The 56,321-nt window shown below is 67.4% G+C and carries 55 protein-coding genes and 1 tRNA gene (1 of these 56 only partly in view); 32 read left to right on the top strand and 24 right to left on the bottom strand.

Annotated elements, in window-relative coordinates:
* Both LTH96_RS07935 and LTH96_RS07930 read left to right on the top strand, forming a co-directional pair.
* Positions 1–576 carry the 3' portion of a hypothetical protein gene (locus tag LTH96_RS07935; RefSeq protein WP_241465206.1) on the top strand. The gene continues 351 nt to the left of window position 1, outside the view, so only the last 576 of its 927 coding nucleotides appear in the window; its start codon lies beyond the left edge, outside the window; it ends in the stop codon at positions 574–576.
* A 283-nt stretch (positions 577–859) separates the two neighbouring features.
* Positions 860–1,108 carry a hypothetical protein gene (locus LTH96_RS07930; RefSeq protein WP_241465205.1) on the top strand — a complete coding sequence of 83 codons (249 nt, stop codon included), beginning with the start codon at positions 860–862 and terminating at the stop codon, positions 1,106–1,108.
* 117 nt (positions 1,109–1,225) lie between these two features.
* Here the strand turns inward: LTH96_RS07930 and LTH96_RS07925 are convergent, their stop codons facing one another.
* Entirely contained in the window at positions 1,226–1,681 is a 456-nt protein-coding gene (locus LTH96_RS07925; protein WP_241465204.1) for a Fur family transcriptional regulator, read from the bottom strand.
* A gap of 164 nt (positions 1,682–1,845) precedes the next feature.
* Here LTH96_RS07925 and glyA point away from each other — a divergent pair, with 164 nt between their 5' ends.
* Genes glyA through LTH96_RS07910 form a run of 3 tightly spaced genes read left to right on the top strand, consistent with a single transcriptional unit; the run spans position 1,846 to position 5,123 of the window.
* Entirely contained in the window at positions 1,846–3,123 is a 1,278-nt protein-coding gene (gene glyA, locus LTH96_RS07920) for a serine hydroxymethyltransferase (RefSeq protein WP_241465203.1), read from the top strand.
* 8 nt (positions 3,124–3,131) lie between these two features.
* The gene (locus LTH96_RS07915; RefSeq protein WP_241465202.1) at positions 3,132–4,049 is read left to right on the top strand and encodes a bifunctional methylenetetrahydrofolate dehydrogenase/methenyltetrahydrofolate cyclohydrolase; all 918 of its coding nucleotides are present in this window, start codon (positions 3,132–3,134) and stop codon (positions 4,047–4,049) included.
* Between the two features lie 51 nt (positions 4,050–4,100).
* The gene (locus LTH96_RS07910; protein WP_241465201.1) at positions 4,101–5,123 is read left to right on the top strand and encodes an LLM class flavin-dependent oxidoreductase; all 1,023 of its coding nucleotides are present in this window, start codon (positions 4,101–4,103) and stop codon (positions 5,121–5,123) included.
* 95 nt (positions 5,124–5,218) lie between these two features.
* Here the strand turns inward: LTH96_RS07910 and LTH96_RS07905 are convergent, their stop codons facing one another.
* Both LTH96_RS07905 and LTH96_RS07900 read right to left on the bottom strand, forming a co-directional pair.
* A complete protein-coding gene (locus LTH96_RS07905) occupies positions 5,219–6,226 on the bottom strand; it encodes a PDR/VanB family oxidoreductase (RefSeq protein WP_241465200.1) in 1,008 nt (335 codons plus the stop codon).
* A 6-nt stretch (positions 6,227–6,232) separates the two neighbouring features.
* Entirely contained in the window at positions 6,233–7,351 is a 1,119-nt protein-coding gene (locus tag LTH96_RS07900; protein WP_241465199.1) for an aromatic ring-hydroxylating dioxygenase subunit alpha, read from the bottom strand.
* Between the two features lie 158 nt (positions 7,352–7,509).
* On the opposite strand from LTH96_RS07900, the gene LTH96_RS07895 reads away from it, so the two are divergent.
* Positions 7,510–8,145, top strand: coding sequence for a PadR family transcriptional regulator (locus tag LTH96_RS07895; RefSeq protein ID WP_241465198.1), 636 nt, complete (start codon positions 7,510–7,512; stop codon positions 8,143–8,145).
* 20 nt (positions 8,146–8,165) lie between these two features.
* On the opposite strand, the gene LTH96_RS07890 is transcribed toward LTH96_RS07895, so the two are convergent.
* The 7 genes from LTH96_RS07890 to LTH96_RS07860 all read right to left on the bottom strand — a co-directional run bounded on the left by LTH96_RS07890 (position 8,166) and on the right by LTH96_RS07860 (position 15,682).
* Positions 8,166–9,722, bottom strand: a complete 1,557-nt coding sequence (locus LTH96_RS07890; protein ID WP_241465197.1) for a long-chain fatty acid--CoA ligase — start codon at positions 9,720–9,722, stop codon at positions 8,166–8,168.
* A complete protein-coding gene (locus LTH96_RS07885; protein ID WP_241465196.1) occupies positions 9,719–10,723 on the bottom strand; it encodes an ABC transporter substrate-binding protein in 1,005 nt (334 codons plus the stop codon). Before LTH96_RS07885 ends, LTH96_RS07890 begins: the two co-directional genes overlap by 4 nt.
* 122 nt (positions 10,724–10,845) lie before the next feature.
* Positions 10,846–11,850 carry an ABC transporter substrate-binding protein gene (locus LTH96_RS07880; RefSeq protein ID WP_241465195.1) on the bottom strand — a complete coding sequence of 335 codons (1,005 nt, stop codon included), beginning with the start codon at positions 11,848–11,850 and terminating at the stop codon, positions 10,846–10,848.
* Between the two features lie 97 nt (positions 11,851–11,947).
* Complete coding sequence (locus LTH96_RS07875) at positions 11,948–12,421, bottom strand: MaoC family dehydratase (protein ID WP_241465194.1); 474 nt, start codon at positions 12,419–12,421, stop codon at positions 11,948–11,950.
* A gap of 114 nt (positions 12,422–12,535) precedes the next feature.
* Entirely contained in the window at positions 12,536–13,732 is a 1,197-nt protein-coding gene (locus tag LTH96_RS07870) for an acyl-CoA dehydrogenase family protein (protein WP_241465193.1), read from the bottom strand.
* Positions 13,725–14,699, bottom strand: a complete 975-nt coding sequence (locus LTH96_RS07865; protein WP_241465192.1) for an amidohydrolase family protein — start codon at positions 14,697–14,699, stop codon at positions 13,725–13,727. The genes LTH96_RS07870 and LTH96_RS07865 overlap by 8 nt, the downstream gene beginning before the upstream one ends.
* A 59-nt stretch (positions 14,700–14,758) precedes the next feature.
* A complete protein-coding gene (locus tag LTH96_RS07860; RefSeq protein WP_241465191.1) occupies positions 14,759–15,682 on the bottom strand; it encodes an SDR family NAD(P)-dependent oxidoreductase in 924 nt (307 codons plus the stop codon).
* Positions 15,683–15,814: 132 nt separating this feature from the next.
* On the opposite strand from LTH96_RS07860, the gene LTH96_RS07855 reads away from it, so the two are divergent.
* Positions 15,815–16,315, top strand: a complete 501-nt coding sequence (locus LTH96_RS07855; protein ID WP_241465190.1) for a MarR family winged helix-turn-helix transcriptional regulator — start codon at positions 15,815–15,817, stop codon at positions 16,313–16,315.
* 28 nt (positions 16,316–16,343) lie between these two features.
* On the opposite strand, the gene LTH96_RS07850 is transcribed toward LTH96_RS07855, so the two are convergent.
* From LTH96_RS07850 to LTH96_RS07830, 5 genes are all read right to left on the bottom strand, one after another.
* On the bottom strand, positions 16,344–17,141 hold the full coding sequence (locus tag LTH96_RS07850) for an ABC transporter ATP-binding protein (RefSeq protein WP_241465563.1): 798 nt from the start codon (positions 17,139–17,141) through the stop codon (positions 16,344–16,346).
* A gap of 174 nt (positions 17,142–17,315) precedes the next feature.
* Positions 17,316–18,089, bottom strand: a complete 774-nt coding sequence (locus LTH96_RS07845; protein ID WP_241465189.1) for an ABC transporter permease — start codon at positions 18,087–18,089, stop codon at positions 17,316–17,318.
* Positions 18,086–19,135 (bottom strand): ABC transporter permease, encoded by a 1,050-nt coding sequence (locus LTH96_RS07840; protein WP_241465188.1) that lies wholly within the window; start codon positions 19,133–19,135, stop codon positions 18,086–18,088. The genes LTH96_RS07845 and LTH96_RS07840 overlap by 4 nt, the downstream gene beginning before the upstream one ends.
* Positions 19,136–19,304: 169 nt before the next feature.
* Positions 19,305–21,125: an ABC transporter permease gene (locus LTH96_RS07835; protein ID WP_241465187.1), complete on the bottom strand. Its 1,821-nt coding sequence runs from the start codon at positions 21,123–21,125 to the stop codon at positions 19,305–19,307.
* Positions 21,115–22,122 (bottom strand): ABC transporter ATP-binding protein, encoded by a 1,008-nt coding sequence (locus LTH96_RS07830; protein ID WP_241465186.1) that lies wholly within the window; start codon positions 22,120–22,122, stop codon positions 21,115–21,117. The genes LTH96_RS07835 and LTH96_RS07830 overlap by 11 nt, the downstream gene beginning before the upstream one ends.
* Positions 22,123–22,330: 208 nt before the next feature.
* On the opposite strand from LTH96_RS07830, the gene LTH96_RS07825 reads away from it, so the two are divergent.
* The 4 genes from LTH96_RS07825 (at position 22,331) to LTH96_RS07810 (ending at position 26,664) form a co-directional block, all read left to right on the top strand.
* Positions 22,331–23,038 carry an ABC transporter ATP-binding protein gene (locus LTH96_RS07825; RefSeq protein ID WP_241465185.1) on the top strand — a complete coding sequence of 236 codons (708 nt, stop codon included), beginning with the start codon at positions 22,331–22,333 and terminating at the stop codon, positions 23,036–23,038.
* Positions 23,035–24,330 (top strand): ABC transporter permease, encoded by a 1,296-nt coding sequence (locus LTH96_RS07820; protein WP_241465184.1) that lies wholly within the window; start codon positions 23,035–23,037, stop codon positions 24,328–24,330. The genes LTH96_RS07825 and LTH96_RS07820 overlap by 4 nt, the downstream gene beginning before the upstream one ends.
* A 58-nt stretch (positions 24,331–24,388) precedes the next feature.
* Complete coding sequence (locus LTH96_RS07815; protein ID WP_241465183.1) at positions 24,389–25,024, top strand: DUF4064 domain-containing protein; 636 nt, start codon at positions 24,389–24,391, stop codon at positions 25,022–25,024.
* Between the two features lie 122 nt (positions 25,025–25,146).
* Positions 25,147–26,664 carry an MFS transporter gene (locus LTH96_RS07810; RefSeq protein ID WP_241465182.1) on the top strand — a complete coding sequence of 506 codons (1,518 nt, stop codon included), beginning with the start codon at positions 25,147–25,149 and terminating at the stop codon, positions 26,662–26,664.
* Here the strand turns inward: LTH96_RS07810 and LTH96_RS07805 are convergent.
* Positions 26,648–26,989 (bottom strand): hypothetical protein, encoded by a 342-nt coding sequence (locus LTH96_RS07805; protein WP_241465181.1) that lies wholly within the window; start codon positions 26,987–26,989, stop codon positions 26,648–26,650. The two genes, LTH96_RS07810 and LTH96_RS07805, sit on opposite strands and share 17 nt — an antisense overlap.
* 166 nt (positions 26,990–27,155) lie before the next feature.
* On the opposite strand from LTH96_RS07805, the gene LTH96_RS07800 reads away from it, so the two are divergent.
* The 4 genes from LTH96_RS07800 (at position 27,156) to LTH96_RS07785 (ending at position 30,987) form a co-directional block, all read left to right on the top strand.
* The gene (locus LTH96_RS07800) at positions 27,156–27,791 is read left to right on the top strand and encodes a hypothetical protein (protein ID WP_241465180.1); all 636 of its coding nucleotides are present in this window, start codon (positions 27,156–27,158) and stop codon (positions 27,789–27,791) included.
* A gap of 161 nt (positions 27,792–27,952) precedes the next feature.
* Positions 27,953–28,714, top strand: coding sequence for an exodeoxyribonuclease III (locus LTH96_RS07795; protein WP_241465562.1), 762 nt, complete (start codon positions 27,953–27,955; stop codon positions 28,712–28,714).
* A 137-nt stretch (positions 28,715–28,851) separates the two neighbouring features.
* A complete protein-coding gene (gene trpS / locus LTH96_RS07790; RefSeq protein ID WP_370644420.1) occupies positions 28,852–29,859 on the top strand; it encodes a tryptophan--tRNA ligase in 1,008 nt (335 codons plus the stop codon).
* Between the two features lie 18 nt (positions 29,860–29,877).
* Positions 29,878–30,987, top strand: coding sequence for a YihY/virulence factor BrkB family protein (locus LTH96_RS07785; RefSeq protein ID WP_241465179.1), 1,110 nt, complete (start codon positions 29,878–29,880; stop codon positions 30,985–30,987).
* 17 nt (positions 30,988–31,004) lie between these two features.
* Here the strand turns inward: LTH96_RS07785 and LTH96_RS07780 are convergent, their stop codons facing one another.
* From LTH96_RS07780 to sdhC, 5 genes are all read right to left on the bottom strand, one after another.
* On the bottom strand, positions 31,005–31,961 hold the full coding sequence (locus tag LTH96_RS07780; RefSeq protein WP_241465178.1) for a hypothetical protein: 957 nt from the start codon (positions 31,959–31,961) through the stop codon (positions 31,005–31,007).
* Positions 31,962–32,103: 142 nt separating this feature from the next.
* Positions 32,104–32,892, bottom strand: a complete 789-nt coding sequence (locus LTH96_RS07775; RefSeq protein WP_241465177.1) for a succinate dehydrogenase iron-sulfur subunit — start codon at positions 32,890–32,892, stop codon at positions 32,104–32,106.
* Complete coding sequence (gene sdhA / locus LTH96_RS07770; protein ID WP_241465176.1) at positions 32,892–34,679, bottom strand: succinate dehydrogenase flavoprotein subunit; 1,788 nt, start codon at positions 34,677–34,679, stop codon at positions 32,892–32,894. The genes LTH96_RS07775 and sdhA overlap by 1 nt, the downstream gene beginning before the upstream one ends.
* A 79-nt stretch (positions 34,680–34,758) precedes the next feature.
* Positions 34,759–35,265, bottom strand: coding sequence for a succinate dehydrogenase hydrophobic membrane anchor subunit (locus LTH96_RS07765; RefSeq protein WP_241465175.1), 507 nt, complete (start codon positions 35,263–35,265; stop codon positions 34,759–34,761).
* 2 nt (positions 35,266–35,267) lie between these two features.
* On the bottom strand, positions 35,268–35,654 hold the full coding sequence (sdhC, locus tag LTH96_RS07760; protein WP_342357756.1) for a succinate dehydrogenase, cytochrome b556 subunit: 387 nt from the start codon (positions 35,652–35,654) through the stop codon (positions 35,268–35,270).
* 487 nt (positions 35,655–36,141) lie between these two features.
* On the opposite strand from sdhC, the gene LTH96_RS07755 reads away from it, so the two are divergent.
* From LTH96_RS07755 to LTH96_RS07690, 14 genes are all read left to right on the top strand, one after another.
* The gene (locus LTH96_RS07755) at positions 36,142–37,272 is read left to right on the top strand and encodes a mannose-1-phosphate guanylyltransferase (RefSeq protein WP_241465174.1); all 1,131 of its coding nucleotides are present in this window, start codon (positions 36,142–36,144) and stop codon (positions 37,270–37,272) included.
* 19 nt (positions 37,273–37,291) lie between these two features.
* A complete protein-coding gene (locus tag LTH96_RS07750) occupies positions 37,292–38,509 on the top strand; it encodes an amidohydrolase (RefSeq protein WP_241465559.1) in 1,218 nt (405 codons plus the stop codon).
* A 71-nt stretch (positions 38,510–38,580) separates the two neighbouring features.
* Positions 38,581–39,045 (top strand): cytidine deaminase, encoded by a 465-nt coding sequence (locus LTH96_RS07745; protein ID WP_255727359.1) that lies wholly within the window; start codon positions 38,581–38,583, stop codon positions 39,043–39,045.
* A complete protein-coding gene (locus tag LTH96_RS07740; protein ID WP_241465173.1) occupies positions 39,042–40,391 on the top strand; it encodes a thymidine phosphorylase in 1,350 nt (449 codons plus the stop codon). Before LTH96_RS07745 ends, LTH96_RS07740 begins: the two co-directional genes overlap by 4 nt.
* A 10-nt stretch (positions 40,392–40,401) precedes the next feature.
* Positions 40,402–41,151 carry a DedA family protein gene (locus LTH96_RS07735; RefSeq protein ID WP_241465172.1) on the top strand — a complete coding sequence of 250 codons (750 nt, stop codon included), beginning with the start codon at positions 40,402–40,404 and terminating at the stop codon, positions 41,149–41,151.
* A gap of 60 nt (positions 41,152–41,211) precedes the next feature.
* The gene (locus LTH96_RS07730) at positions 41,212–42,363 is read left to right on the top strand and encodes an adenosine deaminase (RefSeq protein ID WP_241465171.1); all 1,152 of its coding nucleotides are present in this window, start codon (positions 41,212–41,214) and stop codon (positions 42,361–42,363) included.
* 2 nt (positions 42,364–42,365) lie between these two features.
* Positions 42,366–43,154 carry a MazG nucleotide pyrophosphohydrolase domain-containing protein gene (locus LTH96_RS07725; RefSeq protein WP_241465170.1) on the top strand — a complete coding sequence of 263 codons (789 nt, stop codon included), beginning with the start codon at positions 42,366–42,368 and terminating at the stop codon, positions 43,152–43,154.
* Between the two features lie 109 nt (positions 43,155–43,263).
* Positions 43,264–44,544, top strand: coding sequence for a phosphopyruvate hydratase (eno, locus tag LTH96_RS07720; protein WP_241465169.1), 1,281 nt, complete (start codon positions 43,264–43,266; stop codon positions 44,542–44,544).
* Positions 44,545–44,774: 230 nt separating this feature from the next.
* Complete coding sequence (locus LTH96_RS13310) at positions 44,775–45,344, top strand: septum formation initiator family protein (RefSeq protein ID WP_241465168.1); 570 nt, start codon at positions 44,775–44,777, stop codon at positions 45,342–45,344.
* 53 nt (positions 45,345–45,397) lie between these two features.
* Positions 45,398–46,048, top strand: a complete 651-nt coding sequence (locus tag LTH96_RS07710; RefSeq protein WP_241465167.1) for a DUF501 domain-containing protein — start codon at positions 45,398–45,400, stop codon at positions 46,046–46,048.
* Between the two features lie 76 nt (positions 46,049–46,124).
* A complete protein-coding gene (locus LTH96_RS07705; protein WP_241465166.1) occupies positions 46,125–47,108 on the top strand; it encodes a Ppx/GppA phosphatase family protein in 984 nt (327 codons plus the stop codon).
* Positions 47,105–48,562 (top strand): S8 family serine peptidase, encoded by a 1,458-nt coding sequence (locus LTH96_RS07700; RefSeq protein ID WP_241465165.1) that lies wholly within the window; start codon positions 47,105–47,107, stop codon positions 48,560–48,562. The genes LTH96_RS07705 and LTH96_RS07700 overlap by 4 nt, the downstream gene beginning before the upstream one ends.
* Positions 48,563–48,634: 72 nt before the next feature.
* Positions 48,635–50,026, top strand: coding sequence for an NAD(P)/FAD-dependent oxidoreductase (locus LTH96_RS07695; RefSeq protein WP_241465164.1), 1,392 nt, complete (start codon positions 48,635–48,637; stop codon positions 50,024–50,026).
* A 59-nt stretch (positions 50,027–50,085) separates the two neighbouring features.
* Positions 50,086–50,159: transfer RNA gene (locus LTH96_RS07690), tRNA-Leu, on the top strand.
* A 189-nt stretch (positions 50,160–50,348) separates the two neighbouring features.
* Here LTH96_RS07690 and LTH96_RS07685 read toward each other — a convergent pair.
* Both LTH96_RS07685 and LTH96_RS07680 read right to left on the bottom strand, forming a co-directional pair.
* Positions 50,349–50,957 (bottom strand): energy-coupling factor transporter transmembrane protein EcfT, encoded by a 609-nt coding sequence (locus tag LTH96_RS07685; RefSeq protein ID WP_241465163.1) that lies wholly within the window; start codon positions 50,955–50,957, stop codon positions 50,349–50,351.
* A gap of 40 nt (positions 50,958–50,997) precedes the next feature.
* Entirely contained in the window at positions 50,998–51,627 is a 630-nt protein-coding gene (locus tag LTH96_RS07680; protein ID WP_241465162.1) for a biotin transporter BioY, read from the bottom strand.
* Positions 51,628–51,818: 191 nt separating this feature from the next.
* On the opposite strand from LTH96_RS07680, the gene LTH96_RS07675 reads away from it, so the two are divergent.
* From LTH96_RS07675 to ilvA, 3 genes are all read left to right on the top strand, one after another.
* Positions 51,819–52,736, top strand: coding sequence for a Bax inhibitor-1/YccA family protein (locus LTH96_RS07675; protein ID WP_241465161.1), 918 nt, complete (start codon positions 51,819–51,821; stop codon positions 52,734–52,736).
* A gap of 145 nt (positions 52,737–52,881) precedes the next feature.
* A complete protein-coding gene (locus LTH96_RS07670) occupies positions 52,882–54,336 on the top strand; it encodes an AI-2E family transporter (protein WP_241465160.1) in 1,455 nt (484 codons plus the stop codon).
* Positions 54,333–55,619, top strand: coding sequence for a threonine ammonia-lyase (ilvA, locus tag LTH96_RS07665; RefSeq protein ID WP_241465159.1), 1,287 nt, complete (start codon positions 54,333–54,335; stop codon positions 55,617–55,619). The genes LTH96_RS07670 and ilvA overlap by 4 nt, the downstream gene beginning before the upstream one ends.
* A 127-nt stretch (positions 55,620–55,746) precedes the next feature.
* Here the strand turns inward: ilvA and greA are convergent, their stop codons facing one another.
* Positions 55,747–56,247 (bottom strand): transcription elongation factor GreA, encoded by a 501-nt coding sequence (gene greA / locus LTH96_RS07660; RefSeq protein ID WP_241465158.1) that lies wholly within the window; start codon positions 56,245–56,247, stop codon positions 55,747–55,749.
* Positions 56,248–56,321 lie beyond the last annotated feature (74 nt).

Raw genomic sequence — 56,321 nt, 5'->3', positions numbered from 1 at the left:
GAGGGCTTCGAGCTCTCGGTCACCGGAGAACTCGAAGGAGACGCTGCGACCGAGCTGAACTACAGCCCCGACTTCCAGGTGTTGACCTTCGGCGACGACACGTTCCAGTCCGTGGAGGCCTTCGTCTTCGACTACGAGGCGCAGGTCCCGCCCGAGGTGGAGCCAGAGGTCGATGCCGAGGAGCTCAGCGCAGCCCTGAGCGCCGAAGGGGAATGGGTCGACGTCAGCGACGCCGAGCCCGCGGTGCCGCGCACCCCCGACGCGCTGCTGGAGCTGCTGCGCGCCGAGGTCACCGAGACCTTGGACGTCGACTCCCTGGCCGAGCTCGACCTGGACTCGTCGCTGGACACTCGGGACGGTCAGAACGTCTGGGTCTACTCCAATGAAGACGTCGAGCTCGCGGTGCTCGCCGACGAGGGTTCACCGCAGCTGATGGGTCTGCGCCTGCCCGGTGAGGACCAGGACCTCGAGGTCACCGTCACGGACTGGGACGAGGCTGAGACCCCGGAGGAGCCCGAGGATGAGGCGGTCATCGACGATGAGCAGCTGCAGGGGATTCTCAGCGATCTCGTCTGAGCCCAGGATTCGGGCTGGTTCAGCCCGGCAGACCCTCGGCGGACCCCCGGCAGGCTCCCAGCTTCCATTCAGGAATGCCGGCCCACAGCAACGCCGGCTCCATGCCCGGTAGGAGCTCCCCATGAATCAGGCCGGAATGGCCGAATAGGCTTTCGCTGAAGCGTCCGGTCTGTGCAGACTAGGTGCAGGTCATCTAGGGGATCTCACACGGTCGCTCAACGATGACAGACCGCGGAAAGACCGCGCAGCATCTTCTGATGCAAATGACGGAGGTAAACGAATTATGGCTACCACCGAAACAAGCAAGCTTCGCACCCTGGCCGGCGTCGTCGGCATCGGCTCCCTGGCACTCTTCGGTGCCACCGCCTGCGACGATGGCGGAACCGACACTGAAGAGCCGGCAGAGAACGGCGAAGTCGAGGATCCGGGCACAGAGGAAGACACCACAGAGGAAGACACCATGGAAGAAGAGCCCATGGAAGAAGAGACGATGGAGGAAGAGACGATGGAGGAAGAAGAAGACGACGTCTGATCGACTTCTTCTCTTCAAAGACACCCCCGCGAGGAACCCCGGTTCCCTGCGGGGGTTTCTTGTGCGTGGGCAGGACGCGTCAGGGGCCGGGGGAGCGGTCGGGCCGGGCGGGAGATGTCAGGCTCCAGCGGAGCCGGAGCCGACGAGCTCCTCCGAGCCTTCCGTGCAGGTGCGGCACACGCCGCGGAAGACGACGTCGGCGACCTGGATCTGCATTCCCAGGCTTGCAGGCGCCCGCAGGCAGGGTGCCTCTCCATGGACGCATTCGACATCTTCGATCCGGCCGCAGCGGGTGCAGATCGCGTGGTGATGGTTGTCGTGGGTGCGGGTCTCGTAACAGGCCGGTGAACCCGGCGGGTCGAACCTGCGCAGCAGCTCGCGCGCGGTGAGATCATGCAGCACGGTGTAGACCGACTGCACCGTGATCTCGGGCAGCTGTTCGCGGACGGCGGCGTGGACCGCGTCGGCCGGTCTGTGCGGCTGGGCGGACACTGCCTCCAGGACTGCGAGGCGCTGGCGCGTCACGCGGAGTCCGCGTTCGCGCAGCCGGGCAGGCCAGTCGGAGGAGGTCATGCTCCCAGTGTGCCGCACATATGAGTCATTCACAATAAACCGGGTGCGTGTCACATCCCCGTTCTGGCGGGAGTCCAGCGCGGCCATCCGGCGTGGGCCGACCCGGCTGAGCGATAGACTGGCTCACGCTGCCACGTATTCATCCGCAAGGAGAGCTTCAGAGCATGAGCACATCGGATATCAACAACGCCCCATTGGCCGAGGTCGATCCAGAGATCGCTCAGGCGATCTCGGATGAGCTGGGACGCCAGCGCGACACCCTCGAGATGATCGCCAGCGAGAACTTCGTCCCGCGCGCCGTCCTCGAGGCCCAAGGCTCGGTGCTGACGAACAAGTACGCCGAGGGCTACCCGGGACGGCGCTACTACGGCGGCTGTGAATTCGTCGACGTCGCAGAGAACCTCGCGATCGAACGCGCCAAGGCGCTCTTCGGGGCTGACCACGCCAACGTCCAGCCGCACGCGGGCGCCCAGGCCAATGTGGCCGTGATGACCGCCTTCCTGAAGCCGGGCGACAAGCTGATGGGCCTCTCCCTGGCCCACGGCGGGCACCTCACCCACGGCATGAAGCTGAACTTCTCCGGCAAGTTCTACGAGATCGCCGCCTATGAGGTCGACGCCGAGACCGGCATCATCGACATGGACAAGGTCCGCGAGCAGGCCATCGCCGAGAAGCCCGACATGATCGTCGCCGGCTGGTCCGCCTACCCGCGCCAGCTCGACTTCGCACGCTTCCGCGAGATCGCCGACGAGGTCGGAGCGATCCTCTGGGTGGACATGGCTCACTTCGCCGGCCTGGTGGCCGCCGGACTGCACCCGAACCCGGTGCCCTACGCCGACGTCGTCACCACCACCGTGCACAAGACCCTCGCCGGCCCGCGGTCAGGCATCATCCTGACCAAGGAAGAGCACAAGAAGAAGATCAACTCCGCAGTCTTCCCCGGCCAGCAGGGCGGCCCGCTGATGCACGCCATCGCGGCCAAGGCCATCGCCTTCAAGATCGCCGGCACCGAGGAGTTCGCCGAGCGGCAGAAGCGCACCATCGAAGGCGCCCAGATCCTGGCCAAGCGACTGATCGCCCCGGATGTGACCGAGCATGGCGTCTCGGTGCTCACCGGCGGCACCGACGTGCACCTGGTGCTGGTGGACCTGCGCGACTCCGAGCTCGACGGGAAGCAGGCCGAGGACACGCTCCACGAGGTCGGCATCACGGTCAACCGCAATGCCGTGCCGAACGACCCGCGCCCACCGATGACCACCTCCGGCCTGCGCATCGGCACCCCCGCCCTGGCCACCCGCGGCTTCGCGGCGAAGGAATTCAGCGAGGTCGCCGACATCATCGCCGAGGCGCTCAAGCCTGACGCGGACCTGCACGGGCTGAAGTCCCGGGTCGCCGCGCTGACCAAGGACTTCCCGCTCTACGAAGGCCTCGAGGACTGGTGAACCCGCCGATGAGCGACGCCCCGCAGCAGGCCCGGGTTCCGCAGCAGGCGCAGATCCTCGACGGCAGGGCCACCGCCAAGGCGCTCAAGGCCGACCTCGCCGAACGGGTCGCGAAGCTGAAGGCCCGCGGGGTCACCCCCGGGCTGGGCACGGTGCTGGTCGGCGCCGATGCCGGCAGCCAGTCCTATGTGGCGGGCAAGCACCGCGACTGCGCCGAGGTGGGGATCAACTCCATCCAGGTGGAGCTCGACGCCGACACCACCCAGGAGCAGCTGCTCGCCGAGCTGGAGAAGCTCAACGAGGACCCGGCCTGCACCGGCTACATCGTCCAGCTGCCGCTGCCCAAACAGCTGAACACCCAGCAGGTGCTCGAGGCGATCTCCCCGGAGAAGGACGCCGACGGCCTGCACCCGATGAACCTGGGCCGGCTGGTCGCCAACGTCAACGAGGAGATCACCACCCCGCTGCCGTGCACGCCCAAGGGCTGTGTGGATCTCCTGGACCGCTACGGCCTGGACCTGCGCGGCAAGCACGTCGTCGTCGTCGGACGCGGGGTCACCATCGGTCGGCCGATCGGGCTGCTGCTGACCCGGCGCGACGTCAACGCCACCGTGACCCTGTGCCACACCGGGACCAGAGATCTCGCCGCGCACCTGGCCGGCGCCGACGTCGTCGTCGCCGCCGCCGGGGTCAAGCACATGATCGATCCGGCGGACCTGAAGCCCGGCGTGATCGCGCTCGACGTTGGAGTCACCCGCGAGGTGAACCCGGAGACCGGCAAGGCGAAGATCTACGGTGACCTCGCTCCGGGCATCGAGTCGGTGGCCTCCTGGTATTCACCGAACCCCGGCGGCGTCGGCCCGATGACCCGCGCAGAGCTGCTGGCCAACGTGGTGCTCACCGCGGAGCGTCAGCTCGCGGAGTAGTCCGCGCAGCAGGCCAGGAATAGTGGTGCCGCCGAGGGTGTTCCTTCAAATGTGAAGAACATCGGATTTCTCTCCTTCGGACACTGGACGCCCTCACCGCATTCGCAGACCCGTTCTGCCTCTGATGTGTTGCTGCAGTCCATCGACCTTGCCGTTGCGGCTGAGGAGCTGGGCGTCGACGGCGCCTACTACCGGGTGCACCACTTCGCCCGGCAGCTGGCCTCGCCGTTCCCGCTGCTCGCCGCCGTCGGCGCGAAGACCGATCGCATCGAGATCGGCACCGGCGTGATCGACATGCGCTACGAGAACCCGCTCTACTTCGCCGAAGATGCCGGCGCCGCGGATCTCATCGCCGAGGGCAGGCTGCAGCTCGGCATCTCCCGAGGCTCACCGGAGCAGGCCGTGGAAGGCTGGCGGCACTTCGGCTACCAGCCCGCCGAGGGCGAGTCCGACGCCGACATGGGGCGCCGGCATACCGAGGTGGCGCTGCAGGTGCTCTCCGGCCAGGGCTTCGCCGAGCCCAGCCCGCGACCGATGTTCCCCAACCCGCCGGGGCTGCTGCGCCTGGAGCCACACTCCGAGGGTCTGCGTCAGCGCATCTGGTGGGGTGCCGGTTCCGATGCCACCGCGCGCTGGGCGGCCTCACGCGGGATGAACCTGATGAGCTCCACGCTGAAGGACGACGAGACCGGCGAGCCGTTCCACATCCAGCAGGCCAAGCAGATCCAGGCCTTCCGTGATGAATGGGCCAAGCACGACCACGGCTTCGCTCCCAGGGTCTCGGTCTCGCGTTCGATCCTGCCCATCGTCTCGGACCAGGACCGGGCCTACTTCCTGGGCCAGCGCGACTCCAAGGACCAGATCGGCATGATCGACGAGAAGACCCGCGCGATCTTCGGACGCAGCTTCACTGCGGAACCCGAGGTGCTCGTCGAGGAGCTCGCCAAGGACGAGGCAGTCCAGGCCGCGGACACGGTGCTGGTGACCGTGCCCAATCAGCTCGGCGTGGACTACAACGCCCACATCCTTGAATCCCTGGTCGAGCACGTGGCCAAGCCGCTGGGCTGGAAGTAAGACCCACCTGACGCGTCGAGCGGCGGATTCTCCGAACAGCTGCGGCCTCTCGGCCCATGAGATGTCCGGAGAAGCCGCCCCTCAACGGTGGGGGATCAGGGAAAGTCGAGGGTCAGCGTAGCCCGCGTCGAGGCTGAATCCTCGGCACCGGCTCCCGCTGAGTTCGCGCAGGAGGCCACCCGGGAGACGCAGACGCAGAGCTTGGTGTCGGTGCTCTTCTCCGCCTCGCTGAAGAACACATCACGGTGGTCGATGACGCCGTTCAGCTGCTCGGCCTTGACCACGCACAGCCCGCATTCGCCCTTGCGGCAGTCGTACATGGCCTCCACGCCGACCCGCTCCAGCGCCTCCAGGATGGACTCGTCCGGAGAGACGACCGTGTGGCGCTCGGAGCCGCGGATCCGCAGCTCGAACTCCTCCGGGTCGAACCAGCCGCTGTTGCCGAAGGTCTCGTAGCGAAGGTTCGGCATCGGCAGCTCGCGCTCGATCCAGGCCCTCCGCACGGCGTCCATCAGTCGGATGGGACCACACATGTAGAACTCGGTGGAGTGATCCACCTGCCCGAGAAGCCCCTTGACGTCGAGGACGTCGCCCTCGTCATCGACCGAGAGCCTCAGCCGCGGTCCGTGCTCGCGATGCAGCTCGTCGAGGAAGGCCATGGCCGGGCGGGAGCGGCCGACGAAGATCAGCTGGTAGTCCGCGCCGAGCCGCTTGAGCACCCGGGCCATCGAGTGGATCGCCGTGATGCCCACTCCGCCGGCGAGGAGCACGTAGCGCGGCGCGCCCACTCGCAGCGGGAAGTTCTGCAGCGGCGAGGTGACCTCGAGGTGATCACCGGGTTCAAGGGCGTGCATGAACCGTGATCCGCCGCGCGAGGTGGGGGAGCGGCGCACCCCGATCTTCACCCAGCTTCCGTCCACCGCGCCCTCGACCACCGAGTAGGAGCGGACCATGTCCGGGGCGATGCGCACGTCGATATGCGCGCCAGGCTCGGTGAACAGCGGTCGTTCCCCGGCGAGGACGATCTCGGCGATCTCATCGGCGGCGGCGCGGCGCGACTTCACCACGGCTCGCTGCCAGTGCAGCTGGGTTCCCTGTGACACCTGGCATCAGCCCTTGGCGTCGGAGAGGTCGGCGTCGGAGGCGAGCATCGTGCGCTCGGCCTCCACGGCGCGCTGGATCAGCCGGCGCACCCACATGCCGCCGGCGTCGATGTTGAGGTTGTAGAACTCGTGGTCCGGGTTGTCCACGATCGCCTGCTGCTGGGCGGTGAGCATCTCCTCGTCCTCGGCGAAGACCCCGTGCACGCCGTCGCGCAGCTCGGTGGTGATCCGCTGGCTCTCCAGCCGGTAGTTGCGCATGAAGGCCCAGTAGTACATCGCGTTGGCCTGATCGACCGGGGAGATCGTGTTCATCACGTACCCGTTCACACCCTGGCTGCGATCACCGGTGAGCCCGCCCGTGCCCGCCTTGGCCACCCCGACATCGATGCAGATCGTGGAGGGCATCTGGAACTCGATGATCTGCCAGCGGTCGACCTTGCCTTCGAAGTCTGGGAACTTGTCTCGCATGTTCTTCAGCCAGAACGGTGGGGCGTCGATGTTCTCCATGAACCGGGTCACGGTGACCGTGCGGTCGTCGTGGGTGACCTCGATATCGGACTCGCTGAGCTCCTTCTGCCCGATCGAGGAGGAGTGCAGGAACTCCTCATGGGTGAGGTCCATCAGGTTGTCCAGCACCAGCTGATAGTTCGCGCGCACATCGATGGTCTTGCCGTCGCCGGCCCACTCGTCGGAGCCCATCTGGTGCATGTCCGGGATCAGGGCGGCGTCGGCGAGCATCGGGTCTCCGGGCCAGACCCAGATGAAGCGGTGCCGCTCCACCACGGGGAAGGAGTTCACCATCGCCGAGGGGTTGATCGTCTTCTGCGCCGGCATGAAGGTGCAACGACCAGCGGAGTTGTACTGCAGGCCGTGATACGGACACTGGACTCCGTCCGGACCCACCAGGGAGCCCATGGAGAGGGGGGCGAGTCGGTGCCAGCAGGCGTCGGTCAGCGCGACGGGCCGGCCCTCCTCGGTGCGGTAGAGCGCCATGGGGCGGTCGGCGATCTTCCGGGAGAGGATCTTCTTCCGATTGACCTCATGATCCCATCCGGCCACATACCAGGCGTTGAGCGGATAGGCCATGTTCTTCGCGGTGGCGCCGCTCGGGCTGAGATCTGTCATGTCCGCCTCCTGGGACTCGAGGACGCCGTGGAGACCGGTCTCGGTCCGCTCGTCGACGCCACTAGCTATCTACATAGTTATATGTGCTGTGGGTCACAGAATAGCTCTGGATATAGTGGAGGGCAAGCACCTGCCCCTTTTCGAGAGGTTCCAACGCCTTGAGCCTGCGCTACGCCATCCTGGCGATCCTCACCGCGGCCCCGCTGACCGGTTATGAGACCGCCAAGCGCTTCGAGGGTTCGGTGGGGCACGTCTGGCACGCCCCGGATTCGCAGATCTATCCCGAGCTCCGGCGGATGGAGACGGAGGTGCTGGTGGAGGGCCGTGAGGAGCGCTGGGGCCCGAACAGCACCAAGACCAGGTACTACATCACTGCGGCCGGGGAAGCGGCGTTCCGTGAGTGGATGGCCACTCCGTTGAAGTACGCGCCCTGGCGCGATGTGGCCCATATGCAGGCCGCGTATTTTGAATGGACCGATCCTGAGAATGTGCGGATGCACCTGCAGAAGCACGCCGCGCACTACAACGAGCAGATCGCGCAGTGGAGCAGCCAGATCCAGGCGATCGAATCCCACGAGCACCCGATGATCGCCGCCCGGCTGGAGCGCTATCCCGCCGAGCAGCATGAGCGCATCGTCGCCTTCAAGGCGTTCGCCTACGACGGACTGATCCGGCTGGCCCAGGCCGAGGTGGACTGGGCGCACAGCGGCCTGGAGCTGCTCGAGCAGCTCGAGCAGCACGACGACGCCGCGCCGACCCCCGACGTCGACGCCGCCCCCGACCTCCAGGGCTGAACGGCTCCGATGTTCAGCGCCTAGGCATATTGTCGGCGCAGGTCGGGTTTGCGGATCTTGCCCGAGGCGGTGCGCGGCATCGATTCCACGAAGACCACCGACTTCGGGATCTTGTACCGGGCGAGCTTGCCGTGGAGGTGGTGCAGCACCTGCTCCTCGGTCAGCGCGTGGCCATCGCGCACCACGATGACCGCGCGCGGGACCTCGCCCCAGCGGGCATCCTCTACCCCGATGACAGCCACGGCGGCGACGGCCTCCAACGCTGCGATCTGCTGCTCCACCTGCGCCGGGTAGATGTTCTCCCCGCCGGAGATGATCATGTCCTTGAGCCGGTCGGAGATGAACAGGAAGCCGTCCTCATCGAAGTAGCCCATATCCCCGGTCTTGAGCCAGAGGCCATCTTCTTCGTGCACGAAGGAGCCGGCGGTGGCCTCGGGCCGGTTCCAGTATTCGGCGATCACGTTGGGTCCGTGCACCTGGATCTCGCCCACCTCGCCCATCGGGCAGGGCCGGTCCGCCGGGTCCACCACTCTGACGTCGGTGTGGAAGTGCGGGAGCCCCCCGGAGCCCTGCTTCGTCCGTGAATAGGCCGGAGGCAGGGTCGTGGCGCCCGGTGAGGTCTCCGTCATCCCGTATCCCATGGTGAACGCGAGCCCGCGGCTCTCATAGGCGTCGAGGACCCGCATCGGCACCGCGGAGCCGCCGCAGGTGAGGTTGCGCAGCGAGGAGATGTCGGTGCTCTCCCACTGTGGATGCTCACAGATCAGCTGGAACGTGGTGGGCACCCCGGAGATGTTGGTGACCCGGTGTTCCTCGATCAGCGACAGCACCCGCCCCGGCTCGAAACGCTGCTCCAGGAGGATGCTCCCGCCCTTGAGCAGCACCGGCAGCGCGCCCTGTCCCAGGGCGGCGACGTGGAACAGCGGCGCGATCATCAGCGCGACGTCCTTGCTGGAGAGGTCGAAGTCGGTGAGCACGTTGATGGCGTTCCAGGTCAGGTTCCCGTGGCTGAGCATGGCGCCCTTGGGGCTCCCGGTGGTGCCGGAGGTGTAGAGGATCACCGCGAGATCCTCCAGCTCCACCGCGACGTCCGGCCGCTGCTCGGCTCCTGAGGCCAGCACCGCTTCGAACGTCTCCGTGGGCACCGGAAATGCTGCAGGCTCCTCGGGTGGAGCCGCTCCCTCGACCACGATCAGCACCTGCTCCACGGCGGTGTCCCGGCAGGCCGGCGCGGCGACCGGTGTCAGCGGATGTGAGGTGACCAGCAGCCGGGCCCCCGAGTCCTGCAGCGCGAACTGGACCTCGGGCGGTGCCAGCCGGGTGTTCAGCGGGACGAACACCGCGCCGAGACTTCCCGCGGCGAAGAGCGTCTCGAGAAACGCCGCGGAGTTCTCGCCCAGATACGCCACTCGGTCACCGGAGCTGATCCCGCGGTCGGTCAGGGCGTTGGCGAGCTTGTCGATGCGCTGTGCCAGCTGGTCATAGGTCTGTTCTCCACCGGCGCTGATCAGCGCGGTCTGGCCGCAGGATCGCACCCGTCGTCGGTGGATCCAGTCGCCCAGTCCGTGATTCTTCATCGAGCGCCCTCCCAGACCAGGTCCTCGACGTTCGGGACCTCACCGATGAGTCCGTGGCGTTCAGAGATCTCCGCGACCTGCTGGAGCGAGTCCATATTGACCTCCTCAGGGAATGCGGGGATCGTGATCTCGCTCAGCAGAGATTCATCGATGGTCGTGTACTCGAGCAGCACCTCGCGCACCGCCTCGGGGTTCTCCTCGGCGTAGGCCTGAGACTCCTGGACCGCGGCGTGGAAGCTCTCCACCAGTTCCGGGTCCTCGTCGACCAGCTGCTGCGAGGCGAAGTAGGTGCCCACACCCAGCTCGTCGACCACATCGGCGAAGGGCGCGAAGACCCGGTCGTAACCCTCGTTGTCGGCGATGCTCGCGAAGGGGTCCACCGCGAAGATGGCGTCGACATTGTCCGCTTCGAGCTGGGCGAGCATGTCGGGGAAGGCGACCTCCACGAAGTCGACGTTCGACGGCTCGCCACCGGCTTCGAGCACGCCTTCGGAGATCATCGAGTCGGAGATGTTGTTGAGCGTGTTGACGGCCACACGCTGGCCTTCGAGGTCCGCGACGGTTTCGATGCCGGAGTCCGGTTTGACCAGGATCGCTGAGAAGTCATTCTCGGAGTCGCCCGTGGTCTGCGGACCTGCGGCCACGGTCTGCAGCGGCAGCCCGCTGTCGGCCGCGACGAGCAGGGAGGTCACGTTGGAGAAGCCGAAGTCGAAGTCTCCTGTGGACACGGCGGGGATGATGGCGGCGCCGCCCTGGGCCAGAGTCAGCGTCAGGTCAAGCCCGTGTTCTTCAAAGATCCCCTCCCGGTCCCCGAGGTAGATCGAGGCGACGTCGACGATCGGAATCAGGCCGACCTCGACCTCGGTGAGCTCGCCGCCCTCGGCTTGGGCGTCATCGTCGGCCGGTTCGCCATCGGCGTCGCCGGAGGGGGAGCCGCTTCCGCAGGCTGAGAGGGCAAGGACGGCGCAGAGGGCGAAGGTCCCGCGAGACAGGTGTTTCATGGTGGTTCTCCGATGTGTATAGGAATGAAGTCAGGGATGTCAAGAGTCAGGGTGTGAGTCAGCGGTGGTGGGCGGAAGGGGTGCTCCGCTCCCGCCCACCGGCGCAGTCGGCTGCGTGGGGCTCACTCGCCTTCGAAGTACAGCGTGGAGGTGTCCGGCTCGTCGCTGATGAAGTCGAACTTCACCATCAGCGCCCCGGCCTCCTCGATCTGCTCGGTGCGGATCTCGCCGTCGAGCTCCTCCATGCGGAGGTTCTCGGCTGCCTCTTCGGGCAGGTCGATGAACTCGGGAAGGAGTGCGCGCACGCCTTCCTCGTCCTCCTCGGCCGCCTGCAGCGACTCGTTCATCGCGTCGCTGAAGGCCTGGGCCACCTCCGGGTTCTCGTCGACGTACTCTCCGGAGCTGAAGCTCACCATGGTGGGCATTCCGGCGATGGCGTCCTGGAAGGAGTATCCGACCAGCTGGTTCGCCTCATCGGCCAGCGCGTTGCTCAGGAAGGGCTCGGGCACCCAGATGGCGTCGGTGTTGCCCTGCTCCAGCTGGGCCTGCATGTCGGGGAAGGGCATCTCGGAGAATTCGACGGCTTCGGGGTCGCCGCCGGCCTGCTCCACGGCCTCCATGATGGTCAGATCGCCCTGGGTCTGCAGCGCATTGACCGAGACGGTGTTGCCCTCGAGTCCGGTCCAGTCATCGATGCCGCTCTCCACGGTGGAGACCACGCCGGCGATGTCGTCGCCCTCGGCCAGCGAGTTGGAGTACCCGGTGACGATCCGCATGTCCAGTCCGCGGTCGTTGGCGTTGAGCACCGAGTTGGGGTTGCCGATGCCGAACTCGAGCTGCTGGGTGTTCACGGCGGGGAGCATGGCGGCGCCGGCGTTGGAGGTGGAGAGCTCGACGTCGAGCCCGTGCTCCTCGAAGATGCCGTTCTCGATGCCGTAGTAGATCCCGACCGAGGGGGCGATGGGGAGCACGCCGACGGTGATCTCGGTCAGCTCGCCGTTCTCGCTCGCGGTGTCGGCGCCATTGCCGTCTTCCTCATCCCCGGCCGGAGACCCCGAGCCGCAGGCGCCCAGTGCCAGGATGCTGACCGCGGCGAGTCCGGTGATGGATGCGATGTTCTTCTTCATGACTGCTCCTTGAGGTGCGGGGCCGCAGAACGGCGGCCCTCGGTGGGTGTGGCGTGACGGTGGAGGAGTGGGTTCAACAGCAGCTGCTCGGCTCGGGTCAGGGGTAGAAGCGGGCCAGAAAGGTGGCCACGACGGCGGGTCGCTCCTGTCCCTCGACCTCGAAGGTCGCGTCCACGACCAGGTGGAGGCCTCCGCCCTTGACCTCTTCGACGGCGCTGATGGTGCCGCGCATCCGTACCTTGGATCCGACCTTCACCGGTGCCGTGAAGCGGACCTTGTCCAGGCCGTAGTTGAGCTTCGTGCTGACATCGGTGACGTCGAAGAGCTCGCCCCAGAACGGAATGATCAGGGACAGGGTCAGGAAGCCGTGCGCGATGGGCGCTCCGAAGGGTCCGTCCTTGGCCCGCTCGGGGTCCACGTGGATCCACTGGTGATCATCGGTGGCATCGGCGAAGGTGTTGATCATCTCCTGGGTGATCTCGCGCCAGGCGGTCTCGCCCAGGTCGGTGCCGGCCATCGTGCGTGCGTCCTCGAACGAGACGACGGTGCGGGCGGTGTCGGTGTCGGTCATGCTGCTCCTTGAGGTGGCGGGTGATTCTGAGTGCGCGGGTCGTCGGGTGTGGTCTGCGTCACATCTGTTTTTTGATAGGCGTCTGCCCGGGTGAAGAGTCATGGGTGAGAAGGGCTAGGTGAAGGCTCCCACCCCGGTGACGGCCCGTCCGACGATGAGCGCATTGATCTCGTGGGTGCCTTCGTAGGAGTAGATCGCCTCGGCGTCGGCGTGGAACCGGGCCACGTCGGTGTCCAGCGTGATTCCGTTGCCGCCGCAGACCTCGCGGGCCAGCGCCACGGTCTCGCGCAGCCGCAGCGAGGTGTACATCTTCGCCAGCGCGGAGTTCTCATCCCGGTAGATCCCGGCGGCCTGCTGCTCGGTGAGCTGGACGACCATGCCCAGCGAGGCGGTGAGGTTGCCCAGCATCATCGCGAGCTTCTCCTGGACCAGTTGGAATCCGGCGATGGGGCGGCCGAACTGCTCCCGGTGCCGGACGTAGGCCAGGGCGGCCTCGTAGGCGCCGGCCATGGCTCCGGTGGCCATCCAGGCCACATCGGAACGCATCCGGCGCAGGCAGCCGGCGACGTCGGAGAAGCTGTTGATCTGCTGCAGTCGGGCGCTCTCCGGGACGCGGACCTGCCGGTAGGTGATGTCGGCGTTCTGCATGATCCGCAGCGAGGCTTTGCGCGGAATGACCTCCATGGAGACACCCGGGGCCGAAGTAGGGACCAGGAAGCACTTCACCTGACCGTCCGCGGTGTCGCGAGCGAAGGTCGCCACGACGTCGGCCGCGGTGGCGCCGCCGATCCAGCGTTTGGCGCCGTCGATGATCCAGTCCCCGGTCTGCGGGTCCTGGGTTGCTGCGGTGGCGAGGCCTCCGGCGACGTCGGAGCCGTGCTCGGGTTCGGTCAGTCCGAAGACTCCGGTGAGTTCATGGGAGACGATCTTCGCGTCGAGCTCACGCGCCTGCTCGGCGGAGCCGCCCACGGTGCAGACCGTGCGGAACAGGCTGGCCTGGGCGTTGTAGTAGGTGGCCACGTTGATGTCGCAGCGGGTGAGTTCGAAGTTCCGGAAGCCGAGGAAGATGTCGCGGATCGGTTCTCCGGCCTCGCGCAGGGCAGGCGGGTCCATCAGGTTCAGGCTGCGCAGCGGGGCGATGATCTCCTCCGGGAAGCGCGCCTCATCCCAGGCGGCATTGAGGTGGGGGTGGACCTGTGCGGCGAGCACCTCGCGCAGTCCGGTGATCACGCTGCGCTCGGCCGTGGTGAGCCGCTCGGCGAAGCCGTAGAGGTCCGAGGGGATGACCGTGCCGTTGGCTGGTTCACGCATCGTGGGCTCCGGGTGTCACGGGGTCGGATGTCGTGGGGTCTGTGGTCGTGGGGTCTGTGGTCGTGGCACCGGGGACCGTTGAAGGCGCCTCGAGTCCGAGCAGCGCGACCGCGTTGTGCTTGAGGATCCTGGGCCGGACCTCGTCCTTGATCGGCAGATCCGCGAAGGCGTCCAACCACTTCTCCGGGGTGATCAGCGGATAGTCGGTGCCGAAGAGCAGCTTGGCCGAGAGGATGTTGTTCGCGCTGCGGACCAGATTGTCAGGGAAGTACTTCGGGGACCACCCGGAGAGGTCGATGTAGACGTTGGACTTGTGCGTGGCGATGGAGATCGCCTCGTCCTGCCAGGGCACCGAGGGGTGCGCCATGATGATCGGCAGCCCGGGGAAGTCTGCGGCGACGTCGTCGAGGAGCAGCGGATTGGAGTACTTCAGCTTCAACCCTGCTCCGCCGGGGGTGCCGGCCCCCATGCCGTTCTGTCCGGTGTGGAAGATCAGCGGCAGGCCGATCTCCTGCAGGGTCTCCCACAGCGGGTAGAACTGCTGATCCGAGGGGTCGAAGCCCTGCACGGTGGGGTGGAACTTGAAGCCGCGGACGCCCAGCTCCTCGGCCTGCCGCCGAGCCTCCACGAGGGCCGCGGGTCCGGTGCGAGGATCCACCGAGCCGAAGGGCAGCAGCACGTCGCTGTTGCGCAGGCACCCCGCCACCAGATCATCGATGGAGTTCGGCGCGTGCTGCATCTGGGTCCGGGCATCCACGGTGAAGACCACCGCCGCCATCCGGTGCGCCCGGTACACCTCCGCGATGCGATCGATCGAGGGTGTGCGCTCGGTGGTCTTGAAGTACTTCGCCGAGGCGTCGAAGAACAGCTCGGGCAGCGCGCGGTGTCCGTGCGAGTCCAGCTCCAGGTGGACGTGGGTGTCCACCGCCTCGATGGCATGTACGTCGATGGCAGATCGGTATCGCATCGGGGGATCCTCTCCTGCTCGGGCTGTCCGGGCTGTCCTGGGCATGTGTTCTGTGCGGCCTAGGCGGTGGGCTGCAGCTCGGCGGGAAGCTCCGGCATGGACTCGCCCACCGACTGCAGGTGGGCGCCGAGGATGTCGCGGCCCTGGGTCTGCAGCGTCGCGTAGTCCCAGCCGCCGTCGTGGAACTCTTCGACCACCGGCTCGGGGTGGCTCCAGACCTGCAGCCGGTCTCCGCCCGCGCCGATGACCTGTCCGGTGATGCCTTCCACGGCGTCGGAGGAGAGGAAGGCGACGACGCCGGCGGCGTCCTGCGCGGTGCCGAAGCCGAGCCCCTTGCGGAAGAAGTCGGGCATGGGCTGCCCCTGCTCGTCGGCCTCCACGGCCTTCTGGAAGTAGGGCACGGTCTTGGTCATCGCGGTGGCGGCCACCGGGATCACGGCGTTGACGCTGACTCCGGCGCGCTTGAACTCCAGCGCCCAGGTCCGCACCATGCCCACGATGCCAGCCTTGGCGGCGGCGTAGTTGGTCTGCCCGAAGTTTCCGCGCTGACCGGTGGGGGAGCCGATGCAGACGATCCGCCCGGCCACGCCTTCGGTCTTGAAGTGCTTGAACGCGGCCCGGACACAGGTGAAGGTGCCCTTGAGGTGGACGTTGATCACGGCGTCGAAGTCGTCGTCGGACATCTTCAGCAGCGACTTGTCGCGCAGGATCCCAGCGTTGGTGACCAGGATGTCGAGACCTCCGAAGCTGGTCACGGCGGTCTCGACGAGCTGTTCTGCGGTCTCGGTGGACCCCACCGGGGCCACCACGGCGACTGCTCGGCCGCCGGCGGCTTCGATGGCCGCCACGGCGGCATCAGCGTGGGCCTGATCCACGTCGTTGATGACGACGGCGGCGCCCTGGGCGGCGAGCTCCTGGGCATACGCCAGTCCCAAGCCCGCTCCGGAGCCTGTCACGATGGCAACCTTGCCTTGCAACGACATAGTCTCTCCTTCTGTAGGGCCACGCGGCCTATGCTTACTGTGATACATCTCACTTGATAATATTGAGAAAGTCAATGATTTGTCTTCTCATCCGTTCAATCCCGCACTCGGGAACCGCTGCTAGGAGAATCCATGCCCCCCTCGACCCCCGCCGCCGCGGCGAGCGCACCGTCTCCCGCGAAGCAGGCGAGAAGTGAGGAAAGCGAGGAGCGCTTCCAGGACTCCGCCCTGGCACGTGAAGTCGCCTTCCTCACCGCGCGTGCCCGAGGCCGGGGCAATGCCCTGGCCAATCAGCTGCTGGCCGACCTGGACCTCAAGGTGCGCCATTTCTCCGTGCTGGCCATGGCGTGCTCCGGGACCAACCCCTCGCAGCGCGAGCTGGGCGGATTCCTGGACCTCGACCCCAGCCAGGTCGTCGCCCTCGTCGACATCCTCGAAGACCGCGGCGCGATCCGGCGGGAGCCCGATCCGCGGGACCGTCGCTCCAAGATCCTGGTCGCCACCGAAGCCGGCCACGAGCTCTACGCCCAGGCGGCGCAGCGCACCCGCGAGGCCGAGGAGCAGACCCTGCAGGCGCTGAGTCCCGCGGAGCGGGATCAGCTGCGCGTGCTGCTCGCCAAGATCGTCTTCTGAGGCGCGCAGCTCCACACTCGCTGCGGGCCTACTTCATCGCCACGGCGTCCTCGGGTCGGAAGCCCTTCTTCGCCAGCTGGATCTGCTCGTAGACGTGGTGACGCAGCTCGGCGAAGCGCTGCGAGGATCGGGTCTCAAGCTGATCGCGGTCCGCCGGAAGGTCCACCAGCACGTCCTCCTGGATGATCGTCGGTGAGGAGGACAGGATGATGACCCGCTCGCCCAGGTAGACGGACTCATCGATGTCGTGGGTCACGAAGAGCACCGAGACGCCCAGCTTCTTCCAGATGCCGCGGACCAGGTCCTCGAGATCGGCGCGGGTCTGCGCGTCCACGGCGGCAAAGGGCTCATCCATCAGCAGGACCTCCGGCTGGTACGCCACGGCGCGGGCGATCGCCACACGCTGCTGCATGCCGCCGGAGAGCTGCCAGGGGTATGACTTCGGCACGTGGGCCAGGCCCACGGCCTCCAGCGCCTGTTCCACCGCATCCTTGCGGGCGGACTTGTCCATCCCCTGGTTCTTCAGCGGAAGCTCGACGTTCTCTGCCACCCGCAGCCAGGGGAACAGTGAGCGGCCGTACTCCTGGAAGACCACGGCCATCGACTTCGGCGGCCCGGTGACCTTCTGCCCGTGCAGGGTGACCTCGCCGGCGCTGGGCGCCATGAGCCCTGAGATGCACTTGAGCAGCGTGGTCTTGCCCGATCCGGAAGGTCCCACCAGGCAGGCCAGCTGACCCTTGGGAAGGTCGAAGGTCAGGTTCCTGACCGCTTCGATGTCTCCGCCGTCGGTGTGATAGACCTTCTTCAGATTCTGCACCGAGAGCATCGGCTGTTCATCGGGCATGGTCCGCCCGACGGGGATCCTGCCGTCCGGTGTGTCCTGGATGCTGGACTGGCTGATCACGGGGTTTGTGGGCTGTGAGTGTGCGGAGGTCATCTCCGGGTCCCTTCTCTGGAAGTCGCGCGTGTGAAGTGGTGTGGTGGCCGGGGTGCGGCAGGCTCAGGCTGACTGCTCGATCTCGCGCAGCCCGTGGTACCAGCCCAGGATCCAGCGCTCGGCGAGCTGGAAGATGAACGAGAGCACCACGCCGATGAGTCCCAGCAGGACGATCCCCGACCACATCTCTGGGATGGCGAAGGAGCGCTGGAACTGCACGATGGTGAAGCCCAGCCCTTCGGTGGAGGCGAACATCTCCGAGATCACCATCAGGATCAGCGCGATCGAGAGCGACTGGCGGATGCCGGCCATGATCTGCGGCATGGCCGAGGGCAGGATCAGATACCGGACGGTGTTGACCTTGTTCATCCCGTAGGTGCGGCTGGTGTCGGCGAGCACCTCGTCCATCGAACGCACACCTTCGATGGTGTTGAGCAGGATCGGCCAGACGGCGCCGAGCACGATCACCGAGACCTTCATCTCGTCGCCGATGCCGACCAGCAGCATCAGCACCGGGATCAGCACCGTGGGCGGGATTGCGCGGAAGAACTCCAGGGTGGGTTCCAGCAGGGCGCGCAGCCAGCGGAAGGAGCCGATCAGCAGGCCGCCCACGATGCCGATCACGATGGAGAGCGCGATGCCCACCATGAGCCGTCCCAGCGAGGGGAAGACGTCGCCGGCGAAGCGTTCCGCGGTCCAGGTGTTGATGAAGGTCTCGACCAGCAGCTGCGGGGTGGGGACGAAGAAGCTCGCCTCCCCGAGTGTGGCCAGGAACCAGATGAACAGCAGGATCAGCGGCAGGGCCACGATGTTGAGGAAACTCCGGATATAAGTCATGCCGCCACCTCCGTGCGGACCGAGGAGTGCCAGGAGAGGACCTTGCGCTCGATCATCCGCATGACCAGGTTGATCAGAACCCCGAGCAGGCCGGTTGCCAGCACGAGGGCGTACATGGAGACGTAGTTGCCTCCGGACTGGGCCCTGCTGATCTCGGCCCCCAGGCCGGGGGTGCCGATGATCAGCTGGGCGGTGACCGCGAGGATCAGCGCCACGGCGGCGGCCAGGCGCACACCGGTCATGATGTAGGGCAGTGCGGTCGGGAAGGTGACGTAGCGCATCCGCGCCATCGGTCCCAGTCCGTAGGACCGTGCGGTGTTCATCGCGACCGAGTCGACGTCGGCCACCCCGTAGAGCACCTGGATGAGCACCTGCCAGAAGCAGGCGTAGACGATGAGCATCAGCGAGGACTCGATGCCCACGCCGAAGAGCAGGACCGCCAGGGGGATCAGCGCCACCGAGGGGACCGGGCGCAGGAACTCGATCGTGGAGTTCGTGAAGCGGCGCAGGAAGGTCGAGGAGCCGATGATGAAGCCCAGCACCGTGGCCAGCACCACCGCGATGATCATGCCCAGGGCCCAGGCGTGCATGGTGTCGAACACCGCGACCCAGAAGTCGGCCAGTCCGAAGTTCGTGATCAGTCCGCCGATGGCCTCTGAGGCCGGGGGCATGAACCGTTCGTTGACCAGTCCGATGCGTGGAACGATCTCCCAGGTCAGCAACAGGCCCACGACCCCGGCGGCGCCGAGAAGCTTGGTGTCCCAGCCGCGCCGCGGTCGTCGGCGGGCCCGTCCTGGTCCCGAGGTCGTGGCGCGACCGGTGGCGCCGCTCTGCGCGATCGAGGTCAGCGGCGCGGCAGGGTCCGGACGGGTGGCGATGTCCAGGGCAGCCGAGCTGGACACGTCGGTGTGTCGGCGGAGGTCACCGCCTCGGCGGTCCGCGGCGGCGGAGGATTCCCAGCGGTGCAGCCGGTGGACCTCCTCCTCGCGGGTTCTTGGGGCTTTGCCGCGAGGGTCCGGCCCCGGGCGCGAGCTCTCATCAGTCATCTATGACTCCTTGTGCAAGGTTGCTCGGATCACCACAATGAGATCACTCGCACTGTGATGCAGAACACATCACAGTCAGGATAGGCCTCCTACGTCAATAGTTCAAGAAAACAATGATTGAGATTCTCAAGGACGCTGCCTGCCACCCAACGGGCTTTGGGTCAGGGGGTCAGCGGAGGAAGAGCTTCTTCATCCGGTACGTGGTCAGCGCCAGCCCGGCGACGATCATCACCAGGTAGTAGCCGATGTGCACCAGGGTCAGGCCGCTGAAGTCCCAGAAGGCGATGTCGCGCATCAGCTCCACCGCGTGCCACAGCGGCAGCGCCTGGATGAACGCCTGGACCCCGACGGGGTAGACGCTGATCGGAAACAGCGTGGCCGAGAAGAGGAACATCGGCATCAGCACCATCATCATCCAGTCCATCTGCTGGAACCGGGTCATGAACGAGGTCACCGCCATCCCGACCGAGGCGAAGCCCAGGGCGACGAAGAGCGCGGTGAACCACATCAGCACCGCGGCCAGCGGGTCCACCAGTCCGCCGACCAGCAGCACGCCGAGGAAGCCCAGCGCGTAGAGCCCGCCGCGGAAGAGCGCCAGGCAGATCTCGCCCACTGCCACATCCACCGGGCCCAGCGAGGTGGACATCATGGTGCGGTAGAGCTTGGTGATCTTGAGCTTGAAGAACACGTTCCAGGTGGAGTCGAAGATCGCGCCGTTCATCGCCGAGACCGCAAGCAGCGCCGGGGCGATGAACGCGGCATAGCTGATCGTCCCGCCGCCGCTGAGTCCCACCTGCTCGGCGTCGACCCCGGCGATCATCGGGGAGATCCCCAGGCCGAAGGAGGTCAGGAACAGCACCGGCTCGAGCAGGCCGGAGAGGAAGATGACCCCGCGGTTGTTCCGGATCGCGGTCAGGCCGCGGCCGAACACCGCGCGGATGTTGCCGGAGTAGTAGTTCGCGCCGAACCCGCGGCGAAACGAGATCCGCGGGAGCTCGCCGCGTGACGCAGGAGCGGTCTCAGCGGCAGCCGAGCGTGCGACGTCGGACGCGTCCTTCACAGCGAGCCGGTCCTGGCGCCTGGCGTCGGCCTTGGCACCGGGGGTCCGGCCCCGCCACTCCTCCAGGCCCAGCCGGCGGGTGAAGATCCGCACCGTCACCAGCCAGGCTGTCACGGTGATGCCCAGCAGGTAGAGCACATGGACCACGATCAGCCAGGCCGGCGTGGGCTGGCCGAAGGCGAGCAACCGGCCCAGCTCATTGGCGTGCCAGATGGGGGAGAACCAGCCGAGGACCTGCAGGAAGCCCGGAAGGTTCGTCAGCGGATAGAAGGTGCCGGAGAACAGGAAGAGCGGCATGATGACGAACCGCTGGATCAGCGACATCTGCCCCTTCTCATCGCGCAGCGTGGACACGTACGCCATGATCGGCAGCCCGATCGCCAGCCCGCCCAGCATCGCGCTGACGATCATCAGCACTCCCAGCGGGGAGCTGATGGCGCCGAAGAGGTAGAGCACCACCGTGAAGACCGCCGCGTGGATGCCGAAGCGCACGCTGACCGCCAGGATGTGGCCCGAGGCGATCTGGCCCGGGCTCAACGGGGAGGCCTGGGCGCCGTAGTAGAGGCGCCGCCATTTGAACCCTTCCATCACCGGGAAGGTGAACTCGATGCCTGCGGCCATGGCCACGGTGGAGGCGAGGATCGCCGGGGCGATGTACATCAGGTAGCTGCTCGCGCCGTACTCGGCGAAGTCGCCGCCCTCGCCCACCAGCACGCCGAGGCCCAGGCCCATGGCCAGGATGTACATGATCGGCTGGCTCACCGAGGAGAAGATGATCACGGTGCCATAGGCCCGCATGCTGCGCAGCGTGCGCTCGGCCTGGTGCAGCGCGCCGAAGCGGCGGGCTCTGCCGGCCATCGCCTGCTTGTCCGCGGCGGGGCTGGCTGGGCCCTTCAGCGCGGGGTCCGCGGTCAGGGGATCAGTCGACAAGGGTCCTCCCGGTCAGTCGCAGGAAGACATCCTCCAGGGAGGAGCGGCGCACCAGAGACGTCATCGGACGCAGACCTGCGGCGTGGATCTGCTCCAGCGCAGATTCGGCCGAGCCGGCGTAGACGAGCAGCCGGTCGGGCAGCACCTCCACATGGCTGAAGCCGACGTCGCGACCCGCGGTCGCGGATCCATTCGAAGACACCGGGTCGTTCGAAGACGCAGGACCGGGGGAGCCGAGCAGCGTGGTGAGCTGCTGGGCCTGCTCCTGGTTGCGGTCCATGCCGAAGCGCAGCTCGAGCACCTCACGGGTCGAATGGTCACGGATCAGCCCAGCGGGGGAGCCCTCCGCCATGATCCGTCCCTCATCCACCACGATCAGGCGCTCGCAGAGCTGTTCGGCCTCATCCATATGGTGGGTGGTGAGCACCAGCGTGGTCCCGGATTCGCGCAGCCGGAAGAGCCGGTCCCAGAGGATGTGCCGCGCCTGCGGGTCCAGTCCGGTGGTGGGCTCATCGAGCAGCAGGATCTCCGGCTCGTTGACCAGCGCGCGGGCGATGGTCAACCGGCGCTTCATGCCGCCGGAGAGGTCCTCCACCCGGGAGGTCGCCTTATGGGTGAGCTGGGCGAACTCGAGCAGCTCTTCGGTCTTGGCGCTGAGCCAGCGGCGCGGCAGCCCGAAATAGCGGCCATACATGATGATGTTCTCCCGGACGCTGAGCTCCTCGTCCAGGTTGTCCTGCTGCGGGATCACCCCCAGTCGTGCCCGGACCTCAGGTCCGTTCTTCTCCGGATCCAGCCCGGCCACGGACATCGTGCCGGCGCTGCGCGAGGCCACGGCGGCGATCATCCGCATGGTGGTGGACTTGCCTGCGCCGTTGGGTCCGAGCAGGCCGAAGGACTCCCCCCGATTCACCGTGAAATCGATGCCGTCCACGGCGGTGAAATCGCCGTAACGTTTGGTCAGACCTGTGGCGCGGATCGCATGTTCGACGGGCATGAAAGGCAGTGTACTCGTGGTGAAGATCCCTGGTGAGAGCGCGATCGGCGCATTGTCGCAGAGTCTGTGCCCCGGAGAGGTTCATCCTTTGGGCCGATGTCTCGGGCAGTGTCATCCGCGAGAATGAACAGGTAGTTCCAACTTCTCGCGGCAGGTCCTCTTCGCGGCAGGTCTGCCCAGCACCTCTGAGCACGATGAAAGGCCATCAATGTCCACCCCAGTTCTCGAGACCGAGAACCTCGTCAAGGTCTACGGCAAGGGCGCAACCCGTTTCGACGCGCTCAAGGGCCTGACCTTCGAGATCCACGAGGGCGAATCTGTTGCCATCGTGGGCAAGTCAGGTTCCGGCAAGTCCACTCTCATGCATCTGCTGGCGCTTCTCGATGAGCCCACCTCCGGAGTCGTCGCGCTGGGCGGTGAGCCGGTGACCGCGCTGAAGCCCAAGAAGGTCTCCCAGCTGCGCAACGAGTCCTTCGGGTTCGTGTTCCAGCAGTTCTTCCTCAACCCCAACCAGACGGTGCTGGAGAACATCACCCTGCCGCTGAAGATCGCCGGGATGGGCAAGTCTGAGCGCAACCGTCGCGGCATGGAGGTGCTGGAGCAGCTGGACATGGCCGACAAGGCCAAGAACAAGGCGACCAACCTCTCCGGCGGCCAGAAGCAGCGGGCCTGCATCGCCCGCGCCCTGGTCAACAGGCCCGCGGTGCTCTTCGCCGATGAGCCAACCGGCAACCTGGACACCGTCACCTCGGAGATCGTCGAAGACATCCTCTTCGGGCTGCACCGTGATCACGGCATCACCCTGGTGGTCGTCACCCACGATGAGGACCTGGCCGCGAAGTGCCAGCGCCGGCTCATGATGCAGGACGGCGAGATCGTCGCCGAAGAGCACGGCGCCACGGGGGTGCACGCATGAGGTCAGTCGACGTCGCACGCACCGCGCTGGGCAACACCTTCCGCTCGAAGCTGCGCACCGCCCTGACGGTGGTCGCCATCGTCATCGGCTCCTTCACCCTGACCCTGACCTCGGGGCTGGGCGCGGGAGTCAACAAGTATGTGGACACGGTGGTCGCCGGCTTCGGCGGCTCTTCGCAGATGTTCGTCATGAGCACCGGCGCCTCTGACGCCGCGCCGACCGATGGTCCGGCCGAATACGACCCGGAGGCCGCAGCAAGTTCCGGCGGCATGTTCGGACCGGGTTCCGGCGGTGGTGTGCTCACCGACTCTGACATCGAGTCGATCGAGGAGATCGACAACGTCTCAGCCGTCGACCCGATGGTCTTCGTCTCACCTGACTACCTCGAGACGCCCGACGGTGCGCAGTACGCCATGGAGCTCGACGTGCCAGCGAATGCGCTGGGACTCGAGCTTGAAGCCGGCGAGGCGCCCGGTGAGGACGGGATGGAGCTCAGCATCCCGGCCGAGTGGCTCACCATCTTCGACACCGAGGACGCCGAACAGGTCCTTGGCGAGACAGTGCAGATCGGCATCAGCAATGTGACCGGTGAGCAGACCGCGGTGGAGGCCGAGATCGTCGGAGTCTCCGAGGAGGCGCTCTCCGGGATCGGAGCCACCCCCATGCCCTCACGGGAGCTGAACCAGGAGCTCAACGACCTCTCCATGGAGGGCTACGAGGGCCAGGCCCAGAACGCCTACACGATGGCGGTGGTCGACGTGGACGACCTCGAGGCCAATGAGCAGGGCATCAAGGACGCGCTCACCGAGCAGGACCTCCTCGGACTGACCGTGGAGGACCAGATCGGCGCCGTCCAGGGCGTGATCGACGCCGTCTCCTGGGTGCTCTCCGGATTCGGCCTGATCGCGCTGCTCGCGGCAAGCTTCGGCATCGTGAACACGCTGCTGATGTCGGTGCAGGAACGCACCCGCGAGATCGGTCTGATGAAGGCGATGGGCATGTCCAGCGGAAAGGTCTTCGGGCTCTTCTCCATGGAGGCCGTGGTCATCGGCATCCTGGGTTCGATCATCGGCGTGGTGCTCGGACTCGGGGCCGGGATTCTCGGCAACGCCTGGCTCACCGGTGACGGCGGCCCGCTGGGAGCAGTGGCCGGACTGACGCTCTTCGCGGTGGATCCGCTGGCCATCGCCGGGATCATCGCGCTGATCGTCTTCATCGCCTTCCTGGCAGGCACGCTTCCCGCCGCGAGGGCGGCGAAGAAGGACCCGATCGAGGCGCTTCGGTACGAGTGACGACGGCCCGCTGGGCCTAAGGTGAGTCGTGAACACAAACTGTGAACAAGGAGCAGATATGAGCAACCCTCCCTACGGAGACCAGCCCGCCGGCTTCCCCGGCAATGAGCCGGGCAGCCAGCCGGGCAGCCAGCCCGGCGGTTACGGCGGCAACCAGCCCGGCGGCTTCCCCGGTGGTGAGCCCACCTCGAAGTACGGCACCGACCCCTATGCGCCCGGCGCCTACGGCGGGCCGATCGCGGAGCCCAGGAAGTACAGCCTGCTCAAGACCCTGACCCTGGTCTCGCTCGCGATCTATGTGCTGAGCGCGCTGCCGGGGCTGTTCATGAGCGACGACCTGCTCCGGCAGGAACTGATGAACACCGCCGAGCAGCAGGGGGCGACCGGGCAGGAAGCCGCGGACTTGGCCGAGATGATGCTGGGCCTCACCACGGCCCTCGTCTGGGTCACACTGATCATCGGCGTCGGGCTGTACCTGCTGGTGTTCTTCGGACTCAGGAAGAACAAGAACTGGGCACGGATCACCGGCATCGTCTTCGCGATCCTCGGCATCCTGTTCACCCTGTTCGGCGTCATCGGCGCCGACCTGCTGACACTGGTGCTCGTGCTGGTCCACGTGGGCGTCGCCGTCTACTGGCTGGTGCTGGCCTTCAGCACCGAGGTCAAGACCTACCTGGCACAGTTCCGCCGGTAGTCATCACTTCTCGCTCTGCGGGGGCGCTCCTTCACGGGGGCGCCCCCGCTCTGCGTCAGCGGGCATGTCACGGGACACCTCGAGGGCGAGTCGCGAGAGTGTTGCGGCGATAGGGTGAACGGGTGAATCAGACCTCTGCCATGGGCAGCTCGCGCCGCATGATGACGGCGATGTTCCTGCCGCTCTTCGCGGCGCTGCTGAGCATCAGCATCGTCAACGTCGCCCTGCCCGCCATCGAGGAGAGCCTCAGCGCCACCTCGGCGGATCTGCAGTGGGTGCTCTCCGGCTACGCGCTGGCCTTCGGCATGGCGCTGGTCCCTGCAGGCCGCGCGGGAGACATCTGGGGCCGACGCGGCCTCTTCATGTTCGGCGTGGTGCTCTTCGGCGCCGCCTCCCTGGGCGCCGCGCTGGCGATGAACCCGCTGGTGCTCAACCTTGCCCGGGTCTTCATGGGGTTCGCAGCGGGCATCCTGACCCCGCAGATCATCGGGATGATCCAACGTCTCTTCACCGGACCCGCGCGCGGGCGGGCCTACGGGATGATGGGCACCATCATCGGGGTCGCAGTAGCTGCGGGGCCCGCGCTGGGCGGACTGATCATCGACACCACCGGGTCAGACCTCGGCTGGCGGATGACCTTCCTGATCAACGTCCCGGTCACCGTCATCGCGCTGATCGCCATCGTGCGCTGGCTCCCGAAGACCCTGGACGACGCCGAGGCGCTCAGCCCCGCTGATCTCCCCGATCCTGCCGAGCGACCTGGGCCCGCCGCGCCGGGGGCCGCCAGCCCCGTGTCGGCCGCCCGAGGCATCGCACGGCTGGACCCGCTAGGAGTGGTGCTGCTCAGCATCGCGGTGCTGCTGCTGATGCTGCCCTTCATCGCGTTCCGCAGCCTGCTCGGCGGGCTTCTGGCCGTGGCCGGCCTCGGCGTGCTGGTGCTGTGGGCGCTCTGGGAGCGCAGGCTCGGCCGCCGCGACGCAGCAGCCCCGATGGTCAATCTGTCGCTGTTCACCCTGCCCAGCTACACGTTGAACTCGCTGGTGCTGGGCCTGTACTTCGCGGGCATGCCGGCCACCTGGGCGGTGGTCGCGGTCTACGTGCAGCAGGGCCGCGGGGAGGGTGCGCTGATCGCCGGGCTGGTCACGCTGCCCAGCGCCGTGATGGTCATGCTGCTCTCCTCGCGGGTGGGCCAGGCGGTGGACCGCAAGGGCCCCCGCATGCTGGTCAGCGGGACCATCTCCGGCGTCGTCGCGATGCTCTCACTGGCGGGCGCCGCCGCACTGATGGTGACCCCCTACGGGTCGCTGTGGCTGATCGGGGCAGCGCTGGCGGTCGTCGGGCTCTCCCAGGCGCTGATCATCCCCAGTGCACAGACGCTCTCGATGCGGGAGGTTCCAGAGTCCATGGCGGGAGCCGCCGGGGGCGTGGCGCAGACGGCGCAGCGGGTGTCCACCGCGATCGGCATCGCGGTGGTCACCGGCGTCTACTTCTCGGTCAGCGCCGAGCAGGGCCACCAGTCAGCAATCGTCACCAGCTCCCTGGTGATCGCCGGACTGATGCTGACCTCGGTGGCGGCTGCGCTCTTCGCCGCCCGGCGGGCCCGGCAGGCGCTGGAGAACCCGGTCAGCGCAGGCGGGTGACCGGGCGCAGATCCTTGCCGGTCACATAGGCCGGGGCGCCCGCGAAGATCTCGGCGCGCTCGGGGGAGTCCTCCCAGGCCTGCTCCGCCTGCGCGAACTCCTCACGATCACCGAAGCGGCTGACGAACCAGGTCAGCTCGTCCATGCCGTCGGAGAGCCAGATCGACTCCACCGTGAACCCGCGCTCCTCCCGCGCCGGAATGACCTTCTTGGTCAGGAAGCTGACGAACTCCTGCGCCAGCGCCGGGTCCAGCGCGTAGCGGCGCATGTATGTGGTGCGCTCGGGTGCATCCGCGGGGCGGGAAGTCTCGGGTTGTGCGGCCATCAGGTCCTCCTGGATCGTTGGGACAGCTCTGGGCGACGTTCCTGACCATCATTTCAGACGTGAGCGACGCTCGGATGATCAGGTTTCACCCGGTCTGCGGCAGGAAACCTGTGCCAGGACGAGGGCGATTCGCCATGACGCCGTGATCGCAGGGATAATCAGGCGCATGAGTTCTCAGCAGTCACTGCCCACAGGCGGCGCATCTGGCGCGCAAGAAACCCTCAAAAACTTCGGCCGGCGCACCTCCGGCATCAGCTTCGCGGTGATGATCACCGTGCTGCTGGTGGCGCTGGTCTTCGCCGCGAACCAGAACGACGTGATCGGCTGGATCATCGCCGTCATCGCCGGAGGCTGGCTGCTTCTGGCCACCGTGCTGGTGATCTCGGTGCGCACCGGAGCCAAGAAGTTCGGCCAGACGCTGGACTCGGCGCGCGCCGACGCGGCCTCCCGCCGTGCCGACACGCTCGGCGGCACCGCCGTGGTCGACGAGGACACCCACGCGCGGAACCTGAAGCTCGATCACTCCTTCAAGATCGTCCAGGTGCAGAAGCGGGTCATCACCCAGGAGCTCGCCAAGGGTGGCGAGGCTGACCTGGCGATGGTGGACCGGGCGCTGGACACCATCGAGATGACCGCCGGCAACGGCCGAGACATGCTCTCCGAACACGTCGGCCGCGGCGCAGGCGACACCGGGCAGGATCACCGCGGCGGGTCCAGTCAGCATCGCGAAGGCGACGCACGCCGCGCGAAGAACCGCAACAACGACGACGACCGGCCCATCACCGGCGAGATCGTCAACTGAAAGGACCCGACGTGACCGAGACTTCCAACGGCGCAGCGACTTCCGCAGAAGCACCAGACTTCGGTGAGCACCCGCACCGCATCGTCGATCCCAAGCCCGACCAGCAGACCCGGATCGCCTCGGTCAACGTCAACGGGATCCGCGCGGCGCACCGCAAGGGCATGGGTGAATGGCTGGCAGAGCGCGAGATCGACATCCTCGCGCTCCAAGAGGTCCGGGCCGACGAGGAGATCCTCACCAAACTCGTCACCGACATGACCAAGCCCCTGGGGGAGACCTGGCACGTCCACGAATATGAGGCCGCCGACAAGGGTCGGGCCGGCGTCGCGATCATCTCGCGCAACGCACCGATCGCCACCCGCAACGGCATCGGCGAGGGGCATCCCGAGGACGACGGCCGCTGGATCGAAGCCGACTATGAGCTCGGCGACGGCTCCACGCTGACCGTGGTCAGCGTCTACGTGCACTCCGGCGAGGTGGGCACCACCAAGCAGGAGCACAAGATGCGGTTCCTGCAGTACATGACCGAGTACCTGCCGAAGCTGGCCCAGCGCACCGATCACCTGCTGGTGATGGGAGACCTCAACGTGGGCCACCGTGAGCTGGACATCAGGAACTGGAAGGGCAACGTGAAGAACTCCGGCTTCCTGCCCGAGGAGCGCGCCTACTTCGATGCCTATTTCGGTGAGCTCGGCTTCTGCGACGTCGCCCGTTCCCTGGCCGGCGAGGTCGAGGGGCCCTACACCTGGTGGTCCTACCGCGGGAAGGCCTTCGACAACGACACCGGATGGCGGATCGATTACCACATGGCCACCCCGGGCCTCGCCGAGCTGGCCGGCAACCTGCAGGTCGACCGGGCGCAGGACTACTCGCTGCGCTGGTCCGACCATGCCCCGCTGGTGGTGGACTACAAGCTGCCCTGACGCCGGGCTGCACGATCCAGGGCTCTTCCGGCCACGGTGAGCCCGCTTCCCGCATTGCGGCGGACAAGCCGCTAGCCTGACTCGTGACCCGACACTCTGCGGCACGACACTCTTCCCGACGACACGAAGGAACTGCTGTGACTGAGCGCGTACTCTCCGGGATGCAGCCCTCGGCTGACTCCCTGCACCTGGGAAACTATCTGGGAGCGCTGGTCAACTGGGTGAAGATGCAGGAGCGCTACGACGCCTTCTTCTTCATCCCGGACATGCACGCGATCACCGTGCACCAGGACCCGGCCGAGCTGCGCACCCGGGTGCGCCGGACCGCGGCCCAGTACATCGCCGGGGGCCTCGACGTCGAGCGCTCCACGGTCTTCGTGCAGTCCCATGTTCCCCAACACGCCCAGCTGGGCTGGATCATGACCTGCCTGACCGGAATGGGGGAGGCCGCGCGGATGACCCAGTTCAAGGACAAGTCGGCCAGAGAGGGTGCCGACGCGGCCGGCGTCGGGCTCTTCACCTACCCGATGCTGCAGGCGGCAGACATCCTGCTCTACCAGCCCCACGGGGTGCCGGTCGGGCAGGACCAGAAGCAGCATGTGGAGCTCTCGCGGAACCTGGCCCAGCGCTTCAACCACCGCTATGGGGAGACCTTCCGGGTGCCGGAGCCGCTGATCCCGGACGCCGGGGCGCGGATCTATGACCTGCAGAATCCCACTGCGAAGATGTCCAAGTCCGCCGCCTCGCCCGCCGGGCTGCTGAACCTCATGGACACCGACAAGCAGATCGCGAAGAAGATCAAGTCAGCAGTGACCGACGACGGCACCGAGATCCGTTTCGACCAGGCCGAGAAGCCGGGGGTCTCGAATCTGTTGAGCATCTATTCCGCGCTCACCGACCGCCCGGTGCTTGAGATCGTCGAGGAGTATCAGGGCCGGATGTACGGCCATCTGAAGGTAGAGCTGGCCGAGGTGGTCGTGGCGAAGCTCGGCCCGATCCGTGACCGCACCGAGGAGCTGCTCGAAGATCCGGCGCAGCTCGACGCGCTGCTGGCCACCGGCGCCGCGAAGGCGCGGGCCGTGGCGGGGGAGACCCTCGCCGAGGTGTACGACAAGGTCGGCTTCCTCCCGGCGAGCCCGCAGTGAGCCGACAGTGAGCCTGCGGTGAACGAGGACCCCTCCAGGCTGCGACCACGGACCGGCGGGCACGGTCTGATCGCCGGACACGCGCGAGCCGCCGCGAAGGCGATGAATGATCGCGAGGAGGTCTCGGGGATGGTCAACCCGCTGGACCTCGAGGCTCTGCGGCGTCGCGAGGTCAAGGCCCGACGCGCCCGGGGCCACGCCCGCAGGGAGGGTCGCGGCCGCGCATCCATGTTCGGGCCGACCGTGTTCTGGGGGCTCACCCGACTCGACACCACCCGCGGGATGCGGATCCTGAACCTCTTCCTGTTCCACTACGGAACGGTGATGGCCGCCGGTGCGGCGTACATGATGTTCTTCTCCGTCTCGGCCGCGCTGGTGGCCGGGTTCTCCGTGGCGGGCCTCGTCATCGGCGGGAACAAGGAGCTGCAGAACACGATCGTGGATCTGACCAATGATGCGTTGCCCGGGCTGATCGGCGAAGACGGGCTTGCCACGCAGGAACAGCTCTTCGACACCGGAGGCTTCGGCCTCACCCTGGTGGTCTCGCTGCTGGTGGCGATGGTGGCCTCGCTGAGCTGGATCAACGGGCTGCGTTCCGGGATCCGAAGCATCTTCGACCGTCCGCTCATGGATGAGAACGTGCTGGTGGTCAAGTCTCGGGACCTCGGGGTGATGCTGCTGCTGGGCACCATGCTGTTGGCCGCCACAGCCACCAGCCTGATCTCAGAATCGGTGCTGGAGTTCAGCGAGCGGGTGCTGGGCTGGAACCTGAACGTGCTTCAAGGACTGGTCGGCACCGTGATCACACTGGCCGTGCCGCTGATCCTCGACGTGCTGGTCGCGATCCTGATCTTCCGCGTGGCCTCACGAGTGGTGATGCCGGTCTCGGTGCTCTGGCGGGCGGCGCTGCTCGCCGCCGTCGGCTCCTCGATGCTGCGCCAGCTCTCCACGTTCCTGCTCAGCGGGGTCGAAGGCGGAAACCTGATCGTGTCATCCTTCGCCACAGTGCTGGGCTTCTTCATCTACTTCTTCCTGCTCAGTCTGATCTATCTGCTCTGCGCGTCCTGGGCGGCGCTGGCCACCGATGCCCGCAGCCGCCGTCTCGGACCCGTCGCGGCCGCCCGCTGAGGCGGCGCAGGGGTGCTTCAGCGCCGGACGGTGCGCGGGAAGAGCGAATCGACCACGTGGCGAGCCGCGTCCCGGGGCTCACCTGACCAGGGGAAGTGGTGCATCGAGACCATCGGGCTGGCGTTGATCTCGAGCACCGAGGCTGCGTGGACGTCGCCGTCACCGCGGGGCAGCAGCACGTCGAATCCGACGATGCGGAGCCCGCGCAGAGCCCGCGCCGCGCGCTCCACGAGTTCACGCTCCTCGTCGCGAATCTCGTCCGTGGCGTCGACCGCGTCTCCTCCCGTATGCAGGTTAGAGGTGCTTCTCAGGTAGACGCGCTCCGCCGCCCTCGGGACCGTGTCGGGCCGGTAGCCGTGGCGGTCCAGGTACTCGCGCGCGACGGCGTCGATGACCAGGTCCTTGTGGATCGGGCCGCGGTCGCGGTTCTTCGCCCTGACCAGGTCGCTGATGCTGGTGCGCCCGTGGCCGAGCACGCTTGCGGGCCGGCGCTGGGTCGCAGCCACCAGGCTGCCCTCGACCACCAGGCAGCGGTGCTCCACTCCGGTGTAGAACTCCTCCACCAGGATCTGGCTGCTCGCTGCGGCGACCCGGTGGAAGGCCGTGTGAAACTCTTCCTCGGTCGCGATGCCGGCGTGGACGTTCTGGCCCTGCCGACCGTTGTGCGGCTTGATCACGCTCCTGGTGAAGGGCGACGCCCAGGCCCAGGCGCGCGCAGACTCCGAGACGCCGAAGACCGCGTTCTCCGGGGCGCTGATCTTGAGGTCGCGGAAGAGACGGCTGGCCACGTCCTTGTAGGAGGCGATCTTCTTGAGCAGGTCATCGTTGTGGTTCGTGCTTCCGCCGGCCCAGGTGCGCATGCGCCCCTGGTGCTCCAGCACCATCCGGCTGCTGCTGGTGGCCCTGCGCACGGTGATGCCACGGTCCAGGGCCTCCGCGGCCACGACGATGTTCGTGAAGTTCGTCCGGCCCACTCCGACATCGATCAGATGTCGGGCGGCCTCGTCGTATCTGTCCGTGAGCTCACCTAACCGGTTCCGGGAGGGGGATGCAAAAAGAGGTGGGGCAGAGGGCGCATCGACCGCGCCCGCCACCCCACCTCTTGATGAGCGGGTACTACATGCTGCGGGTCAGCACCGCACGCTTGACCTCTTGGATGGCCTTGGTGACCTCGATGCCGCGGGGGCAGGCGTCGGTGCAGTTGAAGGTGGTGCGGCAGCGCCACACGCCCTCTTTGTCGTTGAGGACCTCCAGGCGCATGTCGCCGGCGTCGTCGCGGGAGTCGAAGATGAACCGGTGTGCGTTGACGATGGCCGCCGGACCGAAGTACTGTCCATCGGTCCAGAAGACCGGGCAGGAGGAGGTGCAGGCGGCGCAGAGGATGCACTTGGTGGTGTCGTCGAAGCGCTCGCGCTCCTCCGGGGACTGGATCCGCTCGCCGGTCGGGGCCGGGGAGTTGTTCACCATGAAGGGCATGATCTCGCGGTAGGACTGGAAGAAGGGCTCCATGTCCACGATCAGGTCCTTCTCCACGGGAAGACCCTTGATCGGCTCGACCAGGATCGGCTTGGAGGTGTCCAGGTCCTTGAGCAGCACCTTGCAGGCCAGCCGGTTGCGACCGTTGATGCGCATGGCATCGGAGCCGCAGACGCCGTGGGCGCAGGACCGGCGGAACGTCAGGGATCCGTCGATCTCCCACTTGACCTTGTGCAGGGCGTCCAGCACACGGTCGGTGCCGTACATGGTGATCGTCCATTCGTCCCAGCGGGCGTCGTCGGAGAACTCCGGGTCATAGCGGCGCACCTGCAGAGTCACGTCAAAGCTGGGGACCTCCCCGCCGCCGGTGCTCTGGGCCAGGTCGATCTTGGAAGCGGGCTCTGCGGCTTCTGTGGTGGGGGTGCTCATCAGTACTTACGCTCCATCGGCTCGTAACGGGTGAAGACGACCGGCTTGGTGTCGGCGCGGATCCCGTGCGTGCCCTCAGTCGAGGACTCGGTATCCAGGTACATCATCGAGTGGAGCATGAAGTTCTCGTCATCACGCTCCGGGAAGTCCTCGCGGTAGTGTCCGCCGCGGGATTCCTTGCGGTGCAGGGCTGCCACGGTCATGACCTCGGCCATGTCCAGCAGGAAGCCGAGCTCCACGGCCTCGAGCAGGTCGAGGTTGAATCGCTTGCCCTTGTCCTGGATCTGCACGCCCTTATAGCGTTCGCGCAGGTCAGCGATGACCGCGAGGGCTTCCTTGATGGTGTCCTCGGAGCGGAACACCTGCATGTTCGCGTCCATGGTCTCCTGCAGCTCAGAGCGCAGGGTGGAGACGCGCTCTCCGCCGGTGCTGGCACGCATCGCGTTGAGCTGGTTCTCGGTGAACGCCGTCGGGTTCTCCGGCAGCTCCACGAACTCAGCGGTGGCGGCGTACTCGGCGGCGGCCAGGCCGGCGCGCTTGCCGAACACGTTGATGTCCAGCAGCGAGTTGGTGCCCAGGCGGTTGGAGCCATGCACCGAGACGCAGGCGACCTCGCCGGCGGCGAAGAGGCCGGGCACGATGGTGTCGTTGTCCTGCAGGACCTCAGACTTCACCGTGGTGGGCACACCGCCCATGGCGTAGTGGCAGGTCGGGAAGACCGGCACCGGCTCGGTGTAGGGCTCCACGCCGAGGTAGGTGCGGGCGAACTCGGTGATGTCGGGAAGCTTCGCATCGATGTGCGCCGGCTCCAGGTGGGTCAGGTCCAGCAGCACGTAGTCCTTGTTCGGACCGGCGCCGCGGCCTTCACGCACCTCGTTGGCCATCGACCGGGCGACGATGTCACGCGGAGCGAGGTCCTTGATCGTGGGGGCGTAGCGCTCCATGAAGCGCTCACCCTCGGAGTTGCGCAGGATGCCTCCCTCGCCGCGAGCGGCTTCGGAGAGCAGGATCCCCAGCCCGGCGAGGCCGGTCGGGTGGAACTGCACGAACTCCATGTCCTCCAGCGGGATGCCTGCGCGGTAGGCCAGGGCCATGCCGTCGGCGGTCAGCGTGTGCGCGTTGGAGGTGGTCTTGAAGATCTTGCCCAGACCGCCGGTGGCGAAGACCACGGACTTGGCCTGGAAGACGTGGATCTCACCGTTGGCCAGATCATAGGAGACGACGCCGGCCGTCTTCTTCTGCGTGTAGGTGGTGCCGTCTTCACGGGTCACCTCTTCGTCCACGGTGAGCAGATCGAGCACGTAGTACTCGTTGTAGAACTCGACGTTGTGCTTCACGCAGTTCTGATACAGCGTCTGCAGGATCATGTGACCGGTGCGGTCAGCGGCGTAGCAGGCGCGGCGCACGGCGGCTTTGCCGTGGTCGCGGGTGTGCCCGCCGAAGCGGCGCTGGTCGATCTTGCCCTCGGGGGTGCGGTTGAAGGGCAGGCCCATCTTCTCCAGGTCGAGCACGGCGTCGATGGCCTCTTTGGCCATGACCTCGGCTGCATCCTGGTCCACCAGATAGTCCCCGCCCTTGACGGTGTCAAAGGTGTGCCACTCCCAGTTGTCCTCTTCGACGTTGGCCAGTGCGGCGCACATGCCGCCCTGTGCCGCGCCGGTGTGGGACCGGGTGGGGTAGAGCTTGGTCAGCACGGCAGTGTGGGCGCGCTGGCCGGACTCGATGGCCGCGCGCATTCCGGCGCCGCCGGCGCCGACGATGACGACGTCGTACTTGTGAACCTGCATCAGCTTGTGGCTCTCTTTTCTTGGTGTTCGGAAGCATGAGAACGCGCAGAGGTGCGCACCGGGGTGGACCCGGTCGGCATCAGACGTTCTGGCAGAAGGAGGGTGACGACTCGAGGAGCTGGCCGGAGTTGTCGAGCAGGCAGGGCTCGAAGGTGAAGATGACCATGGTGCCCAGCACGATGATGACGATCACCGAGAGGTAGAGGATGGACTTCAGCCACATCCGCGTGGAGTCCTTCTCGGCATAGTCATTGATGATGGTGCGCATGCCGTTGCCGCCATGGAGCATCGCCAGCCAGAGCATGGCCAGGTCCCAGAACTGCCAGACCGGGTTTGCCCACTTGCCCGCGACGAAGCCGAAGTCGATCTGGTGGATGCCCTCGCCGACCAGCAGGTTCACTGCAAGGTGGACGAAGATCAACACCACGAGAGCGGCGCCGGAGACGCGCATGAAGACCCAAGCGGCCATCTCGAAGCTGCCGGACTTCGAGGACCCGCTGCGCAGGTACTTGGGGTCGATCCGCCCGGAGCGGGGAGCCTCGATGCCCTGGGCGGGCAGGAGGGCGTCAGATTTAGTGGTGGTCATTTTCAGAACCCTCCCCAGCCTTCGAAGAACAGCATCAAGTGGCGGACGGTGAATCCGATCATCGTGATGACCCAGAGGCCCATCACGGTCCACAGCATCTGGCGGTGGTAGCGGGTGCCCTGGGACCAGAAGTCGACCAGGATGATCCGCAGACCGTTGAAAGCGTGGAAGACGATCGCGCCGACGAGGCCGATCTCACCGACGATCATGATCGGGTTCTTATACGCGCCGATCACCGCGTCGTAGGCCTCTGGCGATACTCGCACGAGAGACGTGTCGAGTACGTGGACCAGGAGGAAGAAGAAGATCCCGACACCCGTGATCCGGTGTCCTACCCAGGACCACATACCTTCCCGGCCTTTATAGAGGGTGCCCTTTGTCTGCGTCACCTGTCATTACCTCCCTGCATCGTTGCATGGCGTTCCGCGCCGCACAGTTACGTACGTATGTTCTTCGCTGCGGCGGTGCGGAAACCGTGACGCCGGCGCGAGTCTGTTGTCAGTTACCAGACTAGAGCACCGCGGCAGCCGATGCGGCTCGTGGTGCGCTCCAGGAGGCTTTGTTGCGCGGCTCGGCGCACACCTGATCCAGGCTCGGAGGCGAAATGACAGTCCGATCCAAATGACTTCTACAACGTGTAGAAAAGCCGCAATGTGAGGACGCAATTCCGAAATGAGCTCTCAGGCCAGCGGACGCGAGTCTCGTCGCCCTGACCGCATGCCGTCTCGCAGCTCGTCTCGCGGCTCCCCGCGCAGCTTCTCTCGCAGGCTCCGCGGGCGGGCCGGTGCGTCCCCGAGGCGCACCCGACGCGCACCCGACCGCGCACCCGCTGCGCGGCTGGCCTGGCTGAGCGGCCGATGGGTCTACCCTGGGGAGGTGACTTCACAGGCAGCTTTGGACAAGTTCTACACGGTGATCCCCGCGGGCGGAGTGGGCACGCGACTGTGGCCGCTCTCGCGGGCCAGCGCCCCGAAATTCCTCCACGACCTCACCGGCTCGGGCACCACGCTGATCCGCGGGACCTACGAGCGGCTCGCGCCGCTGACCGGCAGGCGCGTGATGGTGGTCACCGGAGAGTCACACCGTGAAGCCGTGCGGGTGCAGATCCCCGAGCTCGATGAGAACGACCTCGTGCTCGAATCCGAGCCCAAGGACTCCGCCGCCGCCATCGGGCTGGCCGCGGCCATCCTGCACCTGCGTGACCCCGAGATCATCATGGGCTCCTTCGCCGCCGACCAGGTCATCGCCCCGGTGGAGATCTTCCAGGAGGCTGTGCGCGAGGCCGTGGCCACCGCTGCGACAGGCAAGATCGTCACCATCGGCATCGCCCCCACCCACCCCTCCACCGGCTTCGGCTATATCCGCCGCGGCGCCGCTCTGAAGGTCGACGGCGCCCCGATCCAGGACGCCCCGAACGCCCGGGACGTCGCGGAGTTCGTCGAGAAGCCCGGCCAGGAGCTCGCCGAGAAGTATGTCGACTCCGGAGAGTACCTGTGGAACGCCGGGATGTTCGTGGCCCCGGTTGCGCTGCTGCTGGACCATCTCGCTCGGGCGGAGCCGACGCTCTACGCGGGCCTCATCGAGATCGCCGCGGCCTGGGGAACACCGCAGCAGACCGAGGTCACCGCGCGGGTCTGGCCCGAGCTTCCCAAGATCGCCATCGACTACGCCGTGGCCGAGCCCGCCGCGGCCGCCGGCGATGTGGCCGTGATCCCCGGGAACTTCACCTGGGACGACGTCGGGGACTTCGCCGCCATCGCCCGGCTGAACCCGGCACGGGAGCAGGAGTCGATGACCGTGCTGGGGGAGAAGGCCCGGGTCTACTCGGACCAGTCCTCCGGCGTCGTCGTCTCTGACACCCAGCGCGTGGTGGCCCTGATCGGAGTCGAGAACATCGTCGTGGTGGACACCCCCGACGCGCTGCTGGTCACCACCACCGACCACGCGCAGTCGGTCAAGCAGGCCGTGGAGGCGCTCAGAGCGCAGGGAGAATCCGATGTCCTCTGAGCCTGCTCGCCGCACGGTGATGCTCAAAGCCGCCCACGCCTCGGCCGCCGAGGTCGTCGATGATCTCGAAGCGACGCTGGTCGCGATGCGTCGGGACCTGCACGCCCATCCCGAGCTGTCCTGGAAGGAAGAGCGCACCACGGAGAAGCTCGCCGCCGCGCTGCGCGCCGTCGGGCTGGAGCCGGAGCTGATGCCAGAGACCACCGGGCTCTACGTGGACGTCGGCGCCGGCGAGTTCGCTGCCGGATTCCGCGGGGACATCGACGCGCTGCCGGTCGGCGAGCTCACCGACCTGCCCTTCGCCTCCACCCACCCGGGCGTCACCCACGCCTGCGGCCACGACATCCACACCACCGTCGCACTCGGCGTCGCGCTGAGCCTGCAGCAGCTGCACCAGCACCGGATCACCGACGGCGACCCGGCGGGTCTGGGCGCCAAGGTCCGCGTCATCTTCCAGCCCGCCGAAGAGACCATGCCCGGAGGTGCTCTGGAGATGGTGCGCCAAGGCGTGCTGGAACCGCTGCCCCGGATCTTCGCGCTGCACTGCGACCCGCGCATCGAGGTCGGCATGATCGGGACCCGCATCGGCGCGATCACCTCCGCTGCCGACGTGGTCCGGATCAACGTCACCGGCCGCGGGGGTCACACCTCCCGGCCGCACCTGACCGAGGACATGGTCTCCGCCCTGGCGCACATCGCCTCCACCGTCCCCGCCGTGCTCTCCCGCCGCGTGGACGTGCGCTCCGCGGTCTCGCTGGTCTGGGGCCAGATCGAGGCCGGCAGCGCGCACAACGCGATCCCCTCCAGCGGCACCCTGGTCGGGACCATGCGGATCCTCGACGCCGAGGCCTGGCGCGACGCCGGCAAGCTCCTCGATGAGATCGTCGAGCAGGTCGCCGCCCCCTGGGGGGTGGACGTGGAGCTGGAGCACATCCGCGGCGTGCCTCCGGTGATCAACAACGAGCGCGAGACCACACTGCTGGAGCACGCCGGCCGCGAGGTGCTGGGCTCCGAGGGACTGGAGCTGGCCCCGCAGTCCATGGGCGGGGAGGACTTCGCCTGGATGACCCAGGAGCTTCCCGGGGCGATGTTCCGGCTCGGGACGAAGACCCCGGGCGGCATCGACTTCGATCTGCACCGCGGCGACTACGTCCCGGACGAGCGATGCATCGGCTACGGCACCAAGATCATGGTCACCACGGCGCTCAGCGCGATCAACGAGCTCCGCCGGGACTAGCCTCCTCCCGACTCGCCTGCGCCTGCGACATTGGCACCCGCGCATGCGGGTGGCCTCGTAGGATGGCCCCTATGACTCAGGACGATGACTTTCTGACCGGACGGATCGCACGGATCCCCGTTCCGGACCACGATGCCGACTGGGAGCGCCTCACCACCCAGGCCAGGATCGCGATGACCCGGGCCTACGTGCCCTACTCGGACTATCCGGTCGGCGCCGCCGCGCTGCTCGAGGATGGATCGATCATCTCCGGGTGCAACGTGGAGAACGCCTCCTATGGGCTCACCCTCTGCGCGGAGTGCACCATGATCGGGGCGCTGCAGATGGCCGGCGGAGGCAAGATCGTCGCGTTCACCTGCGTGAATCGGCAGGGCGAGTACATCACCCCCTGCGGCCGCTGCCGGCAGCTGCTGCTGGAGTTCTCCGCCCCCACCATGCACGTGCGCACCGCCCGGGGCGCCACCACCCTGGCCGCCCTGCTGCCGGAAGCCTTCGGCCCCCGCGATCTTGAGATCAACGACTTGGAGAAGCGATGACCGCTGCCGGTGCGACCTATGACCGCTCGGCCCACGACGCCGTCGAGCTGATCCGGATCAAGCGAGACCACGGACGACTCTCCCAGGAGCAGATCCGATGGCTGATCGCCGCCTACACCGACGGGTTCGTCGGCGACGAGCAGATGGCTGCACTGGCGATGGCGATCCTGCTCAACGGGATGACCCGGGAGGAGATCGGTCACTGGACCGCGGCGATGATCGCCTCGGGCGAGCGGATGGACTTCTCCTCCCTGCGCACGCCCGAGGGCGGGCGCCGGCTCACCGCAGACAAGCACTCCACCGGGGGAGTCGGAGACAAGATCACCCTCCCACTGGCACCGCTCGTCGCGAGCTTCGGCGTGCCCGTCCCGCAGCTCTCCGGCCGTGGACTCGGCCATACCGGCGGCACCCTGGACAAGCTTGAAGCCGTTGAAGGCTGGCAGGCGGATCTGAGCAATGACGCCCTGCTGCGCCAGCTCGATGAGGTCAACGCCGTGATCTGCGCGGCCGGCCCCGGGCTGGCCCCGGCGGACAAGAAGCTCTACGCGCTGCGTGACGTCACCGGCACGGTGGAGGCGATCCCGCTGATCGCCTCCTCGATCATGTCCAAGAAGATCGCCGAGGGCACCGACGCGCTGGTCCTGGATGTGAAGGCAGGTTCCGGCGCCTTCATGAAGTCCCGGGCCGACGCCGCGGAGCTGGCCCGCACCATGGTCGCCCTGGGCACCGACGCCGGTGTGAAGACCTCGGCGCTGCTCACCGATATGGACACCCCGCTGGGACTCACCGCGGGCAACGCCATCGAGGTCCAGGAGTCGGTGGAGGTCCTCGCCGGAGGTGGGCCGGCCGACGTCGTCGAGCTCACCGTGGCGCTGGCGGCTGAGATGCTCACCGCCGTGGGCATCAGCGGAGTCGACCCGGCCGAGAACCTGCGCAACGGACGCGCGATGGACTCCTGGCGTCGCATGATCGCCGCGCAGCGCGGGAACCCGGATGCGGCCCTGCCGCAGGCGGTGCACAGCCATACGATCAGCGCCGGGGTCTCCGGCACCGTGACCCGGATGGACGCCATGGCTGTGGGGCTCGCCGCCTGGCGGCTCGGCGCCGGGCGGGCGCGGAAGCAGGACTCCGTGCAGGCCGGAGCCGGGGTGCGCATGCACGCCAAACCGGGTGACTTCATCACCGCAGGTCAGCCTCTGTTCACCCTGCTCACCGATGATGAGCACCGGATCACCCGGGCGCAGCAGTCGTTGGAGCGCGCCGTGGACGTCGACGTCGAGGGCGGCCCGCATGAGACTCCTGATCTGGTCTTTGACCGCATCAGCGCGGCAGACCTGACCGACTGAGGCCACGCGGATGAGTCCCGGGCAGATCCTTGACGCCATCAACCAGACCATCCTGGAGGCGGCCTCCGGATGGTGGACCTTGGTGGGCCTCTTCGTGCTCTGCATGGTCGATGGGTTCTTCCCGATCGTGCCCTCGGACTCGCTGGTGGTCGGCCTGGGGTCGCTCTCGGGAGAGCCGGGCACTCCGTTCCTGCTCTGGGTGGTCCTGGTCGCCGCCTCCGGGGCGCTGCTCGGGGACTTCATCGCCTACCGGATCGGCCGGGCGATCGGCCCGATGCGCTTCGGCTGGATGCGCCGACCCGCGCCTCAGCGCACGCTGATCTGGGCTCGTCATGAGCTGGACAAGCGCGGGGTGCTGCTGATCTTCGTGGGACGGTTCATCCCCGGAGCTCGAGTGGCGATCAACTTCGTCGCCGGCACCACCGGGTTCTCCATCCGCCGGTTCCTGGTGATCGACGCGTTCGCCTCGCTCGTCTGGGCCTCGTACTCGGTGGGGATCGGCGCGATCAGCGCGAACATCTTCGACTCGGTCCTGGTGGCGATGACCGTCTCGATCACCGGGGCGGTGCTGCTGGGCTGGATCTTCGACCGGCTCTTCAGGCTCTTCGCCTCGTGGCTGGACCGCAGGGGCGTGCACATCGACCCGAAGGGGTATCTGGACACCGCGGCGCTGCCCGTGGAGCCCCCGCTGCGGCTGCACCGCGACCGCGGAGATCATGACGCAGACCAGGACGGAGATCACGAACACCCCACGCGCTGAGGTGCGCGGGCTCGACGACCTCGGGCGACTTCCTTCCCGGTCCTGGATAGACTCGCTCCTATGACTTCTACTGCTGCTGATGTCCGCACCGCCGCCGCAAAGCTCGAAGAGCAGCTGCGCAATCTGCCCAAGGTCTCCCTGCACGATCACCTGGACGGCTCGCTCCGCCCAGAGACCCTGATCGAGCTTGCCGCGGAGATCGGCCACGAACTTCCCAGCCAGGACTCCGAGGAGCTCGCCGAGCGCTTCCGGCAGAACGCGAACTCCGGATCCCTGGAGAAGTACCTGGAGGCCTTCGCGCACACCACCGCCGTGATGCAGACCCCGCAGAACCTGCGCCGGGTCGCCAAGGAATACGTCGAGGACCTCGCCGCCGACGGGATCATCTACTCCGAGGTTCGCTGGGCGCCTGAGCAGCATCAGGAGCAGGGCCTGAGCCTGGACGAGGCCGTCGAGGCCGTCCAGGAAGGACTGAACCAGGGCATGGAGACCGTCGCGGAGCAGGACGGCGTCATCGTCGTCGGCCAGCTGGTCTCCGCCATGCGGCAGTCCGACCGTGCCGATGAGATCGTCGAGGTCGCGCTGCGCCACCGGGACAAGGGCGTCGTCGGCTTCGACATCGCCGGACCCGAGGCCGGCTTCCCGCCGAGCCGCTTCGCCGATGCCTTCACCCGGCTCGCCACCGAGATGTTCCCCACCACGGTCCACGCCGGTGAGGGCGACGGCATCGAATCCGTCCGCGACGCGCTGGTCTCCGGCCGCGCCCAGCGCCTGGGCCACGGCGTCCGCGTCGCCGAGGACATCAGCGTCATCGAGGGCGATGTGGACTCCGAGGCCGGGGAAGAGGTCTTCCAGGTGGAGCTCGGCCCCGTGGCCCGCTGGGTCCGCGACCGCCAGATCCACCTCGAGGTCAGCCCCACCTCGAACGTGCAGACCGGCGCGATCGCCGGATTCGCCCAGGGCCAGCCGCCGGAACTCAGCGACCACCCCTTCGACATGCTCTACCAGCTGGGCTTCAACGTCGGCGTCAACACCGACAACCGACTGGTCTCCGGGGTGACCCTCTCCGGAGAGCTCGCGCTGATCGCCAGCACCTTCGACTACGGCCTCGGTGAGCTCGCCGACTTCCAGGTCAACGCGCTGGAGTCCTCGTTCCTCGGTCATGAGGAGCGCGAGGCCCTGGCAGGGATGATCCTCGAAGCCTGGCAGTGAAGATGAGCCGCGGCCAACAGGTCAGCGCTGGTCCGTCCCACTCCGGTCTGACCAGGGTTGATCCCGCGGGCAATGACCAGATCGCGATGCTGCGCTGGGTCATCGCGCGGCTACGCGAGCACTGCCCCTGGACCTCTCAGCTGACTCACGGCGATCTCACCGAATACCTCGTCGAAGAGGCCTACGAGGTGCTCGAAGAGATCGAGGCCGGCAGCCTTGACGAGGGGCTGCGCAAGGAGATGGGGGATCTGCTCTTCCAGGTCGCCCTGCACGCCCAGCTGGCCCAGGAGCGCGGCAGCTTCGACCTCGACGGGGTGGCCCAGGCCATCACCGCGAAGCTGGTGCGCCGCAGCCCGCATGTCTTCACCGCAGAGGGCCGCCTGGCCGTGGATGCAAACGCGACCATCGAGCAGGTGGAGGCCGCCTGGACCCGGATCAAGGCCGAGGAGAAGGCCGCTGACAACGCAGCGGCTGAGATCGGAACGGCTGAGCTCGGAACGGCTGGAAACGGAACGGCCGTGAACGCAGCCGACGACGGCGGCGGCACACACCTGGCCGGCGTCGTCGGCTCGCTTCCGGCTCACCTGCCAGCGCTCGCGAAGGCCGCCAAGGTCATCGACCGGCTCGGCCGGGAGCGCGGTGAACATCTCCCCAACACTGAATCGGCCACGCTGGCGGCGGCTGACGAGGAGGAGCTCGGTGAACTACTCTTTGCTGTGGTGCGCACCGCACGCGGGAACGGGCAGGACCCGGAGCGGGCGCTGCGCCGCCACCTGAACCGCATGACCTGAGCCTGATCAGCAGGAGCGCTGAACAGCTCGTCGATGCACCGGCGCAAGGGCGCGCTCGGCACACCCGAAAAGTTTCCCACCGAATGAACAACAAGGAGCCGAGAAGAATATGTCTCTCATCGTCAGTGTGTACGGCCGCGAAATCCTCGACTCGCGAGGCAACCCGACCGTGGAGGTCGATGTCCTCCTCGAGGACGGCAGCTTCGGCCAGGCCGCAGTCCCCTCCGGCGCCTCCACCGGCGCCTTCGAAGCCGCGGAACGTCGCGACGGTGACAAGGACCGGTACCTCGGCAAGGGCGTCACCGGCGCCGTGGGCGCAGTCAACGACGTCATCGCCGCCGCCCTGGAAGGACAGGACGCCACCGAGCAGCGCATCATCGACCAGATCCTGCTCGACCTCGACGGCACCGAGAACAAGAACTCGCTGGGCGCCAACGCGATCCTCGGTGTCTCCCTGGCCGTGGCCAAGGCCGCCGCCGACGCCTCGGACCTGCCGCTGTACAAGTACCTCGGCGGCCCCAACGCGCACCTGCTGCCCGTGCCGATGATGAACATCCTCAACGGCGGCTCCCACGCGGACTCCAACGTCGACATCCAGGAGTTCATGATCGCCCCCATCGGTGCGGCCACCTTCTCCGAGGCGCTGCGCGCCGGCGTGGAGGTCTACCACTCGCTGAAGGCCCTGCTCAAGGAGAAGGGCCTGGCCACCGGGCTGGGCGACGAGGGCGGCTTCGCGCCGGACCTCCCCTCCAACCGGGCGGCACTGGATCTGATCACCGAGGCCATCAAGCGCGCCAACTACACCCCGGGCAAGGACATCGCCCTGGCCCTGGACGTGGCAGCCAGCGAGTTCTACGCCGACGGGGTCTACACCTTCGAGGGCGAGTCCAAGACTCCCGAGCAGATGAGCGCCTACTACGGCGAGCTCGTCGATGCGTACCCGCTGATCTCCATCGAGGACCCGCTGGACGAGGATGACTGGGCCGGCTGGAAGAACCTGACCGAGCAGATCGGGGACAAGGTTCAGCTGGTCGGCGACGACCTCTTCGTCACCAACCCGGACCGCCTGGCCAAGGGCATCGCCGCCGACACGGCGAACTCGCTGCTGGTCAAGGTCAACCAGATCGGATCGCTCACCGAGACCCTCGACGCGGTCGCGCTGGCCCAGCGCAGCCGCTACACCACGATGATCTCCCACCGCTCCGGCGAGACCGAGGACACCACCATCGCGGACATCGCGGTGGCCACCAACTCGGGCCAGATCAAGACCGGCGCACCGGCTCGGTCCGAGCGCGTGGCCAAGTACAACCAGCTGCTGCGCATCGAAGAAGAGCTCGGCGACGCCGCGCGCTACGCCGGAGCCTCTGTGTTCCCGCGCTTCACCGCGTAGTCTCGGCAGCTCCCCGGCGTACATGAACGCCGGCGGGACGGGGTGTCAGGCTCACCGGTCCTGGTCGCGACCAGAGGCCGAGCTGCCTGGCGCCCCCTCCTGTTCCGGCGGTGAAGCTTCTGCTCACGCTCGGCCTCGTCGCGTGTCAGATCCCAGCCGCGGGGCTCGCGGCAGATATCCTCAGAGGCCACCCCTACTTCCCCTCTTCCCCCTCAAGGCGGTGACATCTCGTGCCGAGCAGACGTGCTTCTTCAGCGGAGGTCAAAGCGCGCGCGGCCCAGGCTCGTCGGCTGGCCGAGCGCGAGCAGGTCTCCGGCGAGATCCGGACTCCCGCCGACATCACCGCCCGGCGCAAGACGCGCAGCTCCAGCCCTTCCGGATCGGCGAAGACCCCGGTCAGTGCCGCCACGACGGTCCCCGAACGGACCTTCCCCGGCCGGATGATCCTGCTGAGCATCGTGGTCCTGGTCGTCATCTCCTTCCTGGTCCCCACCGTGAACAGCTTCTTCCAGCAGCGCTCGGAGATCAACGAGCTTCAGTCTCAGATCGCCGCTGAGCAGGAGGAGCAGGCGCAGCTGCAGTCGGAGCTGGTGCGCTGGGACGATCCAGACTTCGTCCGCCAGCAGGCCCGCGAACGGATCAACCTGGTCATGCCGGGGGAGCGCCGCTACCAGGTCATGGGTGATCCCGAGGGGAACACCGAGGAGATCCAGCCGCTGGACTCCAGCGAGGTCCGCCACGACCTCCCCTGGGCCGAGGCGCTCTGGGACTCCCTGGTCCGCTCCGCCGCCGAAGACTGATCCGACAGCACACGGGGCCGGCTGGCCGCAGCAGTGGAGTAAACTCGGCTCCCGTGAACTCGACTACCCCGCACCCCAGCGATCTGGACACCCTGAGCCTGCAGCTGAGCAGGCCAGTGCGCGACGTCGTCGAGATCCCAGCCCGCTGCGCCTGCGGAAACCCCCTGGTGGCAGCCACGGCGCCACGGCTGAGCAACGGGATTCCCTTCCCGACCACCTTCTACCTCACCCACCCCGCCGCGACCGCAGCCGTCTCTCGGCTGGAGGCCGCAGGTCTCATGGCCGAGATGAGCCGACGGCTCACCACCGACGCCGAGCTCGCCGCGGCCCATCGGAGAGCCCACGAGAACTACCTCGCCGAGCGCGAACGGATCCGCGGCGTCGCCGGGCTTGACCCGGTCTGGGAGATCGAGGGCGTCAGCGCCGGGGGGATGCCCGATCGGGTCAAGTGCCTGCACGTGCTCGTCGGGCACTCGCTTGCGGTCGGACCAGGCATCAACCCGCTCGGCGATGAGACGCTGGAACGCATCGCCGACGAGTTCACCCCGCAGACCTGCATCTGCGCCGCATCCTGGGACCACGACGCCGCGGTTCCGCAGCGTGATCTCAGTCGTCACGTGCGCCGCAAGAACCAGGGGTTCGCCCGGCAGGAGAACGCGGACGCCGAGGGCCCCGTCTCGCAGGACCCCGAAGAGACCGCATAGAGTGCTGGCAAGGACCCCCGCGGGACGGCCAGCCCGTCGCCCGCTCACGAACACCGGCGAGGAGAAGGACACCCCCATGAGAGTTGCTGCCATCGACTGCGGAACCAACTCCATCCGGCTGCTGATCGCCGATGTCGAAGACAGCGGCCGGGTCAACGATGTGGTGCGACAGATGACCGTCGTCCGCCTGGGCGAGGGCGTGGACGAGACCGGCGAGTTCTCGGCCGGAGCGTTGGATCGGACCTTCGCCGCGGTGGACCGCTACGGCGCACTCATCCGCAGGCACCACGTCGAGGCCGTGCGCTTCGTCGCCACCTCGGCGTCCCGGGACGTGGCCAACCGCGATGTGTTCATCGCCGGGGTCGAACACCGGCTCGGTGTGGAGCCCGAGGTCATCCGTGGCAGCGAGGAGGCAGGACTGTCCTTCGCCGGCGCCGCCTCAGTCCTGGACTGGGACGCCGAGCGCAAGATCCTGGTCGTGGATCTCGGCGGCGGATCCACCGAATTCGTGCTCGGCACCTCCGCCGGGGTCGAGCACGCCATCTCCACCGACATGGGATGTGTGCGCTTCACCGAGCGGCATATGCGCAGCGACCCGCCCACCGACACCGAGACCTCGATGACCAGCTTCGAGACGCTGTCCTTCCTGGAGAACGTCTCCGAGGTGATGCCGCTGCACGAGGCAGAGGTGGTCATCGGGGTGGCCGGCACCGTCACCACGGTGGCCGCGCACGCGCTGAAGCTCGAGGACTACGAACCTGACCTGATCCACGGCGCGGAGATCGACCTCGACACCCTGCACCAGTCGGTGGATCAGCTGGTCCACTCCACCCGGGACGCCCGCGCCCAGATGCCGATCATGCACCCCGGCAGGGTGGACGTGATCGGCGCCGGCGCGCTGATCTGGGGCACGATCCTGGACTACCTGAACAAGGTCACCCACGGGCGGATCATCTCGGCGGTCGCCTCCGAGCACGACATCCTCGACGGCATCGCGATGTCCCTGGCACACTCCCAGTCGCGCGAGCATTCACAGCTGGGAGCGGAGCCGCAGAGATGACAGCAGGCTCACGCGCCCTCGGAGCAGGGCTCGCCGCCGGACTGGGTCTGAGCGGCGCGATCCTCGCCGCGCCGGCAGCCCACGCCGATGAGTGGCGCGACCAGCAGTACTGGCTCGAGGACTACGGCATCACCGAGGCCTGGGAGACCACCCGCGGGGAGGGCAAGACCATCGCCGTCATCGACACCGGCGTGGACTCCAGCCACCCCACCCTCTCCGGCGCGGTCGTCGGCGGGACCGACGTGTCCGGCGCCGGTGACGGCGGCGCCCCGGTGGATCAGGTCGCGACCGAGCACGGCACGCTGGTGGCGTCCCTGGCCGTCGGCCGGGGCACCTCCGCGGAGGCTTCAGCGGTCGCCGGACTGGTGGACGAGGACATCCAAGAGCTCGACGACGACGAATGGGAAGACTGGTGGGAGGACTTCGAGACCTCGCTCGAGGACATCTACGGCGAGGACTGGCAGGACGACGTCGACGCCGACGCCCTCGCGGAGTTCGAGCAGACCCGCACTGCGCCTCGGGAGCTGACCCAGGATGACGATCCCGACGACGGCGTGGTCGGAGTCGCCCCCGAAGCGTCCCTCCTCTCGGTCTCGCTGCTGCTCCAAGACCCCAACCCCTACGGCGGCGGCACCGAGGAACAGATCGCCGAGGCCGTGATCTGGGCGGTGGACAACGGCGCCGACATCATCAACATGTCCCTGGGCTCGGGCTTCCAGGAATGGCCCGAAGCCTGGGACGAGGCCTTCCTCCACGCCGAGAACAACGACGTGCTCGTCGTGGCCGCCTCCGGCAACCGCGCCTCCGGACACCTCTCGGTGGGCGCGCCCGCCACCATCCCGGGAGTGCTCGCCGTGGCCGGGGTCGACCAGGCCCGCAGCATCAGCGCAGACTCCTCCTCCCAGGGCATCGCCATCGGCATCGCCGCCGCCTCCGAACCCCTGGTCGGCGCCATGCCCGGTGGGGGCTACATCCAGTGGAACGGCACTTCGGGAGCCTCCCCGATCGTCGCCGGAGCCGCCGCACTCGTCTGGGCCGCCCACCCGGAGCTCAGCGCCCAAGAGGTCAAGCACCGGATGCTCTCCACCGCGGATTCAGAAGGAGCCGACGGTGTGGACTCTGAGTACGGACATGGAGTGCTCGACGTGGCCGAGGCGGTCGCCGGCGACGCCCCCGCGTTCGACGCCTCGCAGTCTTCGACGCTGGCCGAATGGGTGCGAGTCCATCGGCGGGGCGAGGTCGAAGAGACCGACACGAACGAGATCCCCGAGGACGCCGGGGTCGTGGCCGGCCCCGAAGGTGAGCCCCGCGCCATGCCCGAGGCGGCCCAGCCGGGCACCGCGCAGGACTGGGCCGGGCCCGCAGCAGTCGGCGCCGCCGCGCTGCTCGTGGTGGCCGTGCTCAGCATGGCCGCGATCCACCTGCATCGCGCCCGTCGCCGCGATCGGAGCTGAGCGATCCACTCGGCTCCTCCGGCCCGAGCAGACCTCACCACCCACCATCGAGCACCGTATAGGATGATGCATATGGCTATTCCACAGACGCTTTCCGCGAAACCCCGTATCCTCATCGTCGGCGGCGGCTACGTCGGTCTCACCACCGCACAGCTGCTCCAGAAGAAGGTGAAGGCCGCCGGCGGGATCGTGACCGTCGTCGACCCCATGCCGTACATGACCTACCAGCCCTTCCTCCCCGAGGTCGTCGGCGGCCACATCGAGGCCCGCCACGCGGTGGTCTCGCACCGCCGCCACCTCAAGGACTCCGAGATCATCACGGGCAAGGTCAGCGCCGTGGATCACGACGGCCGCACCGCCACCGTGGAGCTCTCCCAGGGCGAGACCGTCGAGCTGCCCTACCAGGACATCATCATGGCCGCCGGCGCGACCACGAAGACCTTCCCGATCGAGGGCCTCGCCGAGCACGGCATCGGTCTGAAGACCATCGAAGAGGCGCTGACGCTGCGCAACCACATCCTCGAGCGCATCGAGTCCGCCTCGGTGATGACTGACGAAGTGGCCAAGTCCCGCGCCCTGACCTTCACCGTGGTCGGCGGCGGCTTCGCCGGCATCGAGACCGTCGCGGAGATGGAAGACATCATCCGGGCCGCAGTGGCCGTGAACCCGCGCATCGGTCAGACCGATGTGCGCATCGTGATGGTCGAGGCCATGGGCCGGGTCATGCCCGAGGTCACCGAGGACCAGGCCGTCGGCGTCGTCGAGCACCTGCGCGGCCGCGGCATCGAGGTCCTGCTGAACACCTCGCTCGGCTCCGTCGTGGACGGTGAGATGCGACTGATCAATATGAAGGACAAGTCCGAGGCCGACCGCTTCGACTCCGACACCCTGGTCTGGACCGCCGGCGTCGCCGCCAACGTCGTGGCCAAGAAGTCCGGCTTCCCGGTGGACCCGCGTGGCCGCGTCACCGGCACCGCCACCCTGCAGATCGCCGACGAAGACGGCAGGGTGCTCCAGAACGCCTGGACCGCCGGTGACATCTCCGCGATCCCCGACCTCAGCGGCGGCGGGCTGCCCGACGGCACCTGCGTGCCCAACGCGCAGCACGCCTCCCGCCAGGCCAAGGTGCTCGCGAAGAACGTGCTGGCGGCCAGCTTCGGCCAGGGCCAGCTCAGCGAGTACAAGCACGACTCCCTCGGGGCCGTCGCCGGACTGGGCATGTTCCAGGGCGTCGGCAACCCGCTGAAGATCAAGATCAACGGGTTCCCCGCCTGGATGGCCCACCGCGGCTACCACGCGCTGGCGATCCCCACCGTGGAGCGCAAGGTCCGCGTGATCGGTGGATGGGTCTCCGAGCTCGTGCTGGGCCGCGACTACACTCCGGTGCGCGATCTCGAGAGCCCGTACCGGCAGTTTCAGGAAGCTGCCGGCGGAGTCAAGCCCAAGGAGCCGGCCAAGGGCTGACCTCGGAACATTCGTGAGGCAGAACTAGAGAGCGGGCTGTCAGTGACAGTCCGCTTTCTGCCCCCATAGCCCAATCGGCAGAGGCAACCGACTTAAAATCGGTCCAGTGTGGGTTCGAGTCCCACTGGGGGCACCGATGATCCCGGCGCGCGCCAGCGCAGGTGGCCGGCCCAGGCGCCCGCTGCCCGGCCGCGGAGGGGTCCGCGAAACCGGTGATGTCGATCCCGGGAGAAGTCCTCGGGCAGCTCACCCGCACCCAGACCAGGCTGAGGCGGGGCGGATCAGGGCCCGACGGTGGGAACCGTGCTGGGTGTATCCCGGCTCAGCGCACCCCGCGCGCCGCCAGAGCCTCGGCGGTCTCCTCCGCGTGGCGCAGACTCATCACCAGCAGCGGAAGCACCGTGGCGCGCGGAGCGGGCCGCATTCCGCGCGCCCGCTGGGCCTCACGGATGTCTGCATAGAAGGACAGGATCACCGGCACCGAGCGGATGGTCAAGGACAGAGCCAGCGAGATCCGTTCGGCGCTGAGCCCCAGGCGCAGCAGCAGCGGATCCAACGGTCGCAGGACCCGCTCGAAGCTGGAGAGGATGTCCGAGGTCGCCGTGGTCAGGGTGAACAGTGCGGCCAGCAGCACGACGGCGAGCACGCGCGCCACGTTGAAGCCCGCCTCGGCGGGGGTCAGGAAGATCAGCTGGGGGATGGTCAGCACCACCACCAGCCATTTCAGCCGCCAGAGCTGGGCGACCAGGCCGCGAAGCCCGATCCCGGAGAACCGGAAGCCGAGGAGGGTCACGGCCCAGATGCCCAGCAGCACCCCGAGGTTCTCGCGAAAGATCGAGGCCGCGAGGGCGGCCAGGAAGATCCCGAGGAACTTCGCACCCACCGGCATGCGGTGCAGGTACGAGGTGCCCGGGCGGTAGAGCGGGATCACCGCAGCAGCGTCATCACGTGCGGTGTCACGTGGGACGGCATCAGGTGCGTCGGCGCGAGCGGGCGTGGCTGAACGGGGCAGGGTAGGCGCGTGCCAGCGAGTGGGTCAGCGCCACCGCGATGGCCGCCTTGAGGAGATCGCCGGGAAGGAAGGCCAGGTTGATCAGCGCCGCCTGCTCCATGGTGAGTCCCATCTGGAACGCCATGACCGGCATCCCGCAGGCATAGACGACCAGGATCCCACCGAGCACCGTGCCGGTGATGGTGCGCCAGAGTCGCAGCGGCCAGGAGGCCTGGGTGATGAGTCCCACCACGAAGGCTCCAGGGATCCAGCCCAGCGCGAAACCGGCGCTGGGCCCGGCGAAGGCGCCCAGACCCCCTGAGCCGTGGGCGAGCAGCGGCAGTCCTGCTGCGACGAGCAGATGGAGCAGCACGATGGCCCCGGCGCCGCGCCACGGTCCCAGCACTGCGCCGGCGAGCATGACTCCGAGGGTCTGCAGCGTGATCGGCACGCCCCCGGCCAGGGGGATGGCCGGAAGCTGGCCCAGGACTGCGACAAGTGCTGCGAACATCGCCATCTGGGCGATGCTGCGCACTGCGGTGCTGGGAGCGGCGGGTGCGGTGGCGCCTGGCGTCACCGAGGCGGGCGGGGCTGGAGAATTATTGAACACCGTTCAAATATAGCGCCTGAGGCCGCTCGCCGTCCGCCGGTGGCAGATTTCCAGGTAATCTCCAGCTGCGGCGGGGCGAGGACGCTAGAATATTCAGGGACTCGTCCCTCATGAGATCGGCCGGACGGCCGTGACCTGCGGGGACAGACGATGAGACATCCACCCGAGCACCGATAGGAGTGCGGTCACACATGTCCAACCCGATCTTCAACACCGGTGCCTTCCCTGACCAGTTCAGCGAGAAGAAGCGCGAGCGGCGCCGGTTCTACATGAATGACCAGGGCGGCGTGACCGAGCAGTCGCGCCAGCAGAGCCCCGCGCAGGGCCAGCCCTTCGCCGCCCAGTACGGCATGCCCGGCCAGCAGGCCTCGGCCGCCGGGGCGGATCAGCTGAACCGCCAGTACAACCTGCCCGATGCCGCCGGCTCCCAGGGCGCGGCGATGACCTATGACGATGTCATCCGCAAGACCGTCACCAGCTTCGCCGTCGTGCTGCTCGGCGCGGCCGGCGCCGTCGCCCTCGGCATGGTCATGCCGGGTGCGATCATGGGGCTGGCACTGATTGCGGCGCTGGCCGGCTTCGGCCTCGGCCTGGTCAACGCCTTCAAGAAGGAGCCGAACCCGGCCCTGATCCTGGCCTACTCCGCCACCCAGGGCTTCTTCCTCGGTGCCTTCACCATGGTCATGGAGATGATGTTCCCCGGCATCGCCGTGCAGGCAGTGCTGGCCACCCTGGCGGTCTTCGGCACCGTCCTGGCGCTGTTCAAGTCCGGCAAGGTCCGCGCGACTCCGAAGCTGAACAAGATGTTCTTCGTCGCGATCATCGCCTACGCCGTGTTCTCGCTGATGAACTTCGGTCTGGTCATGTTCACCGATATGGGCATGTTCGGCCTGCGCTCAGGCTGGATGGGCATCGCCATCGGCGCCTTCGCCATCCTCCTGGCCACCTACTCCCTGGTCATGGACTTCACCAATATCCAGGAAGGCGTGGAGGCCGGCGTGTCACAGAAGTACGGCTGGGCCGCCGCCTTCGGCCTCACCGTCTCCCTGGTGTGGCTCTACATCGAGATCCTGCGCGTGATCGCGATCATACGTTCGATGGCGGATTGATCACGCTCCGAACTGAGAGCTCAGCGCCGGTGAGCACGCCGGTCGGCTGAGACCGTGCAGACCACGACGGGTCCGCCCGATGCTCGCGAGCATCAGGCGGGCCCGTCGTCGATTCACCCCCTTGTTGCCATGGCAGGATGTAGCAATGAACACTGTCGAGAAGCTCGAGCTGATGGAAGAGGACGTCCCTCCCCGGATGGCCGAGGAACAGCGGATCCAGGAAGACGTCCCATGGGGCATCCGGATCGCCGCCGCCTGGTCCTGGCGCGTCATCATCATCCTGCTCTTCGCGGGCGTGATGATCTGGCTGCTCAGCCACATCTCGCTGCTGCTGATCCCGCTGCTCGTGGCCGCCCTGCTGGCCACCCTGCTGCGCCCGCTGCAGAACGTCTTCGTCAAGTGGAAGTTCCCGCGCGTGGTTGCGGCGATCACCACGCTGCTGGTGCTCATCGGCTTCGTGGCGGGACTGCTCTACCTGGTCGGCCAGCAGCTGGTCACCGGCTTCGCCGAGATGGCCACGCAGGTCCAGGAAGGCCTCTTCGAGCTGGTCACCCTCGCCGAGGACACCGCCGCCCGCTTCGGCATCGAGATCTCTGCCGACCAGATCAATCAGGGGCTCGAAGAAGGCCTCGCCTATCTGCAGGAGAACTCTGACGCGATCCTCGGCGGAGCCATGGCGCTGGGCTCCACCGCGGGCAACCTCGTCGTCGGACTGATCCTCGCACTGTTCACCCTGATCTTCTTCCTGGCCGATGGCCGCAAGATCTGGGACTTCCTGGTGTTCTTCGCCCCCGGCAAGCACCGCCCCGCCATCCACGGCGCAGGCCGTCGCGGCTGGACCGCGCTGGGCTCCTACATGCGCGTCCAGGTCTTCGTGGCCGGAGTCGACGCGGTGGGCATCGGCGTCGGCGCGGCCCTGCTGGGAGTGCCGCTCGCGCTGCCGGTGGCCGTGCTGGTCTTCCTGGGCTCCTTCATCCCGATCGTCGGTGCCGTGGTCACCGGCGCCGTTGCCGTCATCCTTGCCCTGGTGGCCAATGGGCTGGGCAACGCGCTGCTGATGGTCGGCGTGGTCCTGCTGGTCCAGCAGATCGAATCCAACATCCTGCAGCCCATCGTGATGGGCAAGGCGGTGCGGCTGCACCCGCTGGCCGTGATCCTCGCCGTGACCGCCGGCACCACCCTGCTGGGCATCGTCGGCGCACTCTTCGCCGTGCCGGTCCTGGCCTTCATCACCCGGGCCGCGCGGTACCTGGTGAAGGAGGAATGGCGCTCAGACCCCGAGGCCAAGGCCATGGAGAAGCTGGAGAAGGAAGAAGCCGTCAAGCGAGCTGCTCAGAAGGAGGTGCAGGAGGCCGAGGAACAGGCCTCGCTGGCGAACATCACCCGCCGGTTCAAGCAGACGATCCCCGGCCTGGACCCCGAGAGGCGCGGATTCGGACGCCGCGTCGACGCCGCGGAAGGGCAGCCGACCCGCACCGAGACGCACACCGCGGCCGGCACCCGTCCACACCCCGATGCCGACTCCGAGGACGCTGGCCACGGCACTGCCGCTCAGACCCGGACCGACACCCATCCAGATGATGAGGGCAAGCGAGAATGACACAGATCCAGCACGGCGCAGAGGCAGTCGCGCGCCCAGGCGCGCACCTGAGCGTCCAGCTCGAAGACATCCAGGCCGCCCAGGAGCTGCTCGCCGACATCATCGTGCGCACTCCCATGGAGCACTCGCGCGCACTGGGGCGCATGGTGGACGCCACCGTGCACCTGAAGGCCGAGAACCTGCAGCGCGCCGGCTCGTTCAAGGTGCGCGGCGCCTACGTGCGCATGGCGCGACTCTCCGAGGAGGAGAAGTCCCGCGGCGTCGTCGCGGCGTCGGCCGGCAACCACGCCCAAGGCGTGGCGCTGGCTGCCAAGAAGCTGGGCATCACCGCGAAGATCTACATGCCGCACGGGGTGGCCCTGCCCAAGCTCGCGGCCACCCGGGACCACGGGGCCGAGGTCATCCTGCACGGCTCCAATGTCGATGAGGCCCTCGCCGAGGCGCAGCGGAATTCGGACGAGACCGGCTCGGTCTTCATCCACCCCTTCAACAACACCGACGTCGTCGCCGGTCAGGGAACCATCGGCCTGGAGATCCTGGAGCAGGAGCCCGCGGTCGACACCGTCATCATGGGCATCGGCGGCGGCGGGCTGCTGGCCGGCTCCGCCGTGGCGATCAAGCAGCAGGCCGCCCGGCTGGGCCGCGAGGTCAAGATCATCGGCGTCCAGGCCGAGAACGCGGCTGCGTATCCACCGTCGCTCGCCGCCGACGCGCTGGTCCCGATCAAGGGGGTGCGCACCATCGCCGACGGCATCGCCGTGGGCCGGCCGGGGGAGATCCCGTTCGAGATCATCAAGGAGCTCGTCGACGAGGTCGTCACGGTCAGCGAGGACGCGATCGCCCGCGCGCTGATCTTCCTGCTGGAGCGTTCCAAGATGGTCGTGGAGCCCGCAGGCGCGGTGCCCGTCGCGGCGCTGATGGAGGGCAAGCTCGCCGACCTGGGGATCAGGCCCAAGAACGTCGTCGCCGTGCTCTCCGGGGGCAACATCGACCCGATGCTGATGCTGCGCGTGATCCAGCACGGCCTCTCCGCCGCGAACCGGTTCCTCACCGTGAAGCTGATGCTCAAGGATCTTCCGGGTGAGCTCGCCACGATCTCCCAGATCATCGCCGACGCCGACGCGAACGTCACCGGGGTGGATCACAGCCGGATCGGTGGGGCGCTGTCCATGGGGGAGGTCTCCATCGTGATCAATATGGAGACCAAGGGCGCCGAGCACTCTGAGCGAGTGCTCAACCGGCTGCGCGCCCAGGGCTACGAACCGATGGTCCCGCAGCACTGAGCAGGCCCCGCAGCTGGGCACTCCAGCGGCGCTGGGATGCTCCCCAAGCACCGAGCGCCTCCCAGACACGACGACGGCCCCCTCCCAGTGGAGGGGGCCGTCGTCGTCGTGCTGCGGGGTGCGGCTCTCAGCCGCCGAAGGGCTCGGCGGAGAGGATCTCCACCGGGATGTCCTTGCCGTTGGGTGCGGCATAGCTGAGCTTGTCTCCCGGCTTGGCGCCGTTGATCGCCTCGCCGATGGGGGAGCGCTCGGAGTAGACCTCCAGGTCGGTGTCTCCGGCGATCTCGCGGTTGCCGAAGAGGAACTTCATCGTGTTGCCGGCGATCTTGGCCTCCACGAGCATCCCGGGCACCACGGTGTCGCCGGTGGGAGCATCGCCGACATAGGCGTTCTCCAGCAGGTCCTTGAGGTAGCGGATGCGCGCCTCGGCCTTGCCCTGCTCCTCCTTCGCGGCGTGGTAGCCGCCGTTCTCCTTGAGGTCGCCCTCTTCGCGAGCAGACTCGATGCGGTCAACGATCTCCTGGCGACCGGGTCCGCTGAGGTGCTTGAGCTCGCCCTTCAGCCGATCGTAGGCCTCCTGGGTCAGCCACTGAGCGTTCTCGTCGATCTCGGGGGTGTTCGTTGACACGGTTCAGCTCTCCTTATTCATGCAAAGACCCCGCCGTTGGACGGCATGCGTTCTGGCCCTTGAGCCCGGGACAT

Origin of the sequence: Nesterenkonia sp. LB17 (assembly GCF_022565915.1) — a bacterium.
Lineage (GTDB): Bacteria > Actinomycetota > Actinomycetes > Actinomycetales > Micrococcaceae > Nesterenkonia.
The sequence above is the reverse complement of the archived record's forward strand: the minus strand, read 5'-3'. Positions and strand labels throughout refer to the sequence as shown.

What these genes read in the sequence shown, in the direction of transcription:
- LTH96_RS07930 (WP_241465205.1), top strand. Translation starts at nt 860, where the DNA reads ATGGCTACCACCGAAACAAGCAAGCTTCGCACCCTGGCCGGCGTCGTC.
- LTH96_RS07925 (WP_241465204.1), bottom strand. Translation starts at nt 1,681, where the DNA reads ATGACCTCCTCCGACTGGCCTGCCCGGCTGCGCGAACGCGGACTCCGC.
- glyA (WP_241465203.1), top strand. Translation starts at nt 1,846, where the DNA reads ATGAGCACATCGGATATCAACAACGCCCCATTGGCCGAGGTCGATCCA.
- LTH96_RS07915 (WP_241465202.1), top strand. Translation starts at nt 3,132, where the DNA reads ATGAGCGACGCCCCGCAGCAGGCCCGGGTTCCGCAGCAGGCGCAGATC.
- LTH96_RS07900 (WP_241465199.1), bottom strand. Translation starts at nt 7,351, where the DNA reads ATGACAGATCTCAGCCCGAGCGGCGCCACCGCGAAGAACATGGCCTAT.
- LTH96_RS07890 (WP_241465197.1), bottom strand. Translation starts at nt 9,722, where the DNA reads ATGAAGAATCACGGACTGGGCGACTGGATCCACCGACGACGGGTGCGA.
- LTH96_RS07885 (WP_241465196.1), bottom strand. Translation starts at nt 10,723, where the DNA reads ATGAAACACCTGTCTCGCGGGACCTTCGCCCTCTGCGCCGTCCTTGCC.
- LTH96_RS07880 (WP_241465195.1), bottom strand. Translation starts at nt 11,850, where the DNA reads ATGAAGAAGAACATCGCATCCATCACCGGACTCGCCGCGGTCAGCATC.
- LTH96_RS07875 (WP_241465194.1), bottom strand. Translation starts at nt 12,421, where the DNA reads ATGACCGACACCGACACCGCCCGCACCGTCGTCTCGTTCGAGGACGCA.
- LTH96_RS07870 (WP_241465193.1), bottom strand. Translation starts at nt 13,732, where the DNA reads ATGCGTGAACCAGCCAACGGCACGGTCATCCCCTCGGACCTCTACGGC.
- LTH96_RS07865 (WP_241465192.1), bottom strand. Translation starts at nt 14,699, where the DNA reads ATGCGATACCGATCTGCCATCGACGTACATGCCATCGAGGCGGTGGAC.
- LTH96_RS07860 (WP_241465191.1), bottom strand. Translation starts at nt 15,682, where the DNA reads ATGTCGTTGCAAGGCAAGGTTGCCATCGTGACAGGCTCCGGAGCGGGC.
- LTH96_RS07855 (WP_241465190.1), top strand. Translation starts at nt 15,815, where the DNA reads ATGCCCCCCTCGACCCCCGCCGCCGCGGCGAGCGCACCGTCTCCCGCG.
- LTH96_RS07850 (WP_241465563.1), bottom strand. Translation starts at nt 17,141, where the DNA reads ATGCTCTCGGTGCAGAATCTGAAGAAGGTCTATCACACCGACGGCGGA.
- LTH96_RS07845 (WP_241465189.1), bottom strand. Translation starts at nt 18,089, where the DNA reads ATGACTTATATCCGGAGTTTCCTCAACATCGTGGCCCTGCCGCTGATC.
- LTH96_RS07840 (WP_241465188.1), bottom strand. Translation starts at nt 19,135, where the DNA reads ATGACTGATGAGAGCTCGCGCCCGGGGCCGGACCCTCGCGGCAAAGCC.
- LTH96_RS07830 (WP_241465186.1), bottom strand. Translation starts at nt 22,122, where the DNA reads ATGCCCGTCGAACATGCGATCCGCGCCACAGGTCTGACCAAACGTTAC.
- LTH96_RS07825 (WP_241465185.1), top strand. Translation starts at nt 22,331, where the DNA reads ATGTCCACCCCAGTTCTCGAGACCGAGAACCTCGTCAAGGTCTACGGC.
- LTH96_RS07820 (WP_241465184.1), top strand. Translation starts at nt 23,035, where the DNA reads ATGAGGTCAGTCGACGTCGCACGCACCGCGCTGGGCAACACCTTCCGC.
- LTH96_RS07815 (WP_241465183.1), top strand. Translation starts at nt 24,389, where the DNA reads ATGAGCAACCCTCCCTACGGAGACCAGCCCGCCGGCTTCCCCGGCAAT.
- LTH96_RS07805 (WP_241465181.1), bottom strand. Translation starts at nt 26,989, where the DNA reads ATGGCCGCACAACCCGAGACTTCCCGCCCCGCGGATGCACCCGAGCGC.
- LTH96_RS07800 (WP_241465180.1), top strand. Translation starts at nt 27,156, where the DNA reads ATGAGTTCTCAGCAGTCACTGCCCACAGGCGGCGCATCTGGCGCGCAA.
- LTH96_RS07795 (WP_241465562.1), top strand. Translation starts at nt 27,953, where the DNA reads ATGGGTGAATGGCTGGCAGAGCGCGAGATCGACATCCTCGCGCTCCAA.
- LTH96_RS07775 (WP_241465177.1), bottom strand. Translation starts at nt 32,892, where the DNA reads ATGAGCACCCCCACCACAGAAGCCGCAGAGCCCGCTTCCAAGATCGAC.
- sdhA (WP_241465176.1), bottom strand. Translation starts at nt 34,679, where the DNA reads ATGCAGGTTCACAAGTACGACGTCGTCATCGTCGGCGCCGGCGGCGCC.
- LTH96_RS07765 (WP_241465175.1), bottom strand. Translation starts at nt 35,265, where the DNA reads ATGACCACCACTAAATCTGACGCCCTCCTGCCCGCCCAGGGCATCGAG.
- LTH96_RS07750 (WP_241465559.1), top strand. Translation starts at nt 37,292, where the DNA reads ATGCTCAAAGCCGCCCACGCCTCGGCCGCCGAGGTCGTCGATGATCTC.
- LTH96_RS07745 (WP_255727359.1), top strand. Translation starts at nt 38,581, where the DNA reads ATGACTCAGGACGATGACTTTCTGACCGGACGGATCGCACGGATCCCC.
- LTH96_RS07740 (WP_241465173.1), top strand. Translation starts at nt 39,042, where the DNA reads ATGACCGCTGCCGGTGCGACCTATGACCGCTCGGCCCACGACGCCGTC.
- LTH96_RS07735 (WP_241465172.1), top strand. Translation starts at nt 40,402, where the DNA reads ATGAGTCCCGGGCAGATCCTTGACGCCATCAACCAGACCATCCTGGAG.
- LTH96_RS07730 (WP_241465171.1), top strand. Translation starts at nt 41,212, where the DNA reads ATGACTTCTACTGCTGCTGATGTCCGCACCGCCGCCGCAAAGCTCGAA.
- LTH96_RS07725 (WP_241465170.1), top strand. Translation starts at nt 42,366, where the DNA reads ATGAGCCGCGGCCAACAGGTCAGCGCTGGTCCGTCCCACTCCGGTCTG.
- eno (WP_241465169.1), top strand. Translation starts at nt 43,264, where the DNA reads ATGTCTCTCATCGTCAGTGTGTACGGCCGCGAAATCCTCGACTCGCGA.
- LTH96_RS07705 (WP_241465166.1), top strand. Translation starts at nt 46,125, where the DNA reads ATGAGAGTTGCTGCCATCGACTGCGGAACCAACTCCATCCGGCTGCTG.
- LTH96_RS07700 (WP_241465165.1), top strand. Translation starts at nt 47,105, where the DNA reads ATGACAGCAGGCTCACGCGCCCTCGGAGCAGGGCTCGCCGCCGGACTG.
- LTH96_RS07695 (WP_241465164.1), top strand. Translation starts at nt 48,635, where the DNA reads ATGGCTATTCCACAGACGCTTTCCGCGAAACCCCGTATCCTCATCGTC.
- LTH96_RS07675 (WP_241465161.1), top strand. Translation starts at nt 51,819, where the DNA reads ATGTCCAACCCGATCTTCAACACCGGTGCCTTCCCTGACCAGTTCAGC.
- LTH96_RS07670 (WP_241465160.1), top strand. Translation starts at nt 52,882, where the DNA reads ATGAACACTGTCGAGAAGCTCGAGCTGATGGAAGAGGACGTCCCTCCC.
- ilvA (WP_241465159.1), top strand. Translation starts at nt 54,333, where the DNA reads ATGACACAGATCCAGCACGGCGCAGAGGCAGTCGCGCGCCCAGGCGCG.